Annotated in this window: 48 protein-coding genes (2 of these 48 cut by a window edge); 27 read left to right on the forward strand and 21 right to left on the reverse strand. The window is 63.5% G+C overall.

What is annotated here, in order from left to right; translation table 11 throughout:
* A protein-coding gene (locus tag KOL99_RS03075; RefSeq protein WP_216509014.1) for an MASE3 domain-containing protein crosses the window boundary here: on the forward strand, positions 1–1,852 show its 3' portion. 890 nt of this gene lie to the left of the window's left edge; the window shows 1,852 of its 2,742 coding nt (coding positions 891–2,742); the start codon falls outside the window, past its left edge; its stop codon occupies positions 1,850–1,852.
* 22 nt (positions 1,853–1,874) lie between these two features.
* Here KOL99_RS03075 and KOL99_RS03080 read toward each other — a convergent pair whose 3' ends face one another.
* The 10 genes from KOL99_RS03080 to KOL99_RS03125 form a co-directional block, all read right to left on the reverse strand.
* Entirely contained in the window at positions 1,875–2,375 is a 501-nt protein-coding gene (locus KOL99_RS03080; protein WP_216509015.1) for a c-type cytochrome, read from the reverse strand.
* Positions 2,372–2,659, reverse strand: a complete 288-nt coding sequence (locus KOL99_RS03085) for a hypothetical protein (RefSeq protein ID WP_216509016.1) — start codon at positions 2,657–2,659, stop codon at positions 2,372–2,374. The genes KOL99_RS03080 and KOL99_RS03085 overlap by 4 nt, the downstream gene beginning before the upstream one ends.
* A 7-nt stretch (positions 2,660–2,666) precedes the next feature.
* Complete coding sequence (locus KOL99_RS03090; RefSeq protein WP_236025744.1) at positions 2,667–2,948, reverse strand: hypothetical protein; 282 nt, start codon at positions 2,946–2,948, stop codon at positions 2,667–2,669.
* Between the two features lie 47 nt (positions 2,949–2,995).
* Entirely contained in the window at positions 2,996–3,292 is a 297-nt protein-coding gene (ccoS, locus tag KOL99_RS21965) for a cbb3-type cytochrome oxidase assembly protein CcoS (RefSeq protein ID WP_407931848.1), read from the reverse strand.
* Positions 3,183–4,499: a cbb3-type cytochrome c oxidase subunit II gene (locus KOL99_RS03100; RefSeq protein ID WP_236025745.1), complete on the reverse strand. Its 1,317-nt coding sequence runs from the start codon at positions 4,497–4,499 to the stop codon at positions 3,183–3,185. The genes ccoS and KOL99_RS03100 overlap by 110 nt, the downstream gene beginning before the upstream one ends.
* A complete protein-coding gene (locus KOL99_RS03105) occupies positions 4,496–5,881 on the reverse strand; it encodes a cbb3-type cytochrome c oxidase subunit I (protein WP_216509018.1) in 1,386 nt (461 codons plus the stop codon). Before KOL99_RS03105 ends, KOL99_RS03100 begins: the two co-directional genes overlap by 4 nt.
* 171 nt (positions 5,882–6,052) lie before the next feature.
* The gene (locus tag KOL99_RS03110) at positions 6,053–6,625 is read right to left on the reverse strand and encodes a cytochrome c3 family protein (protein WP_236025746.1); all 573 of its coding nucleotides are present in this window, start codon (positions 6,623–6,625) and stop codon (positions 6,053–6,055) included.
* Positions 6,622–7,677 (reverse strand): hypothetical protein, encoded by a 1,056-nt coding sequence (locus KOL99_RS03115; RefSeq protein ID WP_216509019.1) that lies wholly within the window; start codon positions 7,675–7,677, stop codon positions 6,622–6,624. The genes KOL99_RS03110 and KOL99_RS03115 overlap by 4 nt, the downstream gene beginning before the upstream one ends.
* Complete coding sequence (locus KOL99_RS03120) at positions 7,664–9,535, reverse strand: quinol:electron acceptor oxidoreductase subunit ActD (protein WP_328759536.1); 1,872 nt, start codon at positions 9,533–9,535, stop codon at positions 7,664–7,666. The genes KOL99_RS03115 and KOL99_RS03120 overlap by 14 nt, the downstream gene beginning before the upstream one ends.
* 64 nt (positions 9,536–9,599) lie before the next feature.
* Positions 9,600–12,500 carry a molybdopterin-dependent oxidoreductase gene (locus KOL99_RS03125; RefSeq protein WP_216509020.1) on the reverse strand — a complete coding sequence of 967 codons (2,901 nt, stop codon included), beginning with the start codon at positions 12,498–12,500 and terminating at the stop codon, positions 9,600–9,602.
* A gap of 192 nt (positions 12,501–12,692) precedes the next feature.
* On the opposite strand from KOL99_RS03125, the gene KOL99_RS03130 reads away from it, so the two are divergent.
* Both KOL99_RS03130 and KOL99_RS03135 read left to right on the forward strand, forming a co-directional pair.
* A complete protein-coding gene (locus KOL99_RS03130; RefSeq protein WP_216509021.1) occupies positions 12,693–14,483 on the forward strand; it encodes a thiamine pyrophosphate-requiring protein in 1,791 nt (596 codons plus the stop codon).
* Between the two features lie 203 nt (positions 14,484–14,686).
* Positions 14,687–15,556 (forward strand): ADP-polyphosphate phosphotransferase, encoded by an 870-nt coding sequence (locus tag KOL99_RS03135; protein ID WP_216509022.1) that lies wholly within the window; start codon positions 14,687–14,689, stop codon positions 15,554–15,556.
* A gap of 63 nt (positions 15,557–15,619) precedes the next feature.
* On the opposite strand, the gene KOL99_RS03140 is transcribed toward KOL99_RS03135, so the two are convergent.
* Together KOL99_RS03140 and ligD are read right to left on the reverse strand one after the other, a co-directional pair.
* Positions 15,620–15,796 (reverse strand): DUF1328 family protein, encoded by a 177-nt coding sequence (locus KOL99_RS03140; protein ID WP_183344353.1) that lies wholly within the window; start codon positions 15,794–15,796, stop codon positions 15,620–15,622.
* 121 nt (positions 15,797–15,917) lie between these two features.
* On the reverse strand, positions 15,918–18,650 hold the full coding sequence (ligD, locus tag KOL99_RS03145; protein WP_216509023.1) for a DNA ligase D: 2,733 nt from the start codon (positions 18,648–18,650) through the stop codon (positions 15,918–15,920).
* Positions 18,651–18,795: 145 nt separating this feature from the next.
* Here ligD and KOL99_RS03150 point away from each other — a divergent pair, with 145 nt between their 5' ends.
* From KOL99_RS03150 to KOL99_RS03190, 9 genes are all read left to right on the forward strand, one after another.
* Positions 18,796–18,975, forward strand: coding sequence for an SAP domain-containing protein (locus KOL99_RS03150; RefSeq protein ID WP_216509024.1), 180 nt, complete (start codon positions 18,796–18,798; stop codon positions 18,973–18,975).
* A gap of 26 nt (positions 18,976–19,001) precedes the next feature.
* Positions 19,002–19,169, forward strand: a complete 168-nt coding sequence (locus tag KOL99_RS03155; protein ID WP_183344358.1) for a hypothetical protein — start codon at positions 19,002–19,004, stop codon at positions 19,167–19,169.
* A 108-nt stretch (positions 19,170–19,277) separates the two neighbouring features.
* Positions 19,278–19,718: a ferritin-like domain-containing protein gene (locus KOL99_RS03160; RefSeq protein ID WP_216509025.1), complete on the forward strand. Its 441-nt coding sequence runs from the start codon at positions 19,278–19,280 to the stop codon at positions 19,716–19,718.
* Positions 19,719–20,034: 316 nt separating this feature from the next.
* Positions 20,035–21,927, forward strand: a complete 1,893-nt coding sequence (gene treZ, locus KOL99_RS03165) for a malto-oligosyltrehalose trehalohydrolase (RefSeq protein ID WP_216509026.1) — start codon at positions 20,035–20,037, stop codon at positions 21,925–21,927.
* A complete protein-coding gene (locus KOL99_RS03170) occupies positions 21,914–24,358 on the forward strand; it encodes a DUF3536 domain-containing protein (RefSeq protein ID WP_216509027.1) in 2,445 nt (814 codons plus the stop codon). The genes treZ and KOL99_RS03170 overlap by 14 nt, the downstream gene beginning before the upstream one ends.
* 13 nt (positions 24,359–24,371) lie before the next feature.
* A complete protein-coding gene (locus tag KOL99_RS03175; RefSeq protein WP_216509028.1) occupies positions 24,372–27,356 on the forward strand; it encodes a malto-oligosyltrehalose synthase in 2,985 nt (994 codons plus the stop codon).
* 64 nt (positions 27,357–27,420) lie between these two features.
* A complete protein-coding gene (locus tag KOL99_RS03180) occupies positions 27,421–29,400 on the forward strand; it encodes an alpha-1,4-glucan--maltose-1-phosphate maltosyltransferase (RefSeq protein WP_216509029.1) in 1,980 nt (659 codons plus the stop codon).
* A gap of 198 nt (positions 29,401–29,598) precedes the next feature.
* Positions 29,599–32,958 carry a maltose alpha-D-glucosyltransferase gene (gene treS, locus KOL99_RS03185; RefSeq protein WP_216509030.1) on the forward strand — a complete coding sequence of 1,120 codons (3,360 nt, stop codon included), beginning with the start codon at positions 29,599–29,601 and terminating at the stop codon, positions 32,956–32,958.
* A gap of 11 nt (positions 32,959–32,969) precedes the next feature.
* Positions 32,970–33,413 carry a CHRD domain-containing protein gene (locus KOL99_RS03190; protein WP_236025747.1) on the forward strand — a complete coding sequence of 148 codons (444 nt, stop codon included), beginning with the start codon at positions 32,970–32,972 and terminating at the stop codon, positions 33,411–33,413.
* 150 nt (positions 33,414–33,563) lie between these two features.
* Here the strand turns inward: KOL99_RS03190 and KOL99_RS03195 are convergent, their stop codons facing one another.
* The 4 genes from KOL99_RS03195 to ku form a co-directional block, all read right to left on the reverse strand.
* Positions 33,564–34,526, reverse strand: a complete 963-nt coding sequence (locus KOL99_RS03195) for a YihY/virulence factor BrkB family protein (RefSeq protein ID WP_216509032.1) — start codon at positions 34,524–34,526, stop codon at positions 33,564–33,566.
* Positions 34,527–34,599: 73 nt separating this feature from the next.
* On the reverse strand, positions 34,600–35,820 hold the full coding sequence (locus KOL99_RS03200; RefSeq protein ID WP_216509033.1) for a zinc-dependent alcohol dehydrogenase: 1,221 nt from the start codon (positions 35,818–35,820) through the stop codon (positions 34,600–34,602).
* A gap of 39 nt (positions 35,821–35,859) precedes the next feature.
* Complete coding sequence (locus KOL99_RS03205; protein ID WP_216509034.1) at positions 35,860–36,588, reverse strand: SRPBCC family protein; 729 nt, start codon at positions 36,586–36,588, stop codon at positions 35,860–35,862.
* 289 nt (positions 36,589–36,877) lie between these two features.
* Positions 36,878–37,654 (reverse strand): non-homologous end joining protein Ku, encoded by a 777-nt coding sequence (gene ku, locus KOL99_RS03210; RefSeq protein WP_216509035.1) that lies wholly within the window; start codon positions 37,652–37,654, stop codon positions 36,878–36,880.
* A gap of 259 nt (positions 37,655–37,913) precedes the next feature.
* Between ku and KOL99_RS03215 the strand changes: the two genes are divergently transcribed.
* The 6 genes from KOL99_RS03215 (at position 37,914) to KOL99_RS03240 (ending at position 41,953) form a co-directional block, all read left to right on the forward strand.
* Positions 37,914–39,539: an AsmA family protein gene (locus KOL99_RS03215; protein ID WP_216509036.1), complete on the forward strand. Its 1,626-nt coding sequence runs from the start codon at positions 37,914–37,916 to the stop codon at positions 39,537–39,539.
* Positions 39,540–39,574: 35 nt separating this feature from the next.
* Entirely contained in the window at positions 39,575–39,727 is a 153-nt protein-coding gene (locus KOL99_RS03220) for a DUF3309 family protein (protein ID WP_216509037.1), read from the forward strand.
* Positions 39,728–39,746: 19 nt separating this feature from the next.
* The gene (locus KOL99_RS03225) at positions 39,747–39,932 is read left to right on the forward strand and encodes a DUF6496 domain-containing protein (protein ID WP_129124983.1); all 186 of its coding nucleotides are present in this window, start codon (positions 39,747–39,749) and stop codon (positions 39,930–39,932) included.
* Positions 39,933–39,975: 43 nt separating this feature from the next.
* Positions 39,976–40,539 (forward strand): quinol:electron acceptor oxidoreductase subunit ActD, encoded by a 564-nt coding sequence (locus KOL99_RS03230; RefSeq protein WP_216509038.1) that lies wholly within the window; start codon positions 39,976–39,978, stop codon positions 40,537–40,539.
* Positions 40,540–40,638: 99 nt separating this feature from the next.
* A complete protein-coding gene (locus KOL99_RS03235; RefSeq protein WP_216509039.1) occupies positions 40,639–41,151 on the forward strand; it encodes a hemerythrin domain-containing protein in 513 nt (170 codons plus the stop codon).
* A 418-nt stretch (positions 41,152–41,569) separates the two neighbouring features.
* Positions 41,570–41,953: a response regulator gene (locus tag KOL99_RS03240; protein ID WP_216509040.1), complete on the forward strand. Its 384-nt coding sequence runs from the start codon at positions 41,570–41,572 to the stop codon at positions 41,951–41,953.
* A gap of 21 nt (positions 41,954–41,974) precedes the next feature.
* Here the strand turns inward: KOL99_RS03240 and KOL99_RS03245 are convergent, their stop codons facing one another.
* From KOL99_RS03245 to KOL99_RS03255, 3 genes are all read right to left on the reverse strand, one after another.
* Positions 41,975–42,826 carry an HDOD domain-containing protein gene (locus tag KOL99_RS03245; protein ID WP_216509041.1) on the reverse strand — a complete coding sequence of 284 codons (852 nt, stop codon included), beginning with the start codon at positions 42,824–42,826 and terminating at the stop codon, positions 41,975–41,977.
* Between the two features lie 40 nt (positions 42,827–42,866).
* Complete coding sequence (locus tag KOL99_RS03250) at positions 42,867–44,771, reverse strand: GspE/PulE family protein (RefSeq protein WP_216509042.1); 1,905 nt, start codon at positions 44,769–44,771, stop codon at positions 42,867–42,869.
* Positions 44,772–44,887: 116 nt separating this feature from the next.
* A complete protein-coding gene (locus KOL99_RS03255; RefSeq protein WP_199393424.1) occupies positions 44,888–45,079 on the reverse strand; it encodes a twin-arginine translocase TatA/TatE family subunit in 192 nt (63 codons plus the stop codon).
* Positions 45,080–45,252: 173 nt separating this feature from the next.
* Between KOL99_RS03255 and KOL99_RS03260 the strand changes: the two genes are divergently transcribed.
* Together KOL99_RS03260 and uvrB are read left to right on the forward strand one after the other, a co-directional pair.
* Positions 45,253–45,699, forward strand: a complete 447-nt coding sequence (locus KOL99_RS03260; RefSeq protein ID WP_216509043.1) for a response regulator — start codon at positions 45,253–45,255, stop codon at positions 45,697–45,699.
* A 45-nt stretch (positions 45,700–45,744) separates the two neighbouring features.
* A complete protein-coding gene (gene uvrB / locus KOL99_RS03265; RefSeq protein WP_216509044.1) occupies positions 45,745–47,733 on the forward strand; it encodes an excinuclease ABC subunit UvrB in 1,989 nt (662 codons plus the stop codon).
* Between the two features lie 279 nt (positions 47,734–48,012).
* Here uvrB and pcnB read toward each other — a convergent pair whose 3' ends face one another.
* Positions 48,013–49,449, reverse strand: coding sequence for a polynucleotide adenylyltransferase PcnB (pcnB, locus tag KOL99_RS03270; protein WP_216509045.1), 1,437 nt, complete (start codon positions 49,447–49,449; stop codon positions 48,013–48,015).
* 105 nt (positions 49,450–49,554) lie between these two features.
* Here pcnB and KOL99_RS03275 point away from each other — a divergent pair, with 105 nt between their 5' ends.
* From KOL99_RS03275 to KOL99_RS03295, 5 genes are all read left to right on the forward strand, one after another.
* A complete protein-coding gene (locus KOL99_RS03275) occupies positions 49,555–49,857 on the forward strand; it encodes a nitrous oxide-stimulated promoter family protein (RefSeq protein WP_216509046.1) in 303 nt (100 codons plus the stop codon).
* A 20-nt stretch (positions 49,858–49,877) separates the two neighbouring features.
* A complete protein-coding gene (locus tag KOL99_RS03280) occupies positions 49,878–50,660 on the forward strand; it encodes an ATP-binding protein (protein ID WP_216509047.1) in 783 nt (260 codons plus the stop codon).
* Between the two features lie 147 nt (positions 50,661–50,807).
* Positions 50,808–51,413 carry a peroxiredoxin gene (locus KOL99_RS03285; RefSeq protein WP_216509048.1) on the forward strand — a complete coding sequence of 202 codons (606 nt, stop codon included), beginning with the start codon at positions 50,808–50,810 and terminating at the stop codon, positions 51,411–51,413.
* A gap of 163 nt (positions 51,414–51,576) precedes the next feature.
* Positions 51,577–51,987 (forward strand): exosortase system-associated protein, TIGR04073 family, encoded by a 411-nt coding sequence (locus KOL99_RS03290; RefSeq protein WP_216509049.1) that lies wholly within the window; start codon positions 51,577–51,579, stop codon positions 51,985–51,987.
* A gap of 3 nt (positions 51,988–51,990) precedes the next feature.
* The gene (locus KOL99_RS03295) at positions 51,991–52,362 is read left to right on the forward strand and encodes an exosortase system-associated protein, TIGR04073 family (RefSeq protein WP_216509050.1); all 372 of its coding nucleotides are present in this window, start codon (positions 51,991–51,993) and stop codon (positions 52,360–52,362) included.
* Positions 52,363–52,605: 243 nt separating this feature from the next.
* On the opposite strand, the gene KOL99_RS03300 is transcribed toward KOL99_RS03295, so the two are convergent.
* Positions 52,606–52,836 (reverse strand): hypothetical protein, encoded by a 231-nt coding sequence (locus KOL99_RS03300; protein WP_216509051.1) that lies wholly within the window; start codon positions 52,834–52,836, stop codon positions 52,606–52,608.
* A 277-nt stretch (positions 52,837–53,113) separates the two neighbouring features.
* Here KOL99_RS03300 and KOL99_RS03305 point away from each other — a divergent pair, with 277 nt between their 5' ends.
* Both KOL99_RS03305 and KOL99_RS03310 read left to right on the forward strand, forming a co-directional pair.
* A complete protein-coding gene (locus tag KOL99_RS03305; protein WP_216509052.1) occupies positions 53,114–55,603 on the forward strand; it encodes a TIGR03960 family B12-binding radical SAM protein in 2,490 nt (829 codons plus the stop codon).
* 201 nt (positions 55,604–55,804) lie between these two features.
* Positions 55,805–57,057 carry the 5' portion of an Rne/Rng family ribonuclease gene (locus KOL99_RS03310; protein WP_216509053.1) on the forward strand. It continues 238 nt past the right edge of the window, so only the first 1,253 of its 1,491 coding nucleotides appear in the window; the start codon lies at positions 55,805–55,807; its stop codon lies beyond the right edge, outside the window.

A 57,057-nucleotide genomic window follows, 5' to 3' on the forward strand; every position in this document is an offset into this window, starting at 1 on the left:
CATCTTCTGGAAGGACCGCGACAGCGTCTATCTTGGCTGCAATCGCGAGTTCGCCAGGAGCGCGGGATTGGCCGATCCCGCCGATATCGTGGGAAAATCCGACTACGACCTCCCCTGGAGCCGGGAGGAGTCCGAGGGGTACCTGGCCGACGACCGGGAGGTGATGCGGAGCAACCAGGCGAAGATGCACATCATCGAGAAGCTGACCCCGGCGGACGGCAGCGTCATCTGGATCGACACCAGCAAGATGCCGCTGGTCGACGAGGAGGGCGCGGTGCGGGGGGTGCTCGGCATCTACGAGGACATCACGGCCAGAAAGCTCGCCGAGGAACGGCTCTCCGAGACGCTGCAGTTCAACCAGGAGATCATCAACTGCGCCCGGGAGGGGATCATCGTCTACGACCGGGAGTTGCGCTACCTGGTCTGGAACCCGTACATGGAGGAGATCAGCGGCAAGCTGGCCGGCGAGGTCCTGGGCAGGCACCCCGCCGAGATCCTCCCCTGGCTCGTCGACAGCGGCGTGGTGTCCCGGCTGGAGCAGCTCGTGAGTGGCGCCGCCGTTCCCTCGGTGGTGGAATTCATGGCCACCGACCTCAGGGGGAAGACGATGTGGCTCTCCGACGCCTCCGCCCCCTTGCGCAGCAGCTCCGGTGACATCATCGGGATCATCGGCACGGTGCGCGACATCACCGAGCGGCGCGGCATCGAGGAGCAATTGCGCCAGGCCCAGAAGCTCGAGTCGGTGGGACGGCTGGCGGGCGGCGTGGCGCACGATTTCAACAACAAGCTCACCGTGATCATGGGGAGCGCCGAGTTGGCGTTGCGGCAGGCCCGGGACGCCTCGCTTTTGGAGTACCTGCGCCTGATCGTCAAGGCCGCGGAACAGTCCCGGGACATCACCACGCAGTTGCTCGCCTTCTCGCGCCAACAGGTGGTAACGCCCAGGAGCGTGCAGGTGAACAGCATGCTGCAGGAGTTCAAGAAGTCGCTCGGGCGCCTGATCGGGGAGGACATCGCCATCGTGCTGGCGCCGGGGGAGGAGCTCTGGAACATCAGCATCGACCCGGTGCAACTGGACCAGATCGTCATGAACCTCGTGGTGAACGCGCGCGACGCCATGCCGCAGGGGGGAACCATCACCCTCGAGACGGCGAACGTGCAGTTCGAGGAGGCCCCCTCCCGGCACCCGGAGGCGCCGCCGGGAGCATACGTGAGGATCACCTGCCGGGACACCGGCGTGGGGATCGACGCCGCGACCCGCGCCCATATCTTCGAGCCCTTCTACACCACCAAGGAGCAGGGGAAGGGGACCGGGCTCGGTCTCGCCACCGTGTACGGCATCGTCAGGCAAAACGGCGGCTTCATCGACCTCGAGACCACTCCGGGGTGCGGGAGCGCGTTCAGCATCTTGCTGCCGAGGTGCGTCGGCGGGGACGAGAACCACGAGCCGGTGCGGCGGTTGGAGCCGGGGCGGGGGGCGGGAACCGTGCTCCTGGTCGAGGACGAGGATATGGTGCGCGAGCTGACCGCGGGGCTCCTCGAAGCCCTGGGTTACCGCTGCCTGGCCACGGCCGATCCGCGGGAGGCGCTGGAGGTGGCGGCCAACCCCGAGGTCGCCATCGACCTGGTGCTCACCGACGTGCTCATGCCCGGCATGCGTGGACAGGAAATGATGGAGCGGATGCGGCGCCAGCGCCCCGGGATCAAGTGCATCTACATGTCCGGCTTCACCGACGCCATCCTCGACGGGCAAAGCGCGGGGCAGGAGGGGGCGGCTTTCCTGAAGAAGCCGTTCCAGATGGAAGAACTGGCGCAGATGGTGGGGGCGGTGCTGGACGGGCGCCCGCGCTGAGGCTTCGCGGAGAGGGACGGAGTCAGCGGGGCGAGCCGAGCGAGCGCAGGAAGCGGACCAGCGGCCAGCGGTGGCCGGGTGGGACCACCCGTTCCAGTACCGGCTCGTGGCCGGTCCCGGTCAGCATGGCGCGCAGCAGTTGTCCGTCGCCGTAGGCGGCGATCCTAGGGAGGCGCAGGTCGGCGGGGCGGGGGACATAGCTGTTGCCGACCGGGCCGTCGCCGGCTCCGGTGTCGCCGTGGCAGAACGCGCAGTAATAGCCGTAGTAGACCCTCCCCTGCGTGATGGCGACCGGGGTCGCCGGGACCGGGTTGACCAGGGCTGCGGCCTCGGCCTCACCGGGAGCCCGGTCCGGCCGTGGCGTGACACTCACCGTCCCCGGCGCCGGTGCCGGGAGCACCATCTGGAACTCCCGCACGTGGTGCTGCACCGTCATGCGCGGCCCGCGGACCAGGATGTACCCGAACAGCACCGTCCCCAAGAGAGGGGGCGCCAGCACCATGAAGACCGCCAGCTTTTTCATCTATTCCCCCCCTGTTTCCCCCTTGGCGTCGGCGGCAGCGGCACCGCCTCCGGCAGCGGCAGGATCTGACGCTGCGCCTTTCGTTGCGGCTGCTCGCTGGAGTACATCGACTCCGCCGGGGCGTCCGGGAGCTGTCCGAAGTCCCAGCGCCGGGGCGCGTCCTGGACCAGCAGGTACACCAGGGAGCCGAACCCCATGATGGCGCCGCTGAAGGCGATCAGGATCACCCACTCCCAGGGGGAGCGCAGGTCCTGGTGCTCGTCGTAATCGGGCTTTTGTTCCATGGTCGCCTCACCAGTTGGGGGGGACGGCGTGGTTTTGCGTGACCTCGAACAGGGTGAACGCCATGCAGGCCCCGAACAGGATGATGATCACCCAGGGCATGAAGCTGCGCAGCCGGCGCAGGAAGCTAACCGGTCCGCGCACCTTGATCTTCTCGCTCTGCTTCTCGACGCCGCGCGGCAGCCAGAGCGCCTGGTAGGTGAGCGCCGTGAGCAGCACCAGCGCCGCCCCGGCGCAGAGGGCGATGACCAGCCACTGGTTCTGCAGCACGTACAGGTAGAGCATCAGCATGACGTCCTCCTAACCACAATAGCCCTCGGCCTTGGGCTTCCCCCTCCCTAGCCCTCCCCCTCCAGGGGAGGGGACGATGGACCTGCGCATGATCCACCAACTGCGCTTCGGAAGTCTCCACCTCTGCTGTCACTGCATTGCGCCTGGCCCCTTCCCCCGGAGGGGGGAGGTCGGGAGGGGGGGCTGTCGTCTTTGCTCCTGTTGCTGGTGCTATTACACTCCTCCGGTATGCCGCTATCCAGCGCCAGGTAGCGGGCCCGCTCCTGGTCCGCGAACTGTCCCGACCGCACCCCCCACAGGAAGAAGACGATCAGCATCCCGCACATCAAGAGCGGGAAGCACATCCAGATGAACAGGAAAGCCGGTGTATCCAACGCGCTGTTCATGTCTCTCTCCAGTTCCAGTCCCACTCCCCTTGCGGGAGGGGGTTAGGGGGGGCGGTGCCATCATAGTCATATGTGCGGCTTCATCCATCTGCTCCTCCCCCCGGAGGGGGGAGGCTGGGAGGGGGGGCGCCAGCGACGTTCCCCCCCCCCCCCCCCCCCCCCCCCGGGGGGGGGGGCGAGGCGGGCCCGGCACCGCCGGGGGGGGGGGGGGGGTCTGCCATTCTCCCTCGTAGGAGGCGTCGATGCCGCGCGGTTCCGTGTTGGCGTCGGTATATCCCACGAACGATACCGCCAGGTAATTGGCCAGGTCCCAGATCTTCTCGCTCTCCAGGTGCTTCTTGAAGTAGGGCATGGCGGTGCCGGTGATGCCGTTCATGATCTGGTAGTAGAAGATCCCGCCGATGTACCTGTTCTCCACCAGGTGCCGCCTCAGGATGGTGAAGTTCAAGGGGGGCGGCCCCAGGAAGGGGTGCGCCGGCCCGTTGCCGTCGCCGATCGGGCTATGGCAGTTGATACAGAGCTGCTGGTAGATCCTCTTGCCGCGCTGCAGCGCCGCCTCGGTGGCCGGGTAGGGGTTGGGCATCCGGCGCCACGCCTCGGGGACCTGGGCGTGCAGCCACTCGATGTTGCGGTCCACCCCTCCTGCGTAGGCGGCCTGCGCCTTGCGCTTCCACTCGCGCTGGCGCTTTTGGCGCACATCCGCATCCTTCCCCCCGAGCGCCTGCACGTACGCCGCCAGCGCAGCGATCTCGTGGTTGGTCAGGAAGTCCCAGGCCGGCATCAGCGAGATGGGGGTGGTGTAGCGCGGGTTGGTGAAGTGGGCGATGTTCCAGTCGTCGCTGTGCTCACCCCCTTCCTGGGACAGGTCCGGGCCGGTCCGCTCGCTGCCGAGAATGGCGGGTTCGATCCCGGCGTAGTCTCCCGCACGGGCGATCCTTTCCGCCCCGATGTCCCAGTCGTTGACCCGGATGAAGAGGGAATGGCAGTAACTGCAGCCGTTTTTCACGTAGAGGCGGTGCCCCTCCCGCTCCAGGGGGGAAAGCGGCCGCCAGATGTCGCTGGGGGTGTCCTTCATGGTCAGCGAGGGGAGCCCGACGATGATGAAGGTGGAGGCCCAGAAGACCAGCAGCGCGCCGACGATGAGGAAGGCCGGTGTCATCTTCATGCCGCCTCCTCGCCGCGCAGCAGTGGCTCTTCCTCCCGCGCCGGGCGCAGGGTCAGGTACAGGTTGGCCAGACCCACCAGCGAACCGGTAAGGATGAAGACCCCGAGCGCCGCCCGCATCACCATGAAGGGTGACAACTGCGGCAGCACCCGCAGCACCGTCTCGCCGTTATGCCAGGCGCTCCCCTGCACCAGCCCGGCCATGGTCAAGACCACGAAGAACCCGGTCAGGCCGAAGGTGATCAGGCCGAACTGCAGGTTGATCAGCTTGTTGGAATAGACCGGGCGTCCGCTCACCAGGGGGAGCACGTGCCACATGGCGCCCAGCGCGATGTAGCCGCCGAAGCCGAGCATGGCGATATGGGCGTGCCCCACGGTCCAGTTGTTGAAATGGGTGACCCGCTGCAGGAAGGGGAGCGACTGCAGCGGGCCCTGGATGCAGGTGATGATGTACCAGACGATCCCCCCCATCACCAGCCGGGCCGGCGGATCGTTCCAGACCCTCCCGCCGAAGCCGCGCGCGGTGAGCCAGAGGTTGATCACCACGATGGAGACGGGGAGGATCATGGAGACCGAGTCGACCACCGACACGGTCTTCAGCCAGTTGGGTATGGGGGACTGCAGCACGTGATGGCCGCCGATGTGGCTGTAGAGCGCGATCAGGAACCAGAAGCCCAATAGCGACAGCGTGTGCGAGTTGAGCGGGGTGCGGGTGACCCGGGGGATCACGAAGTAGGCGGCGCCGGTGGCGAGCGGCGTGATCAGAAGCCCGGGGAGGTTGTGCCCCCAGAACCAGAGGAACAGGGAATCGATCAGCCCCGGCATGGCGCCGGTGGCGGGGTGCCACATCACGTTCCCCAAGGGATAGTTGCTGGCAGTCCAGAGGAAGGTGGCCATGAAGTACCAGATGGAGACGTAGAGCTGCGGCTCGCGGCGGTTCACGATGGTGAGCGCCGTGTTGACGATGAGGCAGGCGACGGCGATGACCAGCGAGACGTCGGCGAGCCAGACGTACTCGTTGTACTCGCGTCCCTGGGTGAACCCGAAGGCGAACCCCACCGGGCCGCTCAGCACGGTGAGGTTCCAGAACAGGAAGGCGACCCAGGCCAGGGGCTCCGACCAGAGCCTGGTCTTGAGCAGGGCCGGGAGGTAGTAGAGGCCGACCCCGACCAGCATGGTGCCGGTGAAGCCATAGAGCATGGTGTTCACGTGCACCGGGCGCTCCCGCCCGAACACCAGGGGCGCCACGTGGGGCAGGAACTCCGGCGCCACCAGGTGGATCGCCGAGAACATGCCGTAGACGGCACCCACCACGAACCAGACCGCGCCCGCGACCATGAAGGCGAGCGCCGCACTCTGGGGTTTGTGGAAAAACTTGGTCATGGAAGTTTCCTCAGATCCTCTGTTGCCCCGAAAGGGGACTGGCTCCGCAGGTGCCTGTCCCTTTGCGCCGTGCTCCCTCCCCCGGAGGGGGAGGGCTGGGGAGGGGGAAGCAGGCGGTTGCGTCCCCCCTCCCGACCTCCCCCCTCCGGGGGGAGGAGGTAACGGCGCGGTTTATCTGTGGCAGACGAAGCAGTCGTGGGTGACCTTGTTTGCCTTGTGGCACCGGATGCAGAAACCCATCTCGAACTTGACCGCCCCCGCCACCCGGTCCATCTGACGGATATCACCGTGACAGTGGCCGCAGTCGATGCCGCGGCGCAGGTGCATGGAGTGGTCGAAATAGACGAATTCCGGCAGCCAGTTGACCCGCTGCCAGACCACCGGCTGGTTCTGCGCCACCAGCTCCCGCAGCCGCGCGATGTAGGGGTAGGTGCGGATGACGCGGGAGTGGCAGAGCAGGCAGGTCTGCAGCGGCGGGATCCCCGCCCGGGACGAGCGCGTGGCACTGTCGTGGCACATGAAACAGCTGATGTGCTTTATCCCCGCGTGCACCCGGTGGCTGAACGGGATGGGCTGGCGCGGGCCGAGCCCGACCGGGTAAAGCCGGTCCAGGTACACCAGCGCGGCCAGCGCAGCGCACAGGATCGCCCCGGCGGCGACGGCGTTGGCCCACAGGGGAAAACCCCGCGGAGGCCCCCCCTGCTGCGGAGCCTTCGGGCTCTCTTGAATCCCCGCCGCCGTCATGGCCGTCCCCCGTCAACCCGGCGCATCCAGGTCATGCCGAGCCCGAGCACGCCGGCGAAGCCCGCGGCCAGGGAAAGTTCGTGCAGTCCCAGCCGGGGCACCTGGTCGAAGGTCGGCGCCACCAGCCACCAGCGCTCCAGCCACAGCCCGCACAGCACCACGAACGAGATGATCCCCAGGGCCAGGCTGTTCCGTTTGGCGCGGATGGGAAGGAGCAGCACCAGCGGGCCGAAGTAGACCAGGGCCAGCAGGAGCGCGCTCACCGGCCTCCACTGCGCCCCGTGCAGGCGCGGCACGATGAAGCGGACCTCGCGCGGCAGGTTCTCGTACCAAAACGGCAACAGGTGCGCGTACATGAGGTAGGTGGTCATCAGGCTGAAGGCGACCATCAGCTTGCCCAGGTCGTGGAGCAGGTCCGGCTCCGCGTCGGGTTGGCGCGCGGCGAGCAGCGCCCAGCAGGTGATGCCGATGTAGAGCCCGGACATGAAGAAGTAGCCGCCGGCGAGGTTGCTGTGCCAGTACGGGTCGAGCGCCATGACGAGGTCGAAGCCGAGCAGGGAGAATACCAGGGAGTAGACCAGCACCAGGACCGTGCCGCTCGCTTTCCCGTCCCCGGTGCGGCGCTCTTTGCGGTGGTACAGCGCCATGCTCCAGAAAAGGAGCAGCGCCGCCAGGTCCCGTCCCAGCAGGAAGTCGGGATGGAGCCAGATGCCCTGGTGGTAGTGGATCCCCTGCCACGGTGCCCACAGGCCGTTGCCGGCCCACAGGAGTACCAGGGCGGCCAGCGACGGAAGCGCGAAGGAAAGCCCCGCCGTGGCGAGGCGCTCCGCCTTCAGGTGCCAGCGGCCGTTGCACGCCGCCACCATTGCGGGCCAGACCACGATGCCGCCCGCCAGCGAGGTGAAGAACAGGAAGTTCATCAAAAGCGAGCGCCACGCCCTGCGCTCCTCGGGGCCGTTCACGAGCACGAGCCAGACCGCGAACCCGGCGACGGCCAGGATGATCCAGAGCGGCAGCCAGAGCTTTGCCAAGGGACGCTCACTGGTGGACATGGAATTCCTCCGGTCGGGCAAAAGAGAGCCGCTCCTTGAGCGCTTCGACCTGCTCGGGTCCGCAGCTCACCAGCAGGCCGAACTTGTCGCGCGAGAAGCGCGGGTCGTAGAAGGGGAGCGTCTCCAGGCGGAACAGGCGGGCCAGCAGCGCGAGCCCCAGGAGGTTGGCAAGGCTCCCGATCAGTATGGTCCCCTCGAAGCCGACCACGCAGAACGGGATCCAGGACAGGGGCGGTTTGCCCCCCACGATCAGGCGGTTCACCAGGGCCGTGCCGCCGGCGAGCCAGAAGCCGCCGATCAGGCCGGAAACGGCGCCGGCCAGGGTGAAGAGCCGCACCGGGCTCTTCTTCAGCTTCAGGACCTCGGGGAGCTGTTCGATCTTCACCGGCGAGAAGGTTTCCATGATCTCGAAGCCGCTGTCGCAGCAAAGCTTGGCGGCCGTTACCAGGCTGCCGGCGTTGGAAAAGACGGCCAGCACGGTGGGGCGGTGCTGTGGCAGCCTTTGGGCGACCCGGTTCAGGCAGGGCTGGGTCGGGGGGATCTCCTCCTCGGCGATCTGCCCTTTCAGTTCGCTGAGCGGAACGGTGGGGAGTCCCCTCGTGAAGAGGACGAAGAAGAGGAAGAAGAAGCCGAAAGAGCCGGCGGTGATGGTCACCTCGACCCAGGTGGGGAGGTAGCGCCCGAAGTTGTGGGGGAGGAAGTCGTGGCCCTGCGCGGTGTAGATGATCATCAGGCGCTCGTACCACATGCCGACGTTGACCAGCAGCGAGATGACGAAAAGCGGCAGGTAGTGCGTGCGCAGGCGTTTGAAGACGAAGAGCCAGGGGACCAGCACGTTGCAGACCACGCAGAGCCAGTACATCCAGGCTACCGGCCCCAACACGCGCCACTTGTAGTTCTGCCACTCGACGCGGTCGCCGGAGTACCAGGCGATGAAGGCTTCCACGGCGTAGGCGTAGCCGACGATGGTGGCGGTGAGGATGATGGTTTTGGCCAGCATCTCGAAGTGGCGCATCTCGACCAGGCGCTCCAGGTGCAGCAGCTTGCGCATCGGGATCAGCAGGGTGAGCACCATGGCGAGCCCGGAGTGGATGGCGCCGGCCACGAAGTAGGGGGGGAAGATGGCGCTGTGCCATCCCGGCAGGAGGCTCATGGCGAAGTCCCAGGAGACCACCGAGTGCACCGAGACCACCAGGGGCGTGGCCAGCGCCGCGAAGAAGAGGTAGGAGCGGCCGTAGTGGTGCCACTGGCTCCCCGAGCCGGACCACCCCAGGGAGAGGGCGCGGTAGATGCGGCTTTTCAGGTGTTCCGGGCCCAACTGGACGCGGTAGCGGTCCCGCGCCGCCGCGAGGTCCGGGATCATGCCGATGTACCAGAAGATGAGGCTCACGGTGAGGTAGGTGGAGACGGCGAGAACGTCCCAGACCAGCGGGCTCACGAAGTTGGGCCAGAGCTGTCGTTGCGAGGGATAGGGGACGATGTAGTAGCAGGCCCAGAGTCGGCCCAGGTGGATGAGCGGGAACAGGCCGGCGGTCATGACGGCGAAGATGGTCATCGCCTCGGCCGAGCGCGACACGGCGTCGCGCCACTTGGCGCGCAGCAGGTAGAGGATGGCGGAGATCAGGGTCCCGGAGTGCGCGATACCGACCCAGAAGACGAAGTTGGTGATGTAGACCGCCCAGCCGATGGGGCGGTTCAGACCGGTCACCCCCATGCCCGCCTGGGTCTGGTACATGAGGCAGAGCGCGCCGAGTCCCGCCAGGCCGGCCAGGGAGACCACGGCCAGGTAGAACGCGAAGCCGGGTTTCTCCATGGCGTTCAGCACGTCGTCGTTGATTTGGCCGTAGCTTGGCGGCACAGGTGCTCTCCTTTGTCGGGCGTCGGACCGGTCAGACTAGGCTGGCTAGTCGGACCAATCTGAGTCAGACCAGGTCGTTGTCCACCCGCCGAAGGAACGTCACCGCGGGCTTGGTGTTCAGCTCGTGCAGCAGGTGGTAGCGGCGAGGGTCGCCGCGAGTGATCCTGGTGACCTGGGCGCCGGGGTCGAGCAGGTCGCCGAAGGTGAAGACCCCGGCCGGGCAGGTCTGGGCGCAGGCGGGGACCACCTCGCCGTCCGCGAGCTTGCGCCCCTCCCGCGCGGCACGGTACTCGGCCTGCCGGATGCGCTGCACGCAGAAGGTGCACTTCTCCATGACCCCGCGCTGGCGCACCGTCACCTCGGGGTTCAACTGCAAATCCAGGGGCTTTCTCCACTCCAGGTTGACCCAGTTGAAGCGGCGCACCTTGTAGGGGCAGTTGTTGGAGCAGTAGCGGGTGCCGATGCAGCGGTTGTAGATCTGGGCGTTCAGCCCCTCCTCGTTGTGCACGGCGGCGAACACGGGGCAGACCGGCTCGCACGGGGCTGCATCACAGTGCTGACAGTGCAGCGGCAGCCAGGCGTAGCGCCAGGGGCTCCCGGGGACCCGGTACGGGGGGACGCGCAGCCACGCCATCTCCCGGCCGTCCGCGACCAGCTCCGGGCCGATCACGGGGACGTTGTTTTCCGCGTAGCACGCGACGGCGCAGGCGCCGCAGCCGATGCAGCGCTGCAGGTCGATCACCATGGCCCAGCGGTGCTTGGCGTGTTCGTGCTTCGGGTAGAGGTCCCGGTCCGCGTGGTACCCCTCGGGGAGCGGGAGGTCGAATTCTGCCCTGGGCGGGTTGGCGGCGCGCAGCACCGACAGCGGTACCGACTGGAGCAGGTCGCGGTGCAACTGCTCCCGGCGCAGCGCGGTCCGTATCGGACGGGGGGCGTCGCCGGCGACCCGGCTGACCCGGCAGGGGGTGAAAAAACCGGACCGTTGCACGGCGTCGAGCAGGAGGAAGGCGTTCGACCCCACCCCCCTCGCGTTCTTGCCCAGGGCGCTGTGCCCCTGGCCGAGGCCGATGGCGGCGCTGAGCTCGTGGATCTCCGTGGTGAGGCGGGCCGGCGCCCGCAGCGAGCCGGCGACGGTGGTGAGCTGCACCAGGTCCCCCTCCTCGATGCCCAGCGCCGCTGCTTTCTTGGGATGCAGATCGATCCAGTTCCCCCAGACGATGAAGGTGATCGGGTCGGGCGCTTCCTGTAGCCACCCCCGGTTGGACAGGCGTCCGTCGTAGAGCATGATCGAGGCCCAGGGCCACAGTTCCACATCCTCGACCCGCGCCGTTGCCGGTGGCCGCTGCGCCTGGAAAGAGAGCCCTGCCAGGCGCGGGGCGGGCGCCGCGCCCACAGCTGGCAGCGTTGTAGGCCATGTCCCTCCCGTTCTGAGCGCGGCCTGCCAACCACGCTCCGCATCGTCACCTCCGCCCCCGAAACCGCGCCGTTCCTTGAGCCACTGCAGCAGGTCCGTTGGCCTCGTGCCGCGCGGGGTCCGAAGCGGCCTCCCCGCCTGCCGGGCCAGCGCGATCAGGATGTCGCCGGCGTTGCGGGAATCGTAGAGGCGCCCCATCACCGGCTGCATCAGGCCATCCACCCCAGGTTCAGGCTGGTATTCGCCCCACGATTCAAGCGGCGTGTCGGTCGGGAGCACCCAACGCGCCAGTTCCGCCGTCTCGTTCAGCTGGGTCCCCAGGTACACCACCATCCCGGCCCGCGCCAGCCGCTCCACGGCTCCCGTCCGGGAGTAGGCGGGGTTGGCGTCGAGGACGAAGAGGACGTCCTGCGGGGCCAGGGAGGACAAGAACAGCTCCAGTTCTGCCTCCCGGGCGCTGTTACTGAGGGCGTGGGGGCGGGAGAAATCCACCGTGGTGCCGATCGCCCCCACGGCGTAGTTGAGCAGGGCGGCGCAGAGGGCGGTGTCGGTGGCGGCCGGGCCGCTGCCGTACTGCGGTCCCGCCAGAGCGACGGGGCGGCGTGCCGAGCTGAAGCCGCGGGCGACCGTGACTAGGAGCTCTTGGTCCAGCGCGGGAAGGGGGGCGGACTTGAGCAGGGCCTCCAGTGCCGGCCGGACCGGGCCCGGATCGTTCCTGTTCCAGCCCCGGTCCATGATCACCCTGAGCAGGGTCGCCGCCACCACCGGGAGCTGCCGGGGGGATACCTGGACGAAATGGTCGGCGTTGCTGGCGGTCATGGAGAGGCGCGGCCCCAGGTAGGCCATCCGGGCCGGCGAGCTCCCTTCCCGGTAGGCGCGGCCGTCGGAGAACTGCCGGGCCTGGCGCACCGGCGAACCCCACGTTTCCAGGAAATCCGCGGCAAAGCTCACGATGAAATCGCTCCCTTCCAAGTCGTAGCGGGGGATGACGGGGAGACCGAAGAGCTGCTGGTGGGCGGCGCGGAGGGCTTCGTAGTTGAAGGGTTCGTAGTAAAGGAGACGGTCCGAGCCGAAGGCCGCGGCAAAGGAGCGCAGCACCTCGGCCTGGGCTCCGGTCTGCAGGGTGGAGAGCAGCGCCACCCGCCCTCCTGAGGCGAGCCGGGTGGAGATGGAGTCGAGGGCCTCCTGCCAGCTTTTCGGCCGCAGCTTCCTGCCGCTGCGGTAGAGCGGCGTGGTGACCCGGTCCGGGTCGTAGAGCCCCTGCAGCGAGGACTGTCCGCGCGGGCAGAGCGTACCCCGGTTGACCGGGTGCGCGGGGTTCCCCTCCGCCTTGGTGGCGCGGCCGTCGCGGTTGGCCACGTGCATGCCGCAGCCGGCGGGGCATTCCCGGCAGGTCGTGGCGTAATAGGTCCAGTCGCCAGGCATGATCTGCTCCGGCGGGATCACCTTGGGGATCAGCTTGTTGACCAGCTTGCGCGGCGGGTCAGTCGCCAGCGCGATGCTGCTCCCCCCGGTGATCCACAAGAAGGTGCGTCTGGACATCTCGGTCATCGGCATGCCCCCGGATGTTTCTCATCGCATCAATGAAAGGTAAGATGAAAAAAGATTAACCTTTTGTATCAAGGTCGCCCGCCTTGTCAAGGGCGCCCCCCAAAACGCGGCGTCCGCTGTTGACAACGAAAGTCCGGTTCCTAGACTGTTAGGGTAATTAAAACAATTAAATCTAATGAGCAGGGAGGTCTCATGACAAATGCCAGCGATTACCTGGTGCAACGTCTTTACGAATGGGGGGTGCGCAAGGTCTACGGCTACCCCGGCGACGGCATCAACGGCGTGATGGGCGCCTTGAACCGGGACAAGGAAAAGGTCACGTTCATCCAGACCCGCCACGAAGAGGAGGCGGCCTTCATGGCCTGCGCGCACGCCAAGTTCACCGGCGAGGTCGGGGTCTGCATCGCGACCTCCGGGCCCGGCGCAATCCACCTGTTGAACGGGCTCTACGACGCGAAGCTTGACCACCAGCCCGTGGTCGCCATCGTCGGGCAACAGGCAACGACCGCGCTTGGCGCCGACTATCAGCAGGAGGTCGATCTCCTGTCGCTGTTCAAGGACGTGGCCCACCATTACGTGCACATGGCGAGCAGCGCCGAGCAGGTCAGGCAGCTGGTCGACCGCGCCATCCGCATCGCCCTGGCCGAGCGCACCGTCACCTGCGTCATCTTCCCGACCGACGTGCAGGAGATGGATGCCGTTCCCTCGCCGGTGCGCAAGCACGGCTCCACATTTACCGGGCTTGGCTTCACCCAGCCGGAAATCATGCCGGCCCGGGACGATTTGAAACGTGCCGCCGACGTCCTGAACGCCGGCAAGAAGGTGGCCATGCTGATCGGCGCCGGTGCGCTCGGGGCGGGTGAGGAGGTCGCCATCGCGGCAGAGAAGCTGGGGGCGGGGGTGGCGAAGGCGCTGCTCGGTAAGGCGGCCCTCCCCGACACCCTCCCCTATGTCACCGGCTCCATAGGCCTTTTGGGCACCAAGCCGAGTTGGGAGATGATGAAGGAGTGCGACACGCTGCTCATGATCGGCAGCGGCTTCCCCTACGCCGAGTTCCTCCCCAAGGAGGGGCAGGCGCGCGGGGTGCAGATCGACATCAGCGCCCGGATGCTGGGCTTGCGCTACCCCATGGAGGTGAACCTGCAGGGGGACGCCCGGCTCACCCTGCGCGCCCTGATTCCGCTGCTCGAGCAGAAGCAGGACCGCGGCTGGCGCGACGGCATTGAGCAGGGGGTCAAAGAGTGGTGGGAGGTCCTGGAGGCGCGCGCCAAGATCTCGGCGGACCCCATCAACCCGCAGCGCCTGTTCTGGGAACTCTCGGACCAACTGCCCGACAACTGCATCCTGACCTGCGATTCCGGGTCGTCCGCCAACTGGTACGCGCGGGATCTCAAGGTGAGGCAGGGGATGATGGCATCGCTCTCGGGGGGGCTGGCCACCATGTGCCCCGGGGTCCCCTACGCCGTCGCCGCCAAGATGAACTTCCCGGACCGGCCCGTTATCGCCATGGTGGGTGACGGCGCCATGCAGATGCAGGGGATCAACGGCCTGGTGAACATCGCCAAGTACTGGCAGGAATGGAGCAACCCGCAACTGGTGGTGCTGGTATTGAACAACGGCGACCTGAACCAGGTGACCTGGGAGCAGCGCGTCATGAACGGCGACGCCAAGTTCAGTGCCTCGCAGGATATTCCGCAGTTCCCGTACGCCGGGTACGCGGAGATGCTCGGCCTGGAAGGGATCAGGCTCGACGACCCCGAGCAGATCCGCTCCGCGTGGAGGACCGCCCTTTCCGCGAAGAGGCCGGTGGTGATCGACGCCCACTGCGATCCGGACGTGCCGCCGCTGCCGCCTCATATTACCTTTGAACAGGCCAAGGGGTTCCTCTCCTCCATCTTCAAGGGAGACCCCAACCTGGGAGGGATCGTGACCCAGTCGGCCAAGCAGATGATGTCGACGCTGTTGACCAGGAGCGAGAAGTAGGGACGGCGATGGACAGTTGACAATGACCAATCGACCACGAGCGCTATCACGGGGGACCGGCCTGCAGCGGCGGTCCCTTTTTCATCTTTGCGCGCACAAACTTCAGCAGGGCCTCCATCCAATGAGGGGCGCGGCTTTTGACTCTCATTGAAAAGCTGGCAATCTGCGTTAGCCTCAACAGTGTGGTCACAAAGGAGGCGCGGATGAAGATTTCGACTGAGCAGTTCCGGGTTAAGCCAAAGGACGAGGTGGACCTGAAGAAGCGGCCGACCTGTGTTCCACCGTTTTACGGGTCCAAAGATGAGTACCTGGACCTGCTGAACGAACAGATCGAACGGCTCAGTAAGCTGCAAGGGCTCCTCTACGCCAACAACAGTTGGTCCATCCTGCTCATCTTTCAGGCCATGGACGCGGCGGGCAAGGACAGCATGATCAAGCACGTCCTCTCCGGGATCAACCCGCAGGGGTGCGAGGTCTACTCGTTCAAGCATCCCAGTGCGGAAGAATTGGACCACGACTTTCTCTGGCGCAGCATCCGCCGCCTGCCGGAACGGGGGCGCATCGGCATCTTCAACCGCTCCTACTACGAGGAGGTGCTCATCGTCCGGGTGCACCCGGAAATACTGGCGGCGGAGAGCCTCCCGGACAAACTGGCCTGTCACAAGAACATCTGGCGGGACCGCATGCGCTCAATGAACGACCTCGAAGCCCACCTGACCCGAAACGGCACCTGCATCCTCAAGTTCTTCCTGCACGTCTCCAAGGAGGAGCAGCGCAAACGCTTCCTGGAGCGGATCGACAACCCGGAAAAGAACTGGAAATTCAACCGGGACGACATCGAGGAGCGCAAACTCTGGAAGCAGTACATGCACGCCTACGAGGAGTGCCTGGGCGCCACCAGCAGCAAGGATGCCCCGTGGTACGTGGTGCCTGCGGATGACAAGAAGAACGCGAGGCTGATCGTGGCCCAGGTTGTCGTGAACCTGCTGGAAGAGCTGAAGATGAGCTACCCGGAAACCTCGGAGGAGAAGCGCCGGGAACTCCTTGCCATCAGGGACGAGTTGGTCAAATAGGAAGAGTGCGGACAAACAAAAAGGCGGCTTGCGCCGCCTCGATTGAAGGTCTTGCCAGATGCGTCAGCGTGTAATGCTCCGTCCTGCCAGAAGGCCTGCCACGAGCATAACAACTGCGACCACCAGGAACAAATAGAAGAGCAGTTTGGCGATACCGGCTGCCGCTGTTGCAATACCGCCGAAGCCGAACACCGCGGCTATTACGGCAATAATGAAGAAAATGATGGCCCAACGTAACATGATCGTTCACCTCCCCGTACACTCATTAACTTCCCTAAACAAAGTGTATCATGGGAGACCTGCAGATTTACATCTTGTATTTTTTTTTAATTTCTTAGCTCCGCTCCCCCACACTCCTCATCTACCGCTCCAGGTTCTCGATGCATTGCTCCAGGTCAATCCCCGGCCCCAGGACCCCCGCGAACAGGTCGCCCAGGTGTTCCAACCGTCCTGGCATGGTGGCGATGGTGAACTGGCTGGGATCAAGGCCCAGCTTCACCTCCTCCCATTTGAGCGGGGCGGACACGGTTGCGCCCGGCCTGGGACGGATGCTGTAGGGGGCGGCAAGGGTCTGGCCAGGCTTGTTCTGCAGGAAGTCGAGGTAGACCTTTTTCTGGCGCAGCTTTGGGCTGCGCAGGATGCTGGTGAACTCGGGGACCTTGTGGTGCACCAGGGTGGCGATGACCCGGGCGAACTCGCCCGCAGCGTCGTAGTCGTACTTGGCGCCCAGCGGGACGTAGATGTGAATGCCGGTTGCACCGGAGGTCTTGGGAAAGCTCGCCGCGCCGGCACGGTCCAGCACCTCCCGCACCGCCAAGGCCGTCTCGATCACCTTGGCGAAGGGGATATCCTCCGGGTCGAGGTCGATCACGAAGTAGTCCGGGGAGTCGAGGTTTTGCAGGCGTGACAGCCAGGGGTTGATTTCGATGCAGCCGAGGTTGGCCATATAGACCAGGGTCGCCTCGTCCTGGCAGACGAAGAACTTGATGTTCTTGTCCACGTGCTTGGAGTAGATCTCGCGGGTGGTGATCCAGGACGGCGGCAGTTCGCCCGCCTCCTTCTGGAAAAAGCCGGGCTCGCTGATCCCGTTAGGGGTGCGGTACAGGGACTCCGGGCGGTCCACCAGGTGGGGGAGCATGGCGTGGGCCATGGTCCGGTAGTAGTTGATGACGTCCCCCTTGGTGTACCCCTGCTCCGGCCAGAAGACCTTGTCCAGGTTGGAAAGCTCCAGCCGGTGGCCGTCCAGGATCAGCACTTCTTCCTGCCCTTTCTTGCCGCTCGTCCCTTTCTTGCGCTGACCGGTGCGCGGGCTGGGAGGGGACTCCGTTTCGGGCTCGGGGAGCGGAGGGGGAGCGGAGCCCACGAGTTCGCGCACCACGGTTTTCGGGTCCTTGTCCTCCCTCAGCCCCAGGTAAATGGGCTGGCGCATCACGTTCTCGTCGGTCCACTCGGAAAACTCCACCTCGCAGACCAGTTCCGGCCTCACCCAGGTGATCGGCATCTCGGACTTGACCGGCTGCTGGAAGGGGGAGTTATCCTGCACCAGCGGCTGCAGCAGGTCGTTCATCTCCTTGAGCCCCTTGTCGTCGAAGCCCCCGCCGGCGAAGCCGATGCAGACCAGGCGGTCGTCCTCGTAGACCCCGAGCACCAATGCGCCGAGACCTTTGCGGCTTCGGCGCGGCTGGGTGAAGCCGCAGATGACCGCTTCCTGCTGGAACCGCACCTTGATTTTCAACCACTCCTTGCTTCTCTTGCCCGCCTGGTACAGGCCCGCGGCACGTTTGGCCAGGATCCCCTCCAGGTTGTTCTGGCGCGCAAGCTCGAAGAACTCCTTGCCGGACTCCATGACGTGGTCGCTGTAGCGGACTTCGGGGAGGTCGGGGAGCAGGGCACGCAGTCGCTCCTTGCGGGCCAAAAGCGGCTGGTTGCGCAGGTCCTCACCGTTGAGGTAGAGGAGGTCGAAGACGAAGTAGACGATGTTGCCGCGGCCGGTGCGCTGGTAGTTTTGCAGTAGTTGAAAATAGGAGCGGCCGCTTTCGTCGACGACCACCACCTCGCCGTCGAAGACGGCCTCGACACCGAGGGAGGCCAGCGCGGCGACGACCGTGGGAAACTTCTTGTTGAAGGATAGGTTGTTGCGCGAGTAGAGCGCGACGTGCTGCCCGGAAACTTCGGCGATGGCGCGGTAGCCGTCAAGCTTGATTTCAAAGAGCCAGTCGGGGTCGTCAAAGGGCTCGGCGGCGGAGGAGGCGAGCATGGGCGAAAGCTGGCGGCAGGCCCCGGCTGGAACGGTGGACCCGGTGGACCCGGTGGACCCGGTGGACCCGGTGGACCCGGTGGACGAAGTGGACCCGGTGGACCCGGTGGACTCGGTGGACTCGGTGGACCCGGGAGAGTTGGTGGAGATGGTGGAACTCATAGAAGCGGGGGGGGCGGGGATGGCTTGCTCCTCCCCCTGGAGGGGGGAGGGCGGGTGGGGGGAAGCCTGGTGGGCCTGGACTGGTGGGCGCTGCGGCAGCCTGCCGGCCCGCACGTCCTCGATGGTGGCGTTGCTCACCACTGAACGCTCCTGGAGGGTCACATCCTCGCTGCCGGCAAACCGGTCCTTTTTCTTGATCAGCAGCCACGAGTTCCCCTTGTCGCCCTTGATGCGCACCAGGGCGAACTCTCCGTTGAGCTTCTCGCCATGCAGGACGAACTTCAGATCCCCCTTCTGCAACCCCTCGCGCAAAAGCTTGAGACTCTGCTCACGTTCCTCACTCCCGACAGCATGGAAGGTGCCGGCATCCCAAATGATCACCTCGCCGGCGCCATAGTTCCCCTTGGGGATGACTCCCTCGAAATCCCCGTACTCGTACGGGTGGTCCTCCACCATCATGGCCAGACGCTTCACCGCAGGGTCGAGCGACGGCCCCTTGGGGATCGCCCAACTCTTCAAAACCCCGTCGATCTCCAGGCGGAAATCGTAATGCAGGTGGGAGGCGGCGTGCTTGTGGACCACGAAACGCAGCGCCCGCTCCGAACGCCCGCCTTTCCCATGCGGCTCAGGCGTTTTGCTCAGATCCCTCTTGCGCTGATACTCCTCCAGTCCCATGAGAACACCTCCTTTGGCTGCACATGAGTCTATCACAGCAGCAGGAACCGGGAGATTGACAAAAGAAGACCGGCGGCTAGATTATTAGGCGTTGCCAATTTTGGCCCATTAAAGCCCGGACAGGGCACCAGAAAGGAGAAGAAGCATGAAGGTCCAGGACATCAAGGAAATAGCCCAAGGGATGAACATCTCCTGCGGCAAGCTGAAAAAGGGCGAGCTCATCCGCCTCATCCAAACCAAAGAAGGGAACATCGCGTGTTTCGACTCGGGGCAGTCGTCCCAATGCGGGCAGCAGGGCTGCCTCTGGGCCGAGGACTGCAACTGACAACCTGTCTGGAGAGGAGGCGCCACATGGACTTCGACTACACCAAGTACATTTACCTGCCGGACTGCAAGGACGGCTGCGGCGCCATAACGGACTGGTTGAGCAGCAGGGAAATGGCGCGCGAGGCGGGGGAGAACCACCACAAGTCGACGGGTCACGATTGGGTCCTGATCGAGAAGATGCGGGAGGAATAAGGTCGTCATGTTATCGCGTTGCATGCTGACTGCAGGGGGGGAGAGCGGTTTTCCCGCGGGATGTGAACCGCGTGCAAACAAATACCTAAAGCTGATCCGGAGGAAAGCATGAACAGAGACGACATTCTCGACCAATTGGAAAAACTGATCCAGCTTGACGTGGATGCCACCCACGCCTATGACCAGGCCATCAAGAACGTGAACGAGGTGGTCATCAAGGACAAGCTGATCCAGTTCCAGGCGGACCACCGCAAGCACATCGACCTCCTCTCCGCGAAGATGCTGGAGCTGGGCGGGACCCCGCCGGAGCTGACCTCGGATTTCAAGGGGTTCCTGATCTCCGGCTTCACGGCCCTGCGTAGCCTGACCGGCTCGAAAGGGGCGCTGGAGGCGATGGAGAGCAACGAGCGCCTGACCACCAGCCGCTACGAGGAGGCCGCGAAGCTCGACTTCCCGGTGGACATCTCGGCCATAGTGCGCGCCAACTACGCCGACGAGCAGCGCCACCTCTCCTTCATCCGCGAAGCGATCCCCACCCTGCGCAAGTAAGGAAGACAACGGACAATTGACAATGGACGGTTGACAAGGAAACCACCGGGGCAGTCACCCAAGCGGTCCCGGTGGTTTTTGCGTTAGCGCGGCGGTACGCCCGCCTGCGCTGAACCGTGTTTACGGAGCAGCCCGGATCCTAGGATCCGGGCTCTTTTTTTTCATTAACAGCGCACCCTCCGGTCCTCATCTTCTGCGAAAGTGCGTCTCGCGGGACGTTGACATGAACAATCACTAATGTATCTTTGGTGAGTATTTTTTCATGTTGGCGGCGGCGATCTCATGAGTGGGGCCGCCAAGGCTGGCGGAGGTGGATATGGTAGCGAGTGGCTGGCGCGTCGAACTGGGGGCTACGGTCTTGAAGGAGGGGGGGACGCAGTTCCGGGTCTGGGCCCCCAAGTCCAAGACGGTCAATGTCCTGATCCTCTCCGGCAAGGCAACCGGGACGGTGGTCATGCAGCCGGAGGGAAAGGGATACTACTCGATCACCGTCCCCGGCGTGGACCACGGCGACCGCTATCTCTACCAGCTCGACTCCGGGAAGACCTATCCCGACCCGGTGTCGCGTTGCCAGCCCGATGGCGTCCATGAGGCCTCGCAGGTGGTCGACCCGGACCAGTTCCAGTGGACCGAGGAGGGGTGGCAGGGGATCCCGTTGGAACGGTACCGGATCTACGAGATCCATGTCGGCACCTTCACCAAGGACGGGACCTTCGAATCGGTGATCCAGCACCTCGACTACCTGGTCGACCTGGGCATCACCGCGGTCGAACTGATGCCGGTTTCCCAATGCCCCGGCAAGCGCAACTGGGGCTACGACGGCGTGTACCACTTCGCGCCGCAGAGCAACTACGGCGGTCCGGAAGGGCTGAGAAGACTGGTGAACGCCTGCCATAGGAAAGGGCTCGCCGTGGTGCTGGACGTGGTCTACAACCACTTCGGCCCGGAAGGATGCTACCTCGACGATTTCGGCCCCTACTTCACCGACAAGTACCGCACCCCCTGGGGGCGGGCCATCAACCTGGACGAAGCCGACAGCGACCCCGTCCTGGAATACTTCCTCGCCAACGCGGCGTATTGGATCAACGAGTTCCGCTTCGACGCGCTGCGGCTGGACGCCGTCGACTGGATCTTCGACCAGACTCCCAAGCCCCTTTTGCGCCGCCTGGCCGACGAGATCCACCAGCACCGGGAGCGGCTGGGGCGGCAGATCCATCTCTTCGCCGAGAACGACACCAACGACGTGCGCCTGATCAATTCACCGGACAAGTGCGGCTTCGGCCTCGATGCCCAATGGTGCGACAACTTCCACCATGCCCTGCGGGCGCTCCTCACCGGCGAGGTAACCGGTTATTACGAGGACTTCGGGCAGTTCAGCCAGTTGCAGAAGGCCTTCGAGGAGGCTTTCGTCTATACCGGCCAGTATTCCCGGTACCGCCGCCGGCGCCACGGCGGACCCACCGAGAACCATCCCGGGTCGCAGTTCGTGGTCTTCTCGCAGAACCACGACCAGGTCGGCAACAGAAAGTGCGGCGACCGGCTGAGCGCGACGCTCCCCCTGAACCAGCTCCTGTTGGCGGCCGCCACGGTAATACTCTCCCCCTACCTGCCGCTGCTCTTCATGGGGGAAGAGTACGGCGAGCGTGCCCCCTTCCACTACTTCATCGACCATGGCGACCCGGAACTCATCGACCTGGTGCGCAAGGGAAAGCAAGAGGAGCATGCATCGGGGATCTGCGAGGGGGAAATACCGGACCCAGCCGCCCTCTCCAGCTTCGAAGAGTCGATCATCGACCTGGCGACGCCGAAAGAGGGGGAGCAGGCGGTGATTCTCGCCTTTTACAAGAAGCTCTTCGCGCTGCGCGGGAGCCTCCCGGCGCTGCAGGTGTTCCAGCGCGATGCCATGGCGGTCGCGGGCCTTCCCGAGCAGAAGGTCCTCTTTCTGAGGAGGTGGAGCGGCGACAATTCGGTCGTCTGCCTGTTCAGTTTCAGCAACATTCAGCAGGAAGTCCCTCTCGCGCTGCCGCAGGGGAGTTGGCAGCGGGTTCTCGATTCGTCCGGGCAGCAATGGCGCGGTCCGGGAGAAGAGGCGCCGGAACGGGTGGAGGGGGGAGCGGAGGGGAGCCAAAGGACCATGATTACGATCAACCCGTTCAGCGTGGTGGTCTACAGCACAACAATTTCAGGAGGACGCCATGGAGCAAGCTAAGGAGCGTTTCGTCTGCATCCACGGGCACTTTTACCAGCCTCCCCGGGAAAACCCGTGGCTCGAGGCGGTGGAGATACAGGACTCCGCCTTTCCCTACCACGACTGGAACGAGCGCATCACCGCCGAGTGCTACGCCTCCAACTCGGCATCGCGCATCCTGGACGGCGACAGCCGCGTCATGGACATCACCAGCAATTACGCCAAGATCAGCTTCAACTTCGGCCCCACCGTCCTCTCCTGGATGGAACTGGCCGCGCCCAATATCTACAACGCCATCCTGGCGGCGGACAAGCAGAGCATGGAGTGGCGCTCCGGCCACGGCTCGGCCATCGCCCAGGTCTACAACCACATGATCATGCCGCTTGCCAACGCGCGCGACAAGCGCACCCAGGTGGTATGGGGCATCGCGGACTTCCAGAAGCGCTTCGGCCGCTTCCCCGAGGGGATGTGGCTCGCGGAGACCGCGGTCGACCTGGAGACCCTGGGAATACTGGCCGAACAGGGGATCAAGTACACCGTGCTCGCGCCGCACCAGGCGGAAGCGTACCGCGCGCTGGGGACCGAGGAGTGGACCGAGGCCGAGATCGACCCGACCCGGTCCTACCTCTGCAAGCTCCCCTCCGGGCGCTCCATCACCCTGTTCTTCTACGACGGTCCCATATCGCGGGCGGTGGCCTTCGAGAACCTGCTCGACAGCGGCGAGGCCCTGGCCGGGCGGCTGGTCGGCGGCTTCACCGAGGACCGGGACTGGCCGCAACTGATGCACATCGCCACCGACGGCGAGACTTACGGCCACCACCAGAAGTTCGGCGACATGGCGCTCGCTTCCTGCCTGAACCACATCGAGGGAAACAACCTGGCCCGCCTCACCAACTACGGCGAATACCTGGAACTCTGCCCCCCCGCCATGGAGGTGAGGGTCCGCGAGCGGACTTCCTGGAGTTGCGCCCACGGAGTCGAGCGCTGGAACAGCGACTGCGGCTGCTCGGGCGGCATCCAGGGATGGAACCAGCAGTGGCGCACCCCGCTGCGCGCCTCGCTGGACTGGCTGCGGGACCGGCTGGCCAAGACCTTCGAGCAGAAGGGGCGCGAACTGTTCAAGGACCCCTGGCAGGCGCGCGACGCCTACATCGAGGTGATCCTCGACCGCGGCATGGAGCAGGCCGAGCGCTTCCTGGCCCGGCACGCCTCGCGCGAGCTCTCCAAGGACGAGAAGATCATGGCGCTCAAGATGCTGGAGATGCAGCGCCACGCCATGCTCATGTACACGAGCTGCGGCTGGTTCTTCGACGAGCTCTCCGGCCTTGAAACCGTGCAGGTGATCGACTACGCGAGCCGCGCCCTGCAGCTCTCCGAGGGGATCGCCGAAGGTAACGTGGAAAAGGCGTTCCTGGACCGCCTCAAGGAGGCGAAGAGCAACATCCCCGACCACCACGACGGGCTCTGGATCTACCAGAACTTCGTGCTCCCGACCCGGCTCGACCTGGTCAAGGTGGGGGCCCACTTCGCTTTCAGCTCTCTTTACGAGGAGTACGAGGAGCACTCGCAGATCTACTGCTACGCCATCGCCAGGGAGGAGTACCACAAGCTCTCCAGCGCCGACGCGGTAATGGCCATGGGGCGCATCCACGTGGCCAGCGAGATCACCGAGGAGGAGACCTGCCTCACCTTCTGCGTGATGCGCATCGGCAGCCATGACTTCAAGGGGGGCGTGAAGGAGGTCTGCGATGCGGGGGACTACGCCGCCATGCGCGAGGAGATGAGCGGCGCCTTCGACAAGGGGCTCTACACCGACCTGGTCACCCTGATGGACCAGCACTTCGGCACCCACAGCTTCTCGTTAATCAACCTCTTCAGCGACGAGCAGCGCAAGATCATCAACCAGATCATCAGGCAGAACATGGAGGAGGAGATCGCCAGCTACCAGGAGATGTACGAGCGTAGCCGGCCGCTCATGGAGTTCGTCAAGGAGACCCGGGTCCCGGTGCCGCAGATTTTCATGGCCGTGGCGCAGCCCGCCCTCAACGAGGCGCTCAGGCACGCCATGAGCGAGGAGGAGGTGGACGCGGACCAGGTGCGCCGGATCGTGGGGCAGATCCGGAGCTGGGGCGTCGCCATCGAGGAGCCCGGTACCGAATACTTCATGAGGCGTCGGCTGGAGGAGATGTCCGGCCAACTGGTGCAGGACCCCTCCGACCTGAAGTTGATCGCCCGGATGCAGAAGTACATGGACCTTTTGAACGAGATCCCCGTCAACGTGGTGCTCTGGCAGATGCAGAACCACTACTACCAGCTCGCCAAGACCGTTTACCCGGAGTATCTCTCCCGCTCCGCCGCTGGGGAGGAAGGGGCCGGCATCTGGCTGGACGCATTCAGGAAGCTCGGGGAAACCCTGCGCTTCAACCTGGGGGCGGTGCTGCCGCAGGCCTAGACCGGGGGGACGCATGGGAGCACCTAACCTGCCCGAAGCGCGCATTCCCAGCGCGACCTACCGGCTGCAGTTCAACGCCGGTTTCACCTTTGCCGACGCCACCAGGATCATCGGCTACCTGCACGATCTCGGCATCAGCGACGTGTATGCCTCCTCCTACCTCGCCGCCAAGGAGGGGAGCGTGCACGGCTACGACGTGGTGAACCAGACCATCCTGAACAAGGAGGTCGGGGACGAGCAGAGCCACCATGCCATGGTCGACGAGCTCTCCCGTCACGGCATGGGGCACATCCTCGACTTCGTCCCGAACCACATGTGCATCGAGAGCACGGACAACATCTGGTGGATGGACGTCCTGGAAAACGGCATGAGTTCCCCCTACGCCCACTTCTTCGACATCGACTGGGAGCCGGTGAAAAAGGAGCTGACCGGCAAGGTGCTCCTGCCCCTTTTAGGCGACCAGTACGGCAAGGTGCTGGAGGGAGGTGGACTGCAGCTTCTCTTCCGCGAGGGCGCCTTCTACGTGCAGTGCTATTCCCTGCAGATCCCGGTCGAGCCGCGTAGTTACCTCCGCATCCTGCAGCACCGCCTGGACAGCCTTAAAGAAAAGGTCCCCCCCGACGCCGGGCCGGTCCAGGAACTGTTGAGCATCGAGACCGGGCTGCAGCACCTGCCGCTGGCCACCGAGCGCGACCCGGAGCAGATGGGGGAGCGCAACCGGGAGAAGGAGATCATCAAGAAACGTCTCTGGCAGCTGTGCCAGGAGTCGCCGGAAGTTATGGAGTTCATCGCCGAGAACGTCAGGATTTTCAATGGCAGCAAGGGGGAACCCAACAGTTTCGATCTCCTGGACCAACTGCTGCGGGAGCAGGTGTACCGTCTCTCCTACTGGCGGGTCGCCACCGAGGAGATCAATTACCGGCGCTTTTTCGACATCAACGCGCTGGCGGCGATTCGCATGGAAGACCAGGCGGTGTACGACCTGACCCATGCCCTGCTCTTCAAGCTGATCCGGGAGGGGAAGGTGACCGGGGTGCGCATCGACCACGTCGACGGCCTCTACGACCCGGTGTCCTACCTGCAGAACCTGCAAAAGAGCGCGTACGTGCAGTTGCGCGGATGCGAGCCGGGTGGTGAGGGGGGTGGTGAGGGGGGTGGTGAGGGGGGCAACGGAGCGGAGGCGGAGTACTTCCGCGAGCTGGCGCGCGATCCCTTCTACCAGCCGCTCTACGCCGTGGTGGAGAAGATCCTGATGAAGGGGGAGCAGCTCCCCGAACAGTGGCCGGTGGCCGGCAGCACCGGGTACGAGTTCCTGAACAGCGTGAACGGCATCTTTGTGGACACGGAGGCCGCCAAGCAGTTCGACCGCATCTACGACCGCTTCGTCCAGGGCACCTCCGACTTCACCGAGATCGTCTATGAAAAGAAGAAGCTGGTGATGCAGGTCTCGCTCTCGGGCGAGGTCAACATGCTGGCGCACCAGTTGAGCAAGATCGCCGAAGAGGACCGCCTCACCCGCGACTTCACCTTGAACAGCCTGGCCCGCGCCATCAGCGAAGTGATCGCCTGCTTCCCGGTGTACCGCACCTACGCCACTTCCGCCTCGGTGCGCGACAAGGACGTGCAGTACATCGAGGCGGCGGTCTCCAAGGCCAAGCGAAGAAACCCCGCCATCAGCGGCTCCGTGTTCGATTTCGTCAGGGACGTGCTCCTCTTGAAGGCGCCCGAGCGCGCCGGCGAGGAGAGCCGCCGCGCTTGGCTCTCTTTCGCGATGCGCTTCCAGCAGATCACCGGGCCGGTCATGGCCAAGGGGCTCGAGGACACCGCCTTCTACGTCTACCACCGGCTCATCTCCTTAAACGACGTCGGCGGCATGCCGGGCAAGTTCGGCACCACGCTGGAGGCCTTCCACGGTCAGAACCTGGAGCGCAACAAGAACTTCCCCCACTCCATGATCGCCACCTCGACCCACGATTCCAAGCGCGGCGAGGACGTGCGCACCAGGATCGACGCCCTCTCCGAGCTTCCGGAGTTGTGGCAGAAGTCGGTGGTGCGCTGGAGCCGGATCAACAAGGGGCGGGGCAGCCTGATCGAAAACCAGCGCGTCCCGGGCCGCAACGAGGAATACCTGATCTACCAGACCTTGCTGGGTGCGTGGCCCGCGGGGGAGCTCGACCAGGCCGGGTACGATGCCTTCAGGGGGCGGATCAAGGAGTACATGGTCAAGGCGCTGCGGGAAGCCAAGGTCAACAGCAGTTGGGTGAGCCCCAACGCCGCCTACGAGGATGCGGTGCTCGGCTTCATCGACGGCATCCTGGAGCAGTCGCCGGGCAACCCGTTCCTGCGCGAGTTCCATCCGCTGCAGAGGCGGCTTTCCCGCTGCGGGCTGTTCAGCTCGCTGTCCCAGGCCCTTTTGAAGATGACCGCCCCCGGCGTTCCCGACTTCTACCAGGGGACGGAGCTGATCGAGTTCACCCTGGTCGATCCCGACAACCGCCGCCAGGTCGACTACGACGCCAGGATCGATGCGTTGCGGGAGCTCCGGGCGCGCGAGGCGGAGATCGGGGCGCAGGCCCTGTGCCGCGAGCTCTTGGATCAAGGGGAGAACGGCAGGATCAAGCTCTTCCTCATCTACCAGGTGCTCAATTTCCGCAGGGAGAACCGGGAGCTGTTCGACAGCGGCGAGTACCTGCCGCTCGAGGCTAGGGGGGCGCGGGAGCGGCACGTCTGCGCTTTCGCCAGGAAGGGGAGCCAGAAGACGCTGATCGTGGCGGCGGCGCGGCTGGTGGCAACGCTGATGCCGGAGGAGGGGAGCAGCCCGCTGGGCGGGGCGGTCTGGCAGGACACCGTGCTGCTACTCCCGGAAGGGGCGGGCGAGCGCTTCCGCAACGTGGTCAATGGCCAGCAGGTGGCGGCGGAGCGGGGCGAGGGGCGGCTGGCGCTGCCGCTGGCCACCCTGTTCTCCGAGGTGAGCGTGGCGCTGCTGGAGCGCGTGTAGGAGAAGATTTCCCCCTCCCCAGCCCTCCCCCTCCAGGGGAGGGAGCTTGTAACGAGGTGAGCCTATGGAAGGGAGAGCCCGGATAGCGATCGAGGCCGTGCACCCGCAGATCGACTGCGGCAGGTTCGCGGTGCAGCGGGTGACCGGCGACGAGATGGTTGTGCAGGCAGACATCTTCAGCGACGGTCACGACGAGGTCGTGGCGCTGCTCCTCTACCGCAGGATGGGCGAAGACGACTGGCAGGAGAAGGAGATGCGCCGCCTGGACAACGACCGCTGGGAGGGGAGCTTCGTCCTGGGGGAGCCGGGCTTCTACCAGTACACCCTGATGGGTTGGGTGGACCATTTCCGCACCTGGCAGAGGGACCTGCAAAAGAGGTTCGAGGCGGGACAGGACGTGGCGGTGGATCTGCAGATCGGCGCGAAGATCCTGGAGCAGGCCATCGGCGAGGCCAACGAGGAGGACGCGGCAAGGCTGCGCGAGGCGGTGGCGGCGCTCACGGCGGAAAAGGAGCAGGAGGGGGCGGTGGCACTGGGGATCGATAGCCGCCTCTCCGACCTGGTCAGCACCTGCTGTGCCCGCGGGCTCGCCACCCGTTACCACAAGGAACTGGTGGTCCGGGTAGACCGCAAGAAGGCGCTCTTCAGCAGCTGGTACGAGGTGTTCCCCCGCTCGCTCGGCGCAGAGGGGCGCCACGGCACGCTGCGCGACTGCATAGCGCTCCTTCCGGACGTGGCTGAACTCGGCTTCGACGTCCTTTACCTCCCTCCGGTCCACCCCATCGGCTCCAGCAAAAGGAAGGGAAAGGCCAACGCCGTCGAGGCGCAGCCGGGCGATCCCGGTAGCCCCTGGGCCATCGGGTCGGAGCAGGGGGGACACAAGGCGGTGCACCCTGAACTGGGGACATTGGACGATTTCCGGGACCTGGTGCGCGAGGCGGAAAAGCAGGGCATCGAGATCGCCCTCGACCTCGCCTTCCAGTGCTCGCCGGACCATCCCTACCTAAAGGAACACCCGGAGTGGTTCAAGTGGCGCCCCGACGGCACCGTCCAGTACGCGGAGAATCCACCCAAGAAGTACCAGGACATCGTGCCGATCAACTTCGAGACCCCGCGGTGGGAGGAACTCTGGGAGGAGCTGAAGTCGATCGTCTTCTTCTGGATGGACCAGGGGGTGCGCATCTTCCGGGTGGATAACCCGCACACCAAACCGTTCCCGATGTGGGAGTGGCTGATCGACCAGGCGAAGGAGAAGTGCCAGAACGTCATCTTCCTGGCCGAAGCCTTCACCCGCCCGAAAATCATGGCCCGGCTGGCCAAGGGGGGCTTCACCCAGTCCTACAGCTACTTTTCCTGGCGCAACAGCAAGGGGGAGCTGACCGAGTACCTGACCGAACTGACCTGCGGCGACACCAAGGAATTCATGCGCCCGAACTTCTGGCCCAACACGCCGGACATCCTCACCGAGTACCTGCAGTACGGCGGGCGTCCCGCCTTCATGATCCGGCTCGCGCTTGCGGCAACGCTTTCCTCCAGCTACGGCATCTACGGCCCGGCGTACGAACTGTGCGTGGGGAAGCCGGAAAAGCCGGGTTCCGAGGAGTACATGGACGCGGAAAAGTACGAGATCCGCCAGTGGGACCGGAAGGCGCCGGGGAACATCCGCGAGCTGATCATCACCCTGAACCGGATCCGCCGCGACCACGTCGCGCTGCAGCAGACCAACAACCTTACCTTCCTGCCGTCCGACGACGACAGCGTCATCTTCTACGCCAAGACCGCCAAACAGAAGAAGGGGTCGCTCTTGATCGCCGTGAACCTCGACCCGTTCCGGGTGCGCACGGCGCGCCTTAGCCTGCCGCTGGAGCTGTTCGGTGTCCTGCCGGGGCAGTCCTACCTGTTGCACGACCTGATCGGCGGCGATCATTCCATCTGGCAGGGTGACACCACCACCGTTCGGCTCGACCCGCAGGTGAACCCCGCCTGCATCTACCGGATCAGCACCTGGCAGCGCCGCGAGTCCGATTTCGACTACTACTTTTAGCGATGTCTCCGTGTCCTGTCTCCCTCCCAAGGGGTTGGCGGGGGGCGTAGCCGCAGAAAGATAGCAAGACGGCAACAGTAATTCCCTCCCCCGGAGGGGGAGGGCTAGGGAGGGGGCTTCCGGATATCGGCACAGCGTCCCCCCTCCGGGAGGAGGAGCGAAAGTCCGGAGTTTGCAGCAGTTCTTGGGGGGGATGTCATGCCATTTCGCAACGAGAAGAACCCGCTCTGGTTCAAGGACGCCGTCATTTACGAGGTGCACATCAGGAGTTTCTGCGATTCCAACGGGGACGGCATCGGCGATTTCCGCGGCCTTCTGCAGAAGCTCCCCTACCTGCGCGACCTGGGCATCACCGCCGTCTGGGTGCTCCCCTTCTACCCCTCGCCGCTCAGGGACGACGGCTACGACATCGCCGACTACCGCAGCGTCCACCCCGACTACGGCACGCTGCGCGACTTCCAGGACTTTCTGAAGGGAGCCCACGCCCTGGGGATGCGGGTCATCACCGAGCTGGTGCTGAACCACACCTCGGACCAGCATCCCTGGTTCCAGAAGTCCAGAAACGCCAAGCCCGGCTCCCCCTGGCGCGATTTCTACGTCTGGAGCGACACCCCGGACAAGTACCTGGACGCGCGCATCATCTTCAAGGATTTCGAGGTTTCCAACTGGACCCGCGACCCCGTCGCCAAGAGCTACTACTGGCACCGCTTCTATTCGCATCAGCCCGACCTGAACTACGACAACCCGCGGGTGCACGAAGCGATGTTCCGGGTCATCGACTTCTGGTTCGGCATGGGGGTGGACGGACTCAGACTGGACGCGGTCCCCTACTTGTACGAGCGCGAGGGGACCAACTGCGAGAACCTCCCGGAGACCTACGAGTTCCTGAAGAAGCTGCGCGCCTACATCGACGCGAAGTACCCGGACAAGATGCTGCTCGCCGAGGCGAACCAGTGGCCCGAGGACGCCGCTTCCTACTTCGGAGGGGGCGCCGCCTGCCAGATGGCGTTCCACTTCCCGCTCATGCCTCGCATGTTCATGGCGCTGCAGATGGAGGACTCCTTCCCCATCATCAACATCATGCAGCAGACCCCGGCCATCCCCCCGCACTGCCAGTGGGCCATGTTCCTGAGAAACCACGACGAGCTCACCCTGGAGATGGTGACCGACGAGGAGCGGGACTACATGTACCGCATCTACGCCCGGGACCCGAGGGCCCGCATAAACCTCGGCATCCGGCGCCGGCTGGCGCCGCTCATGGGGGACGACCGGCGCAAGATCGAGCTGATGAACGTGCTCCTGTTCACCATGCCCGGCACCCCCATCATCTACTACGGCGACGAGATCGGCATGGGGGACAACTACTACCTGGGCGACAGAAACGGGGTGCGCACGCCGATGCAGTGGAGCCCGGACAGAAACGCAGGCTTCTCCCCGGCCAACCCGCAAAAGCTCTACCTCCCGGCCATCATCGACCCGGAGTACCACTACGAGGCGCGTAACGTCGAGAACCAGGCCAAGAATCCCTCGTCGCTGCTCTGGTGGATGAAGCGCATGATCGACCTCAGAAAGAGGTTCCGAGCCTTCGGGTGGGGGACGCTGGAATTCATCACCCTGGACAACCCCAAGGTGCTCGCCATGCTGCGCCAGTACGAGGACCAGACCATCCTGGTGCTGATCAACCTCTCCCGCGCCACCCAGTTCGTGCAGGTGAACCAGCCCCGCTTCGTGGGGTTCTACCCGGAGGAGATGTTCAGCCGCAACCGCTTCCCCGCCATCAAGGACTCCCCCTACGGCGTCATCATGGGGCCGTACGACTACCACCTGCTCCTTCTGACCGATGGTCGTGAGACGATCAAGCCGCGCGAGGAAGGGGTGCTGGAGGTGATCGCGGTGACGGGGGAGTGGGAGAACGTGCTCAGGGCGGCCGGGTTGCGCCAGTTGGAGCAATCGGTGCTGCCCGACTATCTCAGGAAGTCGCGCTGGTTCCAGGGCAAGAGCCGCATCATGGTGCGCTTCTCGGTGCTGGACCGGCTCTCGGTCCCCATCGACAGTTCTTCGGTCATGATCACCTTCCTGGAGGTCACCTACAGCGAAGGGGCTCCCGAGGTGTACCTGCTGCCGCTGCATTACCTACCCATGGACGGCGGGGGCGAAACCCTGCTCGGGGAGTCGCCGGAGGCGGTGATCTGCCTGCTCAAGGTCGGCGATCGCCCGGGCGTGCTCTACGACGGACTGCACAACTCCCACCTGCGCTGGATCCTCTTCGAGCTGATCTGGCGCCGCAAGACGCTGCGCGGCGACAGCGGCAGGCTGTCGGGGCGTCCCGCTTCCGGCATGGCCGCGCTCATGGAAGGGAAGCAGACTCCCTTCTCCTCCCAGGTGGGCAAGTCTGAGCAGAGCAACAGTTCGGTGCTCTTCGAGAAGAGCTTCTTCTTCAAGATGTACCGGCGCATGGAGGAGGGGGCCCATCCCGAGGTGGAGATCGGCACGTTCCTGGACCGGGTCCGCTTCCCGCACGTGGCGCCCCTGGCCGGCTCGCTGGAGTACCGGCGCAGCAACGGCGAGAGCTATGCCCTGGGACTCTTGCAGGGCTTCGTCCCCAACCAGGGCGACGCCTGGACCTTCACCCTGGGAGAGGTGGGACAGTTCGTGGACCGTGTCCTCGCCCAGCGCGAGGAGGCCAGGAAGTCGAAGCTGGAGCCGCACCCGGGCAACGAATCCAGCGGCTACACGCAGCTCCTCTTGGAGCAGATCCAGGGGGTCTACCCGGAGATGGTGGCCCTGATCGGCAGGAGGACGGCGGAATTTCACCTGGCGCTTTCCTCGCGAAACGACGACCCCGGGTTCTCCGCAGAGCCGTTCGCGCTCCTGTACCAACGCTCGGTGTACCAGTCCATGCGCAGCCGCTGCAAGAAGGTCTTCGACCTCTTGCGCAAGAACATGGCCCGCATCCCGCAGCATGTGGCCGGCGAAGCGGAGGGGCTCCTGGCCATGGAGAACGACGTGCTCGCGGTGTTCCAGAAGTTCATGGTGCGCAAGTTCAGCGCCATGAAGACCCGCATCCACGGCGACTACCACCTCGGCCAACTGCTCTACACCGGTGACAACTTCCTCATCATCGATCTCGAAGGGGAGCCGGTGAAATCGCTCAGCGAGCGCCGGATCAAGCAGTCGCCGCTGCGGGACGTGGCGGGGATGCTGCGTTCCTTCCACTACGCCGCCCACGCGGTGATCATGCAGCGCACCCAGGTGCGCGACGAGGACATCGCCTACCTGCTCCCCTGGGTGCAGGCCTGGTATCGCTACAGCGCCTCGGTTTTCCTGCAGGCGTACAAGGAGGGGGTGGCCGGAGCCCGCTTCATGCCGACCGCGCCGGACGAGATCGAGATCATGTTGCAGACCTTCATGCTGGACAAGGCGATTTACGAACTGGGTTACGAGCTCAACAACCGTCCGGAGTGGGTATCAATCCCGCTTACCGGCATTCTCGACCTCCTGGCCGTGGGGCCGGCGGCTGCCAGGCCGGAGGGCGCTGAAAAGGGGAGAACGTCATGAGGAAATGGCAGATGTCGATCGTAGTTACGGCTGTGCTGGCGGCCCTGCCGGCGGGGGCGGAGCAGAGGATTTTTCGGGCCAAGCTTTCGGGGCAGCAGGAGGTCCCGGCCGTGAAGACGCCGGCCCGCGGCGACCTCAAGATGATCTACAGGGATGGCGAGATGAGTTACGAGCTCAACGTGAGCAGGATAACCAGCCCGGTTGCGGCCCACATCCACCACGGCAAGCCGGGGCAGAACGGCCCGCCGCTGGTGGGGCTGTTCGGTGGCCCCACGAAGATGGGCAAGTTCAAGGGGATCCTATCCGAGGGGCTGATAACCAACGAAAATCTGATTGGAGAGCTGGAGGGGAAAACGGTCGAGGAGCTGGTGCGCATCATAGCTGCCGGCGAGGCCTATGTCGATGTGCCGACGGTGACCTACCCCATGGGCGAGATCCGGGGGCAGATACAGTAAGTTTTTTCCGGCCGACCCTGTTGCCCCGGCGTTCCCTCCCCCGGAGGGGGAGGGACAGGGAGGGGGATTCCCGGCTCCCGCAACCTTCCCCCCTCCCAGCCTCCCCCCTCCGGGGGGAGGGGCTGTCGTCACCACTACGGTGTATGACCGCTACGACCTCGCCGCCTCTTCCTTCGCCTTCTGCTGCGATTCCCCCTTCGAATGGGTGCCGCGCTCCGCGGCGTGTTCCCCTTCCACCTTCTCACCAGGTTCCTTCCCTTCCTCAGAACTGTGCTCGATCACCGCGTTGATGACGGCACCCGCCAGGATGATCAATCCGCTCAGGTAGAGCCACAACAAGAGCACGATAACGGCGCCGATGCTGCCGTAGGTCTTGTCGTAGGAGCCGAAGTTGTTGATGTAGTAAGAAAAACCGAAGGACATGACGATCCAGCAGGGGATGGCCACCACCGCGCCCGGGCTGATCCATTTCCACTCGTGCTCCACGTCCGGCGTGAAGTAGTAAATGACAGCGACGGCGAGCACCAGGAGGAACAAGGTGACCGGGATGAGGCCGATTACGAAACCGACCTTGAAGGCAACACCGAAGTTGATTAGCCCCGCCACGAAGTTCGCGATCTTCACCCCGAACATGAGCAGGACCATCGCCCCGAGGATCAGCAGCGAGAGACCGAGCACCAGCCCGATGGCGATCAGGCGCACCTTCCAGAACGGACGCCCCTCCTTGACGTCGTAGAGGTTGTTCATGGCGTCCATTACCGACACGATGGCGTTGGAGGAGGCCCACAAGGCCAGCAGAATGCCGAACGACAAAAGCCCCTGCTTCTTGTTCATGAACAGCGACCGGATGTTGCTCTCGATCAAGGAAAACGCCTCCGACGGGAGGAACCTGGCCGCGTTGTTCAGCATGTACTCCATGAGGTGGGGGATCGGGAGGTAGCCGATCAAGGTGGTGAGAAAGAGCAGGAAGGGGAACGACGCAAACAGGAAGTAGTAGGCCATGGCGGCGGCGTGTTCGGGGCAGTCCTCGTCGCTGAACTTGTGGTAGACCTTCTTCGCCAGATCGATGTAGCTGGTGTCACCCAGCTTGAAGTAGCTGCGCAGTGAGAACATGTCGGGCTCCTCCTCTTGCGAGGGTATCTGTTACCCCTCCATGGCGGCATGCCATGTGGGGTTGAGGGCGGGTCTATACGGCTCCCGCCTCTTCGATACCCGGCCTGGCGGTACGTGCCGACTCTTGGGGGTTCAACACGATTTTGATGCAGGAATCCTGCTTGTTCAGGAAGGTCTTGTAGGCGCCGGGCGCCTGCTCGAGCGGCAGGCGGTGCGTGATGATCGATGACGGGTTCAGTTGCTGCTCGGCGACCAGTTTGACCAGGTGCGGCAGGTACTTGTGTACATGGGCCTGTCCCGCGTGCAGGGTGAGCCCCTTGGCGAAGATGGCGCCCATGGGGAACTTGTCGATGAAGCCGCTGTAGACCCCGACGATGGAGAGTGTTCCACCCTTGCGGCAGGCCTTGGTCAGCTGGCGCAGCGCCGAGGCGCGGTCGTTTTCCAGCCGAAGCGTCTGCTTCACCGAGTCGTAGATCCCCTCGATGCCGGTTCCGACCGCCTCCAGCCCTACGGCGTCGATGCAGGAGTCCGGGCCGCGCCCGCCGGTCATATTTTGCAGTGCTTCCGCAACGTCCACTTCCTCGTAGTTGAGCACTTCGGCGCGGCATTGGGAGTGCGCCATCTGCAGACGGTCGGGGAAGCGGTCGATGCCGATCACCCGCTCGGCCCCGAGGTGCCGTGCCGACATCATGGCCATCAACCCGACGGGGCCGCACCCCCAGACCGCGACGGTGTCGCCCGGGTTGATGTTGCAGTTGTCGGCAGCCTGGTAGCCGGTAGGGAAGATATCGGTCAGAAGCACCACCTGCTCGTAGGGTATGCCATCGGGAATTTTCTCCAGCCCGACATCGGCGAACGGGACCCGGACGTACTCCGCTTGGCCGCCGGAGAAGCCGCCGTACATGTGCGAATAGCCGAAGATGCCGCCGCCGGTGTCGCCGTAGAGGTGTTCCAGCATCCAGGAGTTGGGGTTGGAGTTGTCGCACAGAGACCAGAGCTCGTGCTTGCAGTACCAGCAGACGCCGCAGGAGATCGGGAAGGGGACGATGACCCGGTCGCCGACATGGAAGCGTTTGACGCCGCTTCCCACTTCGATGATTTCCCCGACGAACTCGTGCCCCATGATGTCCCCTTTCTTCATGGTGGGGACGTAGCCGTTATACAGGTGCAGATCGGAGCCGCAGATGCAGGTCAGAGCGACCTTGACGATGACATCCCCCATACTGACGATTTGCGGGTCCGCCACCTCGTCAACCCGCACGTCGTGCTTGCCGTGCCAGCATACCGCCCTCATATACCCTCCTTGTCCACCGGGTGCCCGGCGGGATAGCGTTTATTCGACCGTGCGCCGTGCCGTCGTTTCTTCTCCCACTTCCAGGATCTGCTTGAGCCTTTTCAGGTCTTCCTCGAGCTGCTGGGCGTTGATCCCCTGGGCAAGCTTGGCCGCCACCTTCCCCGCACCGCCGCCGGGAGGATAGTAGTCGATGGTGACCTTCACCTCGGTACCCCGGTGTCCCGGCGCCTCCTTGAACTCCACGCTCCCCTTGTTTGGTACGTCCGCCTCGCCCACCGAATGCCAGCTGATCTGCTGGCCCGGCGTGTCTTCCATCATCTCCGCGTCCCACTCGGCGCTGATGCCGCCCGGGCCGACCGCCTTCCAGTGCGAGGTGCGCGCCCCGGTCACCTGCACCGACTCCAGGTGTCTCATGAAGCGCGGTAGGTTCTCGAGGTTGCGCCAGAATTCGTAAACCTCCTGTGGCGGCAGACCGATGGTGACCGCCTTGGTTATGGTCAAGGCGGAGTTGTGCGTGTGCACGGTGTCGACCCCCATCGCGTCGTAGATGCCGCAGTGCCCGGTTTGGCCCCGGTACAGCAACATCCCTCCCGCGATCATCATCGCCAGGCCCGAGGCGTAGTCCCTCTTGCTGATGCATCTGAGCCCCGATACCGCCAGGGCGGCCCCGCCGACCACGGATGCCTTCCTCTCGGCGGGACCTACGTTCACCCGCCGGTCTCTTCGCCATTCTCTCGACTGGCCGCGTTCGGTTTCACTCGGTTCCATACCTGATCCTCCTTGGAAGCTGTTGGCACTCGCTCTTATTAAGACCGGTTTTTGAATTAGAACAAGCTAACATACGAAGACGGGATTGCAACGGGAGGGAGCGAATTATGGGAGTTGTAGGAGCGATGGGACCATGGAGTCATGGCAACCTAGGAGGGTATAAATAGGGGGCTGGGGAGAGCTGGGGAAAGTGTGCCGGGAGAATGTGGTGCGCGTGGAGCACCCTCCCCCGGAGGGGGAGGGCTGGGGAGGGGGAGGGGACTCTGCGCTGCGGTTTGCCAAGCGCCGGCTACGCCGCCTCTTTGCGTTTCTGCTTCAGGCTCTCCTTCAAGAGGGCCATCATGTCGGCCACCTTCGGCGGCGGTGCGGCCTTCACCGGGGCGGGCTGGCGACCCTGCGCCTTCTCTTCGATCATCCGCTTCAGGTCGTCGATGTACTGGTCCTTGTACTTGGCCGGGTCGAACTTCACCGTCAACTGGTCGATGAGCGACAACGCCAGGCTAACCTCCTGCTCCCGCACCTGCTCGTTGCCGGGCAGCTTAAGGTCGGAGGCGTCTCGCACCTCGGCGGCGTAGCGGATCTGGTTCAAGACCAGCAGGTCGTCCAGCGGACGGACGATGCCCAGGCTGCCGCGGTTTCTCAGCACGTAGTAAGCCACCCCCACCTTCCCGGAGCGTTTGAGCGCCTCCCTGAGTAGCGCATAGGCCTTGGGCCCGCTCTTGTCCGGCTCCAGGTAGTACGGCTTCTCGAAGTACCGGGTGTCGATCTCCTTTTCGTCGACGAAGTCGACGATGTCGATCAGGTGCGTCTTTTCCAGGCTCGCGCTCTCGAAATCCTTGTCGGTAAGCACGATGTACTCACCGTCACTGTACTCATACCCCTTGACGATCTCCTCGTAGGGGACTTCCTTGTTGTCGGTCTTGCAGACCCGCAGATACTTGATCGGGCAGAGGTCGTTCTTGCGCAGCATGTCCAGATCGAGCGAGTTGCTCTGCGAGCCACTGTAAAGTTTCACGGGGATGTTCACCAGGCCAAAGCTTATCGAACCGGACCACATCGCTCTCATAGTTAACCTCCTCGGGTGCAGACCTTTCCTTGCCGGCGTCTTGTTCTGGTACAGCTCGCATTTTACCATCATTGCCACAACGAGCCCATGAACATCACAGCGGCCTGTCTGGAAGCCCGCTCGTTTGCCGCGTCAATATTTGCGGTGGCGACAGGGCTTAAAGCGCCTGCCGCAATTGACAAAGCAGGCGCACCGCATACATTTATTAGCGTGTTTTCATCATGGTTTAGTCCCTCTACCGTAACCCCTGGAGATCGTTATGGTTGAACCGAACGAACCGGCGCTGGGTGGCGCCGACCGCGGAGTCGCGGTCCCCAAGGTGCTGCTCTGGATCGTGGGGATAATAGTATCCCTGGTGCTGATTGTCTTCATCGCCAGCTTCTTCGTCGACGAGCCGCTCAGGCGCACCACGGAACGGAGGATGAACCAGAGCCTCAAGGGGTACAAGGTACGGCTCCCCAAGCTGCACTTCAGCCTGATCGGCCTCTCCATCACCTTGAAGGGGCTCACCATTTCCCAGGAGGCCCACCCCCAGCCGCCGGTGGCGGAGTTCCCCTACCTGAGGGCCAGCGTCCAGTGGCGCGAGATCCTGTCCGGCAAACTTGTCGGGGACATGAGGGTGGACGGCCCCAAGGTCCACGTCAACCTGCTGCAACTCAAATCAGAGGCGGCCAGCAAGGTCCCCATGAAGCAAAAGGGGTGGCAGCAGGCCTTCGAGGCCATCTACCCTCTGAAGATCAACCTCTTGAAGATCACCGACGGCAGTCTCACCTACATCGACCAGGACCCCAAGAGGCCGCTGAAACTCTCCAAACTGGACCTGACCGCGAACAATATTCGCAACATACATCTGCCCGACAAGGTGTACCCATCCGACTTCCAGCTGGAGACCGACATCTTCGGCAGCGGGCACGGCACCGTCAAGGGGAGGGCCAACTTCCTGGCCGAGCCGACCCCCGCGGTGAAGGCGGCCATAGAGCTCGCCAAGGTTCCCATCGCGCACTTCGCACCCATGGCGGCCCGCACCAACGTCAGGATCGAGGGGGGCGTCCTGAGCGCGAGTGGCAACGTGGAATACGGCCGCAAGGTGCAGACGGTCCGGCTCAAGAAGCTCTCCATCAACGGCGTGAAGCTCGACTACATCCACACCGCGGCGACGGCGGGGGCCGAGAAGAGAAGGGCCCGGAAGGTCAAAAAGGCAGCCAAGGAGGTCAGCAACAAGCCCGACCTCATCCTTACCGTCGAACACTTCAGCGTGACCGAGTCAAACCTCGGGTTCATCAACAACTACGGCGGCAAAAATGTCCGCCTGTTCCTATCCGACGCGAACCTCTACCTGGACAACTTCTCGAACCAGTTCTCCAAGGGACCGGCTACGGCGAGGCTGGCCGGTAAGTTCATGGGAAGCGGCATTACCGAGGCCAAGGCGACCTTCCGCCCCGAGGACAAGGGGCCGGACCTCGACCTCTACCTGAAAATAACCAACACCCAGCTCGTCTCGCTGAACGACCTCCTGCGCAGCTACGGAAACTTCGACGTCACCGCCGGCACCTTCTCGCTGGTGACGGAGCTGCACGTGAAGAACAACAGGGTGAACGGCTACATCAAGCCCTTCTTCAAGGACATGAAGGTCTACGATCGGCGCCAGGACAAGAACAAGGGATTCTTCCACAAGGTGTACGAGATGCTGGTCGGTGGCATAGCCAAGTTGCTGGAAAACAGGCCCCATGAGCAGGTCGCCACCAAGGCGGACATCTCCGGTCCGCTGCAGAACCCGAAGACCAGCACTTGGCAGGTGATCGTGGAACTGATCCGCAACGCCTTCATCAAGGCCATCCTGCCCACCTTCGAGAGGAACGTGGATGCCCTAGGCAGACACAAGTGATGCAACCGCAGGGGATTTCGTGAAAGGAGGAAGCCATGAGACTGATTCTGCTGATAATCGTGATCTTGCTGCTCGTCGGTTCACTCCCCACCTGGCCTTACAGCGCGGGGTGGGGATACTACCCAAGCGGCGGCTTGGGCCTGGTCCTGCTGATCCTGCTGATCCTGGTGCTCCTGGGACGGATCTAGGGCGAAGGAGGAAACCTGAATGGCCAAGTACGGGAAGAAGGCGCAGGAAACGGTGCATGAGGTGATGGACAAGTTCAAGAAGGGTGAGCTGAAAAGTGGTGGCAGCGGCAAGAAGGTGACCGACCGCAAGCAGGCGGTGGCGATCGGGCTTTCGGAGGCGCGCGAGAAGGGAGCCAAGGTGCCTGAGCCTCCGAAGAAGAAGTAAGACGGGCACCGCAATCCGGCAGTACCAGAAAAGGAGGCCTGACATGGCAAAGAACACGGCAGTTTTCGGCATCTACCGCAGCCGCGACAGCGTCGAGCAGGCAGTCGACTCGCTGCGCGCGGCGGACTTCCGTAACACCGACATCTCGGTGCTGTTCTCCGAGAACGTCGGCACCAAGGATTTCGCCCACGAAAAGCACACCAAGGTCCCGGAAGGGTCGACCGCGGGCGCGAGTACCGGTGCGGTGATCGGCGGTGCGCTCGGCTGGCTCTCCGGTATCGGCGCACTGGCCATCCCGGGCGTCGGCCCCTTCATCGCCGCGGGCCCGATCGTCGCGGCCCTGGCAGGTGTTGGCGCAGGCGGGGTCATCGGCGGGGTCGCGGGGGCGCTCATCGGCATGGGCATCCCCGAGTACGAGGCCAAGCGCTACGAGGGACGCGTCAAGGAAGGGGGTATCCTCCTTTCGGTGCACTGCGACAACGCGGACTGGAAAAAGCGCGCCATCGAGATCCTGAAGCAAACCGGTGCGACCGATATCGGGTCCGAGGGGGAGTCCAAGGCGGACTTCGCCAGCTCCGATAAGCCAAAGCCGAGGGGCATGGCGTAGGAGCAGTAAAAAAACAGGTAGTTGCAACGCGGGGGCGAACGCAAGTTCGCCCCTACATGTATCGGCGCAAGATGACGTGGCGCCCAAAGGAGACACGAGATGCCAACAAGCCAGAAGACGAGCGAGTCGCACAGCCGTGCGGAGATGACCATCTTCGACGTGCTGAAACAGGACCATGAAAAGGCACGCTACCTTTTCGACAAGGCGCAGAAGGCAGGCAAGAAGGACGTCGCCTCCCTGCAGAAACTGTTCTCGCAGCTGGAGGAAGAGCTCGATCTGCACATGGAAGGCGAAGAGCGCTTCTTCTACAGCGTGCTGGAGCAGAACGAGGAGATGCGCGACAAGGTGCTGCAGGCGTTCGAGGAGCACCAGGTGGCCAAGACCATGCTGGGAACCTTCCAGTCCCTCGCGGTGGATGACGAACGCTGGATGGCCAAGCTGCAGGTACTCGGCGAGATCGTGGAGCACCACATGCAGGAAGAGGAGAAGGAGGTGTTCACGCTGGCCAGGAAAGCGTTGGGCAAGGAGCAGCAGCACGAAATCGCCCTTGCCTTCCAAAGAAGCAAGCGGGAAGGACGCAGGCCCTCACGCGGGGCGCCGGTTGAGGGGTAGGAGCGACCGATGTGCACAAGATTGACGCCGCGCCAGTGTAAAGTCACTGGCGCGGCGTCTTTTTGTACGACTTTCGAAATTTCCTACTTGTGTATTGGTTAATGTATGATATAAAATTATGCTTGGCTCAGAGGGTGGCGGTGTTAGTGTCACTGGCGGCGCGACGACTCACACTCAGTTTTCTTCATCAAGCCATGGTCGCGGCTGTTTCGGCGAAATGGCAGCCTGTGAGAGACGACCCGATCACCCAATACGGGAATGCGAGAAACAACTAGAGCTGCTGTGGTAGCGATTATTACCCGCTAAATTATAATGACAGATGATGAATCAAATTTAATATTGCCAATGCGATTGCCGTCGAATCACCACCACCTGTTTGACAGTCAAAGGACCCTGAACCGCAGTTTTGGGAGGCGCTATGCAAGAAGCTGAGATTTTGTTGGTCGAAGATAACAGCAATTGCGAAGAACTCGCCTTGCGGGCCCTGAAGAAAGCGGGCTACGACAAGGTCGTGGTGGCGCGCGATGGGGCTGAAGCGCTGGGGATGCTCCTGGGAGAGGGAATTGACAGGGACGAGCACCATGAGCCCAACTTCGTGCTCCTGGACATGAAGCTGCCGAAAATCGACGGGGTGGGGGTGTTACAGCGGCTGCGCAGCGATGAGCGCACCAGGGGGCTCAAGGTCTTCGCGCTCTCCTCATCCGAAGATCCCAAGGATCTGGAGCAGTGCAGGAGCCTGGGGGTGCTGGCCGTGCTGCCCAAGCCGCTCAACCCGGAGCTGTTGAAGCGGTGGCTGCACTGAGCGCAGCCACCTCCGGGATCGCTATTCCGCTGACAGGGGGACGGTGAGCGCGTCCTCGATGACGATCTCCAGTTCCGCCAGGGCCGTCTCCTTAAGGCCCAGCACCTGCGCCTCGCCCGTAGCGAAGAGCAGGACCGCCGGGTCGCGGTTCATGCCGATGCCCAACTTGTGGCAGGCAAGGTTCGCCAGCCGCACCATCGCCAGCAGCACGTTGCCCTGGTCCCAGCGCTCCTGTTGGTGTCCGGCGACGATGTCGCAGTAGAGCTGCGGCATCTGCCACTGCACCATGAGCTGGTACCCCTGCTCCACATGGAGCGTGGAGAGCACCTCCCTCAACACCGCCTGGCTGGTCACCCCGTTGAAATGCTGTTCGCGGCAGACGTCCTCCATGCACTTCAGGAGGAAGAGCTTGCCCAGGTCGTGCAGCAGCCCCCCCAGGAACGCCTCCTGCGCCTGCGCCGCGAACCCCACCTTTTGCGCCAGCCACCTGCTTCCCACCGCGCAGCAAAACGAATGTTTCCAGAGCGTCTGCATCACCGCGTTGTACCGGGTGTCTTTGGATCGGTAGAGGTCCTGCTGCGTCGTGAGCATGGCGAGGCTGGCCACCTCGTTGGCTCCCAGCCTGATGATCGCCTCGCGGATGGTGCTGACCTTGGTGAGCCCGGCATAGAAGGCTGAGTTGGCGGCCCTGAGGACCCCGGTCGCGATGCCGGGGTCGGCGTTGAGGAGCTGGTGCACCTCCTTGATGTCGAAATCCGGGCGGGCCAGCGCCTGCTGCAGCCTCACGGCCACCGCGTGGAAGACGGGAATGCTGAGGGTCCCTTCCGCGAGCCGAGCCTTGACCACCTCAACGATCGAGGTTTGCTGGTTCATGTCAGCTGTTCTCCTTGCCGAATGCATCTGGTGTTCCCCCTCAGTAGCCAAGCAGGCGCCGCAGCTCCATGAGCGGCCTCGGTGTCCCGATGCGGGGGAGGTCGCGCAGCACCTCCTGGAGCGAGATCAGGCCGTTGGCCGACTTGACCAGTCCGTCCTCGAACAGGGTCACCAGCCCGGAAGTCTCCATGCTCAGCCTGCGGATCTCGGCCGATGACCTGTTTTGCAGGATCGCCTCCTTCACCGGCTCGTTCAGGACCAGGAGCTCGAAGACGGCGCTCCTTCCCTTGAACCCGGTGAAACGGCAGTTGGTGCAGCCACGGCCTGCGCGGAAGTTGGCTCCGGCCAGGTCCTTGGCCGATAATCCCATGCGGCCGTACTCGGCCGGCGCGGGGATGTAGGGCTCCGCGCAGTCGTTGCAGACCAGGCGCAGCAGACGCTGGGCGACCACGCAGACCACGGTGGAGGAGATCAGGAACGACTCGATCTGCATGTTCATCAGGCGCAGCAGGCCGCCGATGCTGTCCTCGGTGTGGAAGGTGGTGAGCACCTTGTGCCCGGTGAGCGCGGCCTGGATCGCCGTCTCGGCGGAAAAGGTGTCGCGGATCTCACCCAGGACGATCACGTCCGGGTCCTGGCGTACCATGTGGCGCAGCGTCTCCTCGAAGGTCACCCCGATCTTCTGGTTGATGGAGCACTGGGCTACCCCTTCGATGACGTACTCAACCGGATCCTCGGCGGTGATGATGCTGGTGTTGATGTTGTTCAGGTGGCTGACGCAGCCGTAGAGGGTGGAGGTCTTGCCGCTGCCGGTGGGGCCGGTGATGATCATGACCCCCGACGGGGTCTCCAGGGCGTCCTCCATGAACTGCTTGAGCATGCGCGGCGCCATGCCGATCTGCGACACCTCGAGGATCGCCTCCTTCTTGTTCAAAAGGCGCAGCACGATCTTCTCGCCGAAGATGGTGATGTAGAAGGAGACGCGCATGTCGAGGTTGAAGCCGTGCAGCCGGCTCTCGTAGATGATGCGGCCGTCCTGGTGGCGCCGTTTCTCGGCGATGTCGGCCTGGGCCATGACCTTGATGCGCGAGGAGAGCTGCGGTGCCAGGTCGAGCGACAGCTCCATGTGCGGCATCATGACGCCGTCGTGCCGCAGCCGTATGCGCAGCCGGTCCCTGAGCGGCTCGATGTGGATGTCGCTCGCCCCCATGGTCATGGCGTCGTCGAAGAGCTTGTTGATCATGCCGACCACCGTGGTCTCGTCCGGCACTGCGGCGTCGTCCCCGGCGGTCTTTTGGGCGGCGACGATGGCGGAGAGGATGGCGGTACGGGTGGCAATGGCCGGCTTCACGTTCCTGCCGAAGATCTTCTCGGCGGAGAGGCGCGAGTACTTCTCCAGGGGGTTGGCGAAGGCAACCAGGGTCGCGCCCTCCTCGTCAACGGAGTAGGGTACGAACAACTCGTCCCGGAACACCTCGAAGGGCGCCTTGGCGAAGAGCTTGCGGTCCAGCTTGCGGAATTCCAGCTCCGCCATCGGGAAGCCGAGCTGGAAGGAAAGCACCTCGGTCAGCCGCCGCTCCTCGATGAAACCCTTCTCGACGATGATGTCGCCGAGCATCTTGCGCGGGCTCCCCACCTCCTTTTGCAGGTTCAGGGCGGTGAGCAGTTCGCTTTGCTTCAGGTAGCCGAGCTCGACCAGCAGGTCCCCGATGCGGATGGAGAGGCTGTTCTCGCGCAGGGTGCGCACCACGTCCTCGCGCTTGATGTACTCGAGCTCCTGGAGCACGTCGATCAGCGTCTTGGGGGACTGCAGCTTGCCGTGCACCCGCTGGGCGTAGAGGAGCTGCTTCGTGGTGATGACGCCGGTGGCGACCAGCAGTTCCACGATTTGTCCGGCGCCTTGGACGGATGGGACGTCCTTGTGATCCTTGTGAGGTTTTTTCATGAAAGTTCCGTTGTGACTGCCTGGACTGCCGTTATGCCGCGCCAAAAAAACAAAAAGGCCCCCGCAAGCTGCAGCGGGGACCTCGTAACCGACGGGCGCAAACTAATGAGCTGGAGCTAGCTCCCTTTCTTATCGTCATCGGGGCGGCTGGCTTTAATCTCAATTTCATCCTTGCCGCTGGAAGCCTTCTTGAAGTTCCTGATGCTCTTACCGAGCGCGCCACCGATCTCCGGGAGCCGGCCGGCGCCGAACACCACGAGCACGATCACCAGGATAATAATGAGCTCCGGCATGCCGAATCCAAACATGTGACCTCCCTTTGTGAATGCGTAAGATGCTGCAGTATGGCATAGGGACGGCGCAAAAATCAACTGTTGGATTGATTCTCAGGTAAGAAGGATATTATTAAAATATTATTGCCAAAATTGAGAAGATTTGTTACAAACTTGCTGCCCCTCTCTCTCTAACAAGGAGGACTCAGATGAACAAGATGATCCTGCTGGTCGAGGACAATCCTGATGACGAGGCTCTGACTCTTAGGGCGATACGCAAGCACATGCCGTACGGCATCGTGGTGGCCCGCGACGGTGCCGAGGCGCTGGAACACCTGTTCGGCACCGGGCGCAGCGGAACCGAGCCGGCGCCGACCCCTCTTCTGGTGCTGCTCGATCTGAAGCTCCCCAAGGTGAACGGGCTGGAGGTGCTGCGCCGCATGAGGGAGGAGGCGAGGACGCGCTCCATCCCGGTGATCGTCTTCACCTCTTCCACCGAGGAGCAGGACATCCTGGACAGCTACCGCCTGGGCGCCAACAGCTACATCCGCAAACCGGTGGATTACGGCCAGTTCTGCGAAAACATGAAGCAGGTGATGAACTACTGGTTGACCGTCAACCAGCTCCCTCCCCACCGGACCTGCGCCGCGGCCTGATCCCCCTGTTGCCAAGGCGCACCTCATCCTGTTAATATCCTGCGCATGGACAAATTCGAACTGGTAACCGGTTTCCAGGCGCGGGGCGATCAGCCGCGCGCCATCGAGGAGCTTTCCGAAGGGGTGCTGCGCGGCGACCAGCACCAGGTCCTGCTCGGGGTCACCGGCTCCGGCAAGACCTTCACCATGGCACAGGTGATCGCCCGGTGCAACCGCCCCGCCCTGGTGCTCGCCCCCAACAAGACCCTGGCCGCCCAGCTCTACGGCGAGTTCAAGGAGCTCTTCCCCAACAACGCCGTCGAATACTTCGTTTCCTATTACGATTACTACCAGCCCGAAGCCTACATCCCCTCCTCGGACACCTTCATCGAGAAGGACTCCTCGATCAACGACGAGATCGACAAGTTCCGCCATGCCGCAACCAGGAGCCTGCTGACCCGGCGCGACGTGATCATCGTCGCCTCGGTCTCCTGCATCTACGGCATCGGTTCGCCGGAGTCGTACCAGGAGATGCAGATCCGGGTGCGCGAGGGGGACGACCTGGGGCGCGACGAGCTGTTAAAGCGCCTGGTGGAGATCCAGTACGAGCGCAACGACGTCGACTTCCACCGTGGCAGCTTCCGCGTGCGCGGTGATACCGTCGAAGTCTTCCCGGCGCACGACGACGAGCGCGCCATCCGGATCGAGTTCTGGGGCGACACCGTGGAGGCGATCTCCGAGATCGACCCCCTGCGTGGCGTGCAGCTCCAGAAGCTGCCGCGCTTCGCCATCTACCCGGCCTCCCACTACGTCGCCAGCCGTCAGACCCTGGAGCGGGCCGTCGAGCAGATCCGGGTCGAACTGGAGGAGCGCATCCGCTACTTCAAGGACCAGAACATGCTCCTGGAGGCGCAGCGTATCGAGCAGCGCACCTTCTTCGACATCGAGATGATGGAGCAGATGGGCTTTTGCCAGGGGATCGAGAACTACTCGCGCCACTTCGACGGGCGCCAGGCCGGGGAGCCTCCCTACACGCTCATCGACTACTTCCCCGACGACTTCCTGCTGGTGGTGGACGAGTCCCACATCACCGTGTCGCAGGTGGGGGGGATGTACCGCGGCGACCGCAGCCGAAAGGAGACGCTGGTGAACTTCGGTTTCCGGCTCCCCTCGGCCCTGGACAACCGGCCGCTCACCTTCCAGGAGTTCGGCCGGAAGCTGAACCAGGTGGTCTACGTCTCGGCGACCCCGGCGGAGTACGAGCTGAAGATGGCGGGGGGCGTCGTGGTCGAGCAGCTGATCCGCCCCACCGGCCTCATCGACCCGGTCATCGAGGTGCGTCCCGCGGCAGGCCAGGTGGACGACCTGCTGCACGAGGTCCGGCTCACCGCCGAGCGGGGCGAGCGGATCCTGGTCACGACGCTCACCAAGAGGATGGCGGAGGAGCTTACCGATTACTACCGCGAACTCGGCATCCGGGTGCGCTACCTCCACTCGGACATCGACACCTTCCAGCGCATGGAGATCCTGCGCGACCTGCGGCTGGGGGAATTCGACGTGCTGGTGGGCATCAACCTGCTGCGCGAGGGCCTGGACCTCCCCGAGGTGTCGCTCGTTGCCATTCTCGACGCGGACAAGGAAGGCTTCCTCCGTTCCACCCGCTCCCTGATCCAGACCTGCGGCCGCGCGGCGAGGAACGTGTCCGGGCGCGTGCTCATGTACGCCGACAAGGTGACCGGCTCGATGCAGGCCGCCATCGACGAGACCGTCAGGCGCCGGGAGCTGCAGCAGGCCTACAACCTGGAGCATGGCATCACGCCCGAGAGTGTGAAGAGGCTGATCGCCAACGTGCTGCAGGCACCCGAGGAGAAGGACTGGGTCACGGTCCCGGTGAAGGGGGAGGATTTCCTCAATCCCAAGGACCTGGAGAAGACTCTGAAACGGTTGAGGAAGGAGATGCTGGCCGCGGCCAAGGCGCAGGAATTCGAGAGGGCGGCGGAGCTGCGCGACAAGATCAAGCGGCTCGAGGTGGCGGAGATCACCAAAGGCAATTGATAAGTAGAAATTATCGCTAACCCCTCTCCCTCCCGGAGAGGGTGCCCGAAGGGGGGGTGAGGGAGGTCGTCGCACCGATCCCCTCACCCTAGCCCTCTCCCAAAGGGAGAGGGGACGATGGACAACTGGCAACGAAAAAGCCCCTCGATCCGTGACGGACGAGGGGCTTCTTTATTTCCTGCAACTTTCTCCGCCGTGGCCGGCTTAGATGCTTCCTTCCACATGGCTGGAGCTTCGAAGACTCCTTCCCCTGGAGGGGGGGAGGGGGACGTCGTCCGCTTATTCCGGCGCACCACCAGGCTTTCTCCGCCGCCGTCTCCGGCGCCGCTTCTTCTTCGGCGCCTCGGCGGCTCCCGCTTCGCCCTTGGGCGGGGGCGCGGACTCCACCCCTTCCGATTGCTGCGCGGCGAACCGTTCCCACCAATCCGCCAGCGACCTTTTCGGCGGGGTGAGCTGCTCCATGAAACGAAGGTACTGCAGGGCGTCGCGGAAGGCGAGACGAGCAACCACGCCGCGGCCGTTCCTCCCCGGGGTCTTCTGGAAGCGCTGCTGCATGTTCAGGATGTCGCGCACCGCGACCAGCACCCGGTTCGGCACGGAAACGGTGGGAGCGAGCTCTCCGGCGAAGGCGGCTACGGCGGCGTCGGTGGCCTGCTGTGGCGGAAGCCCCTCGTCGCGCAACAGAGCCACCTTCTCCTCCAGGTACTCCCCGAACATCAGGGTGATCAACAGCGGAGGGGTGACGGCGATACCCTGGCCGATCTGCTCGTCGGCCCACTCCAGTGCCTTACCCACGCGGACGTGAGGGTAGCAGTCGGACTCGCGGGAGAGCCAGGCGTCGAAATGGGGAAAGAGCGGCTCGAACAGCCCGCTGTGGCGCATCATCTGGTAGGTGCGCTCGCCGGCCCCCATGAGGAGCAGCTTCAGCACTTCCTCGTAAAGGCGCGGCGGCGTGGCCTTGTTGATGGTGCCGCACAGCGCCTCGATGGCGGCCTCGGTGCGCGGCTCGATGTTGAAGCCGAGCATGGACGCGAACCGGATGGCGCGGATCATGCGGACCGGGTCCTCGGTGAAGCGGACCATGGGGTCGCCGATGGTGCGGATTAGACCGTTTCTCAGATCCTCCATCCCGCCGACGTGGTCGATGATGGAGAAGTCGGCGATGTTGTAGAACAGGGCGTTGACGGTGAAGTCGCGACGTACCGCGTCCTCCTCGGGGGTGCCGAAGACGTTGTCCCTGAGCACCATGCCGTCTTCGCTCTTCAGGATAGGGGGACCGTGGTGGTGCCGGCGCCTTCTCCGGTCGCGCTCATCCTCGAGCTGTTCCGCCTCGGTAGGAGCCTCGACGGTCTCTTCGGGCAAGGCCTCGGCGAATTCTTCCTGGGCTGCTTCAGCGGCATCGACAGTGGAGCGGAAGGTGGCGACCTCGATGATCTCGTCGTGGAAATGAATGTGGGCGAGACGGAAACGGCGGCCGATCAAGCGGCAGTTGCGGAACAGCTTCTTGAGCTGGTTGGGCGTGGCGTCGGTGACGACGTCGAAGTCCTTGGGCTCGCGCCCCAGGAGCAGATCCCGGACGCCGCCCCCCACCAGGTAGGCGATGAAGCCGTGCTCCCTGAGCTTGTAGAGCACCTTTACGCCGTTGGGGCTGAGCAACGAGCGGGAGATGGAGTGCTCCGCGCGCGGGATGATGACTTTTTCCATGTTAGTGTTCATTCGCGGGAAATTAACACAAATTCGACGCAAAGGCAAAGGGTGTGGAGTTGATTTTATTGACTTTGGTCATGACGAAAGGTGATTTGTTCTGCTATTGTGGCGACCATGGAAAAGAGAGCAAAGCAGGAAAAAGATATCAGGGTGCTGGAGACCTTCATCGGCTGCTACTGCAGAAGCAAGCACAAAAGCCCCAAGGGCGTGCTCTGCGAGGAGTGCTCTGAGCTTCTGGCCTACGCCAAGACGAAGCGGGAGAAATGCCCCCTCGACCCTAAGCCGACCTGCAAGCACTGTCACGTCCATTGCTACGGCAAGGCGCAGCGCGCCCGGATTCGCGAGATCATGGCCTACTCCGGCAAACACCTGCTGCTGCGCGGGCGCCTCGATCTGCTCTGGCACTACTTTTTTTAGCAAATTTCAGGAGGTTAAGGATGATCAGGAAAATTGTGAACATAGACCAGGACAAGTGCGACGGCTGCGGGCTCTGCGTCCCTTCGTGCGCGGAAGGCGCCATCAAAATCGTCGACGGCAAGGCTCAGATCGCCGCGGATAACCTGTGCGACGGCTTGGGGGCCTGCCTCGGCGAGTGCCCGCAGGACGCCATCACCATCATCGAGCGCGAGGCGGACGAGTTCGACGAGATCGCCGTCGAGAAGCACCTGACCGCCCAGGGCGCCGCACCTGCAGGTCATGACCACGGTCACGGGCATGGGCATGGGCATGAGCATGGGCATGGGCATGGGCATGGGCATGGGCATGGGCATGGCGGCGGCTGCCCCGGCTCGCGCGTTCAGAGCTTCGCCCCGGCACCGTCCGCCGGGACACCGGCAGCGGGAGCAATCCAGAGCCAGCTGGCGCAGTGGCCGGTGCAGCTGCACCTGGTACCGGTAACGGCACCGTACTTCAAGGATGCCGAGCTGCTCATCACCGCCGACTGCGTCCCCTTCGCCTACGCCAATTACCACCAGGACTTCCTGGCCGGCAAGGCCGTTGTCGTTGGCTGCCCGAAACTCGATGACAACAACGCTTACCTGACCAAGCTGACCGAATTGTTCCGCGTTTCCGGCATCAAGGGGATCACGGTGCTCAGGATGGAGGTGCCCTGCTGCGGAGGTATCGTTATGGCTGCGCGTCAGGCCCTGGCGGCTTCCGGGATGGAGATCCCGTTCCGCGAGGTAACGGTCAGTATTCGTGGGGAAATCGTGGAGCGTTAGAGGGTGCTGCGTAGGAGGAAACGGACCTTCCAAATGGCTTAAAGGACAAATAGGACGCTTTTTATCTTTTTTGATTGACACGGGATTGGACCGCTGGTAGAGTTGCTCACATTAGAATCCCAATCAGCCGAAAGGAGAACAACACCTATGAGTCTTACTACCTTGGTAACTAAGGAAGCCCCCGATTTCACGGCGCAGGCGGTAATGCCCGATAACTCCTTCGCAGAGCTCACTCTGTCCAAATATCGCGGCAAGTACGTCGTCCTCTTTTTCTACCCGCTCGACTTCACCTTCGTTTGCCCCTCCGAGATCCTCGCCTTCGATAAGAGGGTGGCGGAATTCAAGGAGAAGAACTGCGAGGTAGTCGGCGTCTCCGTGGACTCCAGGTTCACCCATCTTGCCTGGAAGAACACCGCGGTAGAAAACGGCGGCATCGGCAACGTGCAGTATCCGCTGGTCGAGGACCTCGACAAGTCCATCGCCAGGAGCTACGGGATCCTGCTGAACGAGTCGGTTGCGCTGCGCGGACTCTTCCTCATCGATACCAAGGGCGTGGTACGCCACTCCGTCATCAACGATCTGCCGCTGGGGCGCAGCGTCGGCGAGGCCCTGAGGATGCTGGACGCGCTCCAGTTCGTCGAAACCCACGGCGGCGAAGTCTGCCCCGCCAACTGGCAGGAAGGTGAGGAGTCTATGAAGGCTTCCACTTCTGGCGTCGCCGAGTATCTCGCCAAGAAGCACGGCAAGAAGTAATCTCGAGCCACAGGTTGTGAATAAAGAAAAGGCGCGGTTTTTCAACCGCGCCTTTTTGTTGTTCATGTCTACAATGATAGAGGTAGTGCTGTCTTGCCAATGAAAGCCATCTATGTTACAAGATCATAGCATTTACCGATATGTAGCTCGAAAAGGAGTGGACATGCGTACCAAGGCGACCTTGTTTTCCCTGTTGCTGCTCATGGTTTTTGCCACGTCTTCGTTTGCTCTGGAAGGTCAGCAGCCGGAGGCAATCGCCGAGAAGATGGCTTTCAAGCTGGTTCGCGGGGTGACTAACACGGCGACCTCCATCGTCGAGGTGCCCAAGCAGTCCTACCTGATGGTGCGGGACCGTGGCGGCATCGGCTACGTGGTCGGTCCGCTCAAGGGTGTCGGCATGGCCTTTTATCGCTTGCTGACCGGACTGACCGAGACCGTATTTTTCGCCGTGCCCCAACCCGGCTATTACGATCCCATGATCACCCCCGAATTCGTGTGGGAAGGTTGGGAAGAAAAGCGGGTCGAACCGAGAGGCCAGAGCGAGGCTCAGCCAGTTCCGGCCAAGGGAGAATAGATGATGCGGAAGAAGTTTGTTTTTCTGGCCATCCTGGCGCTGGCCATGGTGCTGACAGCAGAAAAAGGGCATGCGGGCGATTCCCGCACCGTCGATACCGCCTCGCCGCAGGAGGTGGTGGACGGCATGGCCAATAAGCTGGTTAGAGGTGTCGCCAATGTCGCGACTGGATGGCTGGAGTTTCCGAAGCAGATATACATGACCTGTAAAGAAGAAGGGGTTGGCAAGTGTGTCACCGTCGGACCCTTGAAAGGGCTTGGCATGACCCTGGTGCGCACCGCATCGGGTCTCGGCGAAACCGCCACCTTCTTCCTGGCCTATCCCGGCTTCTACGATCCCTACCTCGATCCGGCCTACGCCTGGCAAAAGGAGTAGCGGACCGAACACCGCTTCCAAAAGTGCGAAAAGATCCAGGGCATGTTCCGCGACCGGAACCCTTGGATCTTTTTTTGTTCCCGAAGTCGAAGTCGGCCGGTCTATCCCTTCGCCCGCCGGGAGAGGGGCAGGGGTGAGGAAGCTTGGGCGTGACGGCAATCTCGCCGGGTGTTTGCTTTGTTGGAAATAAAAAAAGGCCGCATCGTGAGATGCGGCCTTTCGCAATTACCCGTTAAGGGGAAATTACTTTGCAGCCGGAGCAGCCGGAGCTTCTTCTTTCTTCTCTTCTTTCTTAGCAGCGGCTTTCTTAGCAGCTTTTTTCTTCTTCGGAGCAGCTTTCTTAGCCGGAGCTTTCTCTTCTTTCTTAGCCTCTGCAGCCGGAGCAGCAGCCGGAGCAGCGTCAGCAGCGAAAACAACACCAGCGAAAGCAACAGCAACGAGAGCGGCAACTACGGAGGACAGAACTTTTTTCATGGTAATTCTCCTTGTACAAAATGGGTTGGTATCTGACGTAGAGCAGGTTGCGTGCCAACCTCTCATTATAACCGTAAACACTGAAAAAATCGTGACGCGGCCCCAGGAAGGACCCGGTCTCTCATGATAATGTCGCCGCATATGCTCCAATGAGTGCCGCATATGCGGTATGCTTTGTGGCGATCCAGGCCGGAGCCAAGGGTATATTGCTTGCCAGCGCTTCGAATATTTTGTTATTATGTCCGGTCACGGCTGAGCCGGGCTATCTGGGGGATTTTTGAGCAATAACATACTTTTGTCAGTGGAAAAACCCGCCCGCTACATGGGTGGGGAGATGGGAACAGTTGCCGACCGGGAAGGAGCGCTCCGCTTTGTGCTCGCGTTCCCTGACGTATATGAGATAGGGATGAGTCATCTCGGGCTGCAGGTCCTGTACGGCGTCCTGAAAGAGGTACCGTGGGTCATGCCCGAGCGCGCCTACGCGCCGTGGCCCGACCTCGAGGCGTCGCTGCGCGCCGAGGAGAAGCCCCTGGTCACGCTGGAGGCGGGAACTCCCCTGGCACAGGCCGACATCCTGGGCTTCACCCTGCAGTACGAGCTTTCCTACACCAATATCCTGAACATGCTGGACCTTTCCGGGATCCCGCTGCTCGCCTGCGACAGGCCCGAAGGGTATCCGCTCGTCATCGCGGGCGGCCCCTGCGCCTACAACCCGGAACCCCTGGCCGACTTCTTCGACGCCTTCCTGATCGGCGACGGCGAGGAGGCGGTAATCGAGCTGGCCGACTGCGTGCGGACCGCGAAGACCGAGGGTATCGCCAAGGCCGAGCTCCTGGAGCGCCTGGCGCGGATCGAAGGGGTCTACGTCCCCTCGCTGTTCGAGGTGAGCTATCACGACGACGGCAGGGTCGCCGCGATCACCCCCAAGAAAGAGTGGTACCAGGGCGTGCGCAGGCGCTTCGTGGCCGACCTGGAGACCGCATACTACCCGACCTCCCCCATCGTGCCGTTCCTAAAGACGGTGCACGACCGGGTCAGCGTGGAGATTTCCCGAGGCTGCACGAGGGGTTGCAGGTTCTGTCAGGCGGGGTATATTTATCGGCCTGTGCGCGAGCGGAGCCCCGAGCGGGTCTTCGAGATCATGGAAGAGGCGCTGCACAACACGGGCTACGACGAGATTTCCCTCCTCTCCCTCTCCACCGGCGACTACGGCTGCCTGACCCCGCTGCTCAAGGGGCTCATGGACCGCTACTCGGCCCAGAAGAAGGCTGTCTCGCTCCCGTCGATGCGGGTCGGGAGCCTGAGCGACGAGATGGCGGAGGAGATCCGCCGGGTGCGCAAGACCGGCTTCACCCTCGCCCCCGAGGCCGGCAGCGAGCGGCTCAGGAGCGTGATCAACAAGGGGATCACCGAACAGGCGCTCCTGGAGAACGCGGGCTCGGTGTACCGCAACGGCTGGCGTCTCATCAAGCTCTACTTCATGATCGGCCTGCCGACCGAGACCATGGAGGATGTGGACGGGATCGTGGAGTTGTCCCGCGAGGTGAAGCGGCAGGGGAAATTCGCCGGCAACGGCGGCGACGTCAACGTCTCCGTGTCGAGCTTCGTGCCCAAGCCGCACACCCCGTTCCAGTGGGAGCCGCAGATAAGCGAAGCCGAGATCGTGGAGAAGCAGCGCTATCTGCGCGATGCCCTCAAGAAAAAGAAGCTGATCATGAAGTGGCAGGACGCCTCGCTGTCCGGCATGGAAGGGGTCTTCGCCCGCGGCGACCGCCGTCTTGCCAAGCTGCTCATCGAGGCGCATCGCCTTGGCTGCCGTTTCGACGGCTGGTGGGAACACTTCGATCGCCTCAAGTGGGTGCAGGCCTTCGAGAACGCCGGCGTCGACGCGAGCTTTTACCTCAGGCGCCGCGAACTGGACGAGGTGCTCCCCTGGGATCACATCGATTGCGGCGTGACCAAGTCGTTCCTTTTCAAGGAGCGCGAGGCGGCGCTCGTCGGTGCCGCCACCCCGGACTGCCGCTTCGATCGCTGCACCGGTTGCGGGGTCTGCGATTTCAAGGAGATAAAGCTGCGGCTCAACGAGCCGGTTCCCTTTGGGACCTACGCCAGCCAGTCCGCGGTTCCGGAGCCGACCGAAGACGCGCAGAGGATCCGGATCCGTTTCGAGAAGGTGGGGAGGATGCGTTTCCTGAGCCACCTGGAGATGCTGACCCTGTTCACCAGGGCGGTGGGGCGCTCCGGCATCCCGATCCGTTTTTCGCAGGGATTCCATCCCCACCCGAAGTTCTCCTTTGCCACAGCACTCTCCGTCGGCATCGAGTCCTACGCGGAGTACATGGACTTCGAGGTTGACGCCGGATATACGGCAGCCCAGTTGCAGCAGGCGCTGAACGCGACCCTCCCGGCGGGGGTGCGGGTGCTTGAGGCCGATGAGATCGCGCTGCGGGCGCCGGCGTTGTCCGTGATCATGGACAAGGTGCGCTACCGCGTGACCCTGCCCGAGGAGTTGGCGCTCGACCTGGAGGCGAAGGCGGCAGCATTCCTCGCCCTGGAGTCGTTGCCGGTAAAGCGCGAGAAGAAGGGGAAGTCGAGCGAGTTCGACCTGCGCCACGAACTGGTCGATCTGAAGGTAGATGGGCGGACCCTGGAGATGGTGGCCGGTCGCGGCAAACTGCTCGAGTTCGTCGGCGCCATCCTCGGCGTCCAAAACGACGCACTCAAAGACGCGCGGCTGGAGAAGCTGGAAGTGCTCTTCAAGGAATAAATCAGCTGCGTCCTGTGTGGCAATTGTAGGGGCGAATAATCATTCGCCCTGTCACAGGTGCCACGTGGTCAGGCTGCCGCCGCAGATGTGCCGGTGGCGGCAACAGCGGCTGGGCGAATATTATTCGCCCCTACAGGACGGGCCTATAGAATTTTGAAACAGTTTTGCTTTTGAATTTAATAGATACAGGAAGGGGTTAGCATGGGAAACGAGTTGGTCATCAACACCACCTCCCACGAAACCCGCATCGCGCTCATCGAGAACGGCACCATAGCGGAGCTGTACGTCGAGAGGAGCAGGGTGAAGGGGATCATCGGCAACATCTACAAGGGTAAGGTGGTCCGGGTGCTGCCGGGAATGCAGGCGGCGTTCGTGGACATCGGGCTGGAAAAAGCGGCATTTCTCTACGTGGCGGACGTCTTCGACGCCATGGACGAGTATGACAGTTACATCGAGCCGGAGGAGGGGGAGGAGCCGGTGCCGCACCCGCTGCACCCCATCGAGGAACTCTTGCAGGAAGGGCAGGAACTCCTTGTGCAGATCTCCAAGGAGCCGATCGGCACCAAGGGGGCGCGCATCACGGCCCATATTTCGCTGCCGGGTCGGCACCTGGTCTACATGCCGACCGTGGATCACGTCGGTATCTCCCGCCGCATCGAGGACGAGGTCGAGCGGGAGCGCCTAAAGGAGATCGTGGACCGCATCAAGCCGGTCGGCGGCGGCTTTATCGTCCGGACCGTCTCCGAAGGCAAGAGCGAGGAGGACCTGGTCGCCGACCTGCACTACCTCACCAAGCTCTGGGACGAGATCGCCAAGAAGAAGGACAAGGCGGGCGCGCCGACCCTGATCCATTCCGACCTGGACGTGACCCAGAAGGTGGTGCGCGACATTCTCACGGAGTCGGTCGAGCGCATCGTGGTCGATTCCAAGCCCGAGCACGACAAGATCGTCCAGTTCATCAGCACCTTCATGCCCAAGATGAAGTACTCCATCGAGCTCTACGACGAGGAGGAGCCGATCTTCGACCACTTCGGCCTCGAGGTCGAGATCAGCCGGGCGCTGGGACGCAAGGTCTGGCTCAAATCGGGCGGCTACATCATCATCGAGCAGACCGAGGCGCTCACCGCCATCGACGTGAACACCGGTCGCTACGTCGGCAAGCACAACCTCGAAGACACCATCCTGAAGACCAACCTGGAAGCGGTCAAGGAGATCGCCTACCAGCTGCGCCTGAGGAACCTGGGCGGGATCATCATCATCGACTTCATCGACATGGAGAAGGAGGTGAACCGCGAGAAGGTCTACGGCGCGCTGGAGGAGGCGCTGAAAAGCGACAAGTCCAAGACCAACATCCTGAAGATCTCCGAGCTCGGCCTGGTGGAGATGACCAGGAAGCGGGTGCGCGAAAGCCTTGGGCGCATGATGTGCGAGCCCTGCCCGTACTGCGAGGGGCG

This window comes from Geomonas azotofigens (assembly GCF_018919395.1).
GTDB lineage: Bacteria > Desulfobacterota > Desulfuromonadia > Geobacterales > Geobacteraceae > Geomonas > Geomonas azotofigens.

Excerpts from the sequence above, each read along its gene's own strand:
- KOL99_RS03275 (WP_216509046.1), top strand. The coding sequence starts at position 49,555 with ATGGAAAAGAGAGCAAAGCAGGAAAAAGATATCAGGGTGCTGGAGACC.
- KOL99_RS03190 (WP_236025747.1), top strand. The coding sequence starts at position 32,970 with ATGTCGATCGTAGTTACGGCTGTGCTGGCGGCCCTGCCGGCGGGGGCG.
- KOL99_RS03170 (WP_216509027.1), top strand. The coding sequence starts at position 21,914 with ATGGAGCAAGCTAAGGAGCGTTTCGTCTGCATCCACGGGCACTTTTAC.
- KOL99_RS03290 (WP_216509049.1), top strand. The coding sequence starts at position 51,577 with ATGCGTACCAAGGCGACCTTGTTTTCCCTGTTGCTGCTCATGGTTTTT.
- KOL99_RS03295 (WP_216509050.1), top strand. The coding sequence starts at position 51,991 with ATGCGGAAGAAGTTTGTTTTTCTGGCCATCCTGGCGCTGGCCATGGTG.
- KOL99_RS03130 (WP_216509021.1), top strand. The coding sequence starts at position 12,693 with ATGACAAATGCCAGCGATTACCTGGTGCAACGTCTTTACGAATGGGGG.
- KOL99_RS03215 (WP_216509036.1), top strand. The coding sequence starts at position 37,914 with ATGGTTGAACCGAACGAACCGGCGCTGGGTGGCGCCGACCGCGGAGTC.
- KOL99_RS03105 (WP_216509018.1), bottom strand. The coding sequence starts at position 5,881 with ATGACCAAGTTTTTCCACAAACCCCAGAGTGCGGCGCTCGCCTTCATG.
- KOL99_RS03125 (WP_216509020.1), bottom strand. The coding sequence starts at position 12,500 with ATGACCGAGATGTCCAGACGCACCTTCTTGTGGATCACCGGGGGGAGC.
- KOL99_RS03280 (WP_216509047.1), top strand. The coding sequence starts at position 49,878 with ATGATCAGGAAAATTGTGAACATAGACCAGGACAAGTGCGACGGCTGC.
- KOL99_RS03110 (WP_236025746.1), bottom strand. The coding sequence starts at position 6,625 with ATGACGGCGGCGGGGATTCAAGAGAGCCCGAAGGCTCCGCAGCAGGGG.
- KOL99_RS03300 (WP_216509051.1), bottom strand. The coding sequence starts at position 52,836 with ATGAAAAAAGTTCTGTCCTCCGTAGTTGCCGCTCTCGTTGCTGTTGCT.
- ku (WP_216509035.1), bottom strand. The coding sequence starts at position 37,654 with ATGAGAGCGATGTGGTCCGGTTCGATAAGCTTTGGCCTGGTGAACATC.
- KOL99_RS03155 (WP_183344358.1), top strand. The coding sequence starts at position 19,002 with ATGGACTTCGACTACACCAAGTACATTTACCTGCCGGACTGCAAGGAC.
- treS (WP_216509030.1), top strand. The coding sequence starts at position 29,599 with ATGCCATTTCGCAACGAGAAGAACCCGCTCTGGTTCAAGGACGCCGTC.
- KOL99_RS03175 (WP_216509028.1), top strand. The coding sequence starts at position 24,372 with ATGGGAGCACCTAACCTGCCCGAAGCGCGCATTCCCAGCGCGACCTAC.
- KOL99_RS03245 (WP_216509041.1), bottom strand. The coding sequence starts at position 42,826 with ATGAACCAGCAAACCTCGATCGTTGAGGTGGTCAAGGCTCGGCTCGCG.
- KOL99_RS03100 (WP_236025745.1), bottom strand. The coding sequence starts at position 4,499 with ATGAAGATGACACCGGCCTTCCTCATCGTCGGCGCGCTGCTGGTCTTC.
- KOL99_RS03285 (WP_216509048.1), top strand. The coding sequence starts at position 50,808 with ATGAGTCTTACTACCTTGGTAACTAAGGAAGCCCCCGATTTCACGGCG.
- KOL99_RS03260 (WP_216509043.1), top strand. The coding sequence starts at position 45,253 with ATGAACAAGATGATCCTGCTGGTCGAGGACAATCCTGATGACGAGGCT.
- KOL99_RS03235 (WP_216509039.1), top strand. The coding sequence starts at position 40,639 with ATGCCAACAAGCCAGAAGACGAGCGAGTCGCACAGCCGTGCGGAGATG.
- KOL99_RS03180 (WP_216509029.1), top strand. The coding sequence starts at position 27,421 with ATGGAAGGGAGAGCCCGGATAGCGATCGAGGCCGTGCACCCGCAGATC.
- KOL99_RS03200 (WP_216509033.1), bottom strand. The coding sequence starts at position 35,820 with ATGAGGGCGGTATGCTGGCACGGCAAGCACGACGTGCGGGTTGACGAG.
- KOL99_RS03150 (WP_216509024.1), top strand. The coding sequence starts at position 18,796 with ATGAAGGTCCAGGACATCAAGGAAATAGCCCAAGGGATGAACATCTCC.
- KOL99_RS03080 (WP_216509015.1), bottom strand. The coding sequence starts at position 2,375 with ATGAAAAAGCTGGCGGTCTTCATGGTGCTGGCGCCCCCTCTCTTGGGG.
- treZ (WP_216509026.1), top strand. The coding sequence starts at position 20,035 with ATGGTAGCGAGTGGCTGGCGCGTCGAACTGGGGGCTACGGTCTTGAAG.
- ccoS (WP_407931848.1), bottom strand. The coding sequence starts at position 3,292 with ATGTGCTTCCCGCTCTTGATGTGCGGGATGCTGATCGTCTTCTTCCTG.
- KOL99_RS03205 (WP_216509034.1), bottom strand. The coding sequence starts at position 36,588 with ATGGAACCGAGTGAAACCGAACGCGGCCAGTCGAGAGAATGGCGAAGA.
- KOL99_RS03230 (WP_216509038.1), top strand. The coding sequence starts at position 39,976 with ATGGCAAAGAACACGGCAGTTTTCGGCATCTACCGCAGCCGCGACAGC.
- ligD (WP_216509023.1), bottom strand. The coding sequence starts at position 18,650 with ATGGGACTGGAGGAGTATCAGCGCAAGAGGGATCTGAGCAAAACGCCT.
- KOL99_RS03135 (WP_216509022.1), top strand. The coding sequence starts at position 14,687 with ATGAAGATTTCGACTGAGCAGTTCCGGGTTAAGCCAAAGGACGAGGTG.
- KOL99_RS03195 (WP_216509032.1), bottom strand. The coding sequence starts at position 34,526 with ATGTTCTCACTGCGCAGCTACTTCAAGCTGGGTGACACCAGCTACATC.
- KOL99_RS03250 (WP_216509042.1), bottom strand. The coding sequence starts at position 44,771 with ATGAAAAAACCTCACAAGGATCACAAGGACGTCCCATCCGTCCAAGGC.
- KOL99_RS03240 (WP_216509040.1), top strand. The coding sequence starts at position 41,570 with ATGCAAGAAGCTGAGATTTTGTTGGTCGAAGATAACAGCAATTGCGAA.
- KOL99_RS03220 (WP_216509037.1), top strand. The coding sequence starts at position 39,575 with ATGAGACTGATTCTGCTGATAATCGTGATCTTGCTGCTCGTCGGTTCA.
- KOL99_RS03085 (WP_216509016.1), bottom strand. The coding sequence starts at position 2,659 with ATGGAACAAAAGCCCGATTACGACGAGCACCAGGACCTGCGCTCCCCC.
- KOL99_RS03160 (WP_216509025.1), top strand. The coding sequence starts at position 19,278 with ATGAACAGAGACGACATTCTCGACCAATTGGAAAAACTGATCCAGCTT.
- KOL99_RS03140 (WP_183344353.1), bottom strand. The coding sequence starts at position 15,796 with ATGTTACGTTGGGCCATCATTTTCTTCATTATTGCCGTAATAGCCGCG.
- KOL99_RS03255 (WP_199393424.1), bottom strand. The coding sequence starts at position 45,079 with ATGTTTGGATTCGGCATGCCGGAGCTCATTATTATCCTGGTGATCGTG.
- KOL99_RS03225 (WP_129124983.1), top strand. The coding sequence starts at position 39,747 with ATGGCCAAGTACGGGAAGAAGGCGCAGGAAACGGTGCATGAGGTGATG.
- pcnB (WP_216509045.1), bottom strand. The coding sequence starts at position 49,449 with ATGAACACTAACATGGAAAAAGTCATCATCCCGCGCGCGGAGCACTCC.
- KOL99_RS03115 (WP_216509019.1), bottom strand. The coding sequence starts at position 7,677 with ATGTCCACCAGTGAGCGTCCCTTGGCAAAGCTCTGGCTGCCGCTCTGG.
- KOL99_RS03090 (WP_236025744.1), bottom strand. The coding sequence starts at position 2,948 with ATGCTGATGCTCTACCTGTACGTGCTGCAGAACCAGTGGCTGGTCATC.
- uvrB (WP_216509044.1), top strand. The coding sequence starts at position 45,745 with ATGGACAAATTCGAACTGGTAACCGGTTTCCAGGCGCGGGGCGATCAG.